Raw genomic sequence first — 56,779 nt, forward strand, 5'->3', positions numbered from 1 at the left:
GGACGCGCTGCGTGAGCGCTTCGTGCCGGGCATGATAGCAGGCGAACTGCTGGGCTCGTACTGTCTGACCGAGCCGGGGTCGGGCTCCGATGCGGCCAGCCTGCGCACCCGTGCCGTTCGCGACGGTGACGACTATCTGATCAGCGGCTCCAAGATGTTCATTTCGGGGGCAGGCGCCACCGATGTGCTGGTGGTAATGGCGCGCACCGGAGAGCCCGGCAGCGGTGCGGCTGGCGTATCGGCCATCGCGGTGCCGGCCGATGCGGCTGGCATCGAATACGGCAAGAACGAGGAGAAGATGGGCTGGAAAAGCCAGCCGACTCGCTTGATCAGCTTCGACAATGTGCGCGTGCCGGTGGCCAACCGTCTGGGCGCCGAGGGCGAAGGATTCAAGCTGGCCATGAAGGGGCTTGACGGCGGTCGTCTGAATATTGCCAGCTGTTCCCTGGGTGCCGCGCAGCAGGCGCTGACCCTGGCCCGCGACTACATGGCTGATCGCAAGCAGTTCGGTCGCGAGCTGTCGAGCTTCCAGGCGCTCCAGTTCAAACTCGCGGACATGGCCACCGAGCTAACCGCGGCACGCCTCATGGTGCGTCACGCCGCCTGGCGCCTCGACCAGAACGACCCCGAGGCCACGGTCCATTGCGCCATGGCCAAGCGGCATGCTACCGACATGGGATTCACCCTGTGCAATGATGCTCTACAGCTGCACGGTGGCTATGGCTACATCAAGGAGTACCCGCTGGAGCGCCTTGTGCGCGATACCCGGGTGCACCAGATTCTCGAGGGTACCAACGAGATCATGCGCGTGATCGTGGCGCGTCGCCTGCTGGCAGATGGCGTGATCGAGGCGCTTCAGTAATGGCTTGAATTTAGGATTATCAGGACAAGAGACAAGAACAGTCAGGAGACCTTTGCATGACGGATCTTGCGGTCATCTTCGATGAACTGCCCACTCGGGACGGCGGCCGTATCGGCGTGGCCACCCTCGATGCCCCCAAGTCGCTCAACGCCCTGTCGCTGGAGATGGCGCAGCAGATCTCGGCCAAGCTCGAGGCCTGGGCGGTGGATCGCAGCGTGGTGGCGGTGTGGCTGGAAGGGGCGGGAGACAAGGCTTTCTGCGCCGGCGGCGATATCGTGGCGCTGTACCGCTCCATGACCGAGGAGGGGGAGAACCGCGGCGCCGGGCGCGACAGCGTGTTCGCCGAGACCTACTTCACTGCCGAATATCGCCTCGACTACCGGATTCACACCTATCCCAAGCCGCTGCTGCTGTGGGGGGACGGTATCGTCATGGGCGGCGGCCTGGGTCTGATGGCCGGCGCCTCCCAGCGGCTGGTGACCGAGACCACGCGCATCGCCATGCCGGAGATCACCATTGGCCTGTATCCCGATATCGGCGCCAGCTGGTTTCTCAACCGCATGCCGACCGGCGTCGGCGCCTACCTGGGCCTGACCGGGGCGCAGCTCAATGCCCGCGATGCGCTGGACCTGGGCATGGCCGATCACTTCGTGCCCCGGGAGCGCCGCGAGGCGCTGCTCGAAGCGCTGACCGAGGCCGACTACGGCACCTGCAGCCTGCGCGACCTTCGTGCCGGGGTACAGGGTGTCCTCGATCAGATGGAGGCGCCTGCCCAGGCCCCCGAGCCACAGGTGTGGCCGCGCCTCGATCATATTCAGTCCCTGGTGGGGCAGGTGGATGCCGCCAGCGCCGTGCAGCGAATCCTGGACGACACTCCCGACGACGCCTGGCTCGCCGCCAACCGTTCGCGCCTGGAGGCGGGCAGTCCGATGAGTGCGCACCTGGTCTGGCGCATGCTCGAGCGACACGCCCATACCAGCCTGGCGGACGCCTTCCGTGACGAGCTGAACCTGTCGGTGCAGTGCTGCCGTCAAGGGGATATCGCCGAAGGGGTGCGCGCGCTGCTGATCGACAAGGACAAGGCCCCGCAATGGCAGCATGCCGATGCGGCCAGCGTGCCGGAGGCGGACATCCAGGCGCTCATGGCGCCGATGTGGCCCGACGAGGCGCATCCGCTGCGGGATCTCGGCTATGGGCAGCGGGTCAGCTAACCAACGTGACGACAATCTACAACGACAACTCAGGAGCCATACGCATGAAAATCGCCTTCATTGGTCTTGGCAACATGGGCGCCCCCATGGCCAGCAACCTGGTCAAGGCCGGCCACGAGGTCAGCGTCTTTGACCTGGTCGACAGCGCCATGAAAGCCCTGGAAACGGCCGGGGCCGAGGCCTGCGCCAGCGCCCAGAGCGCCGCCAGCGGCGCCGAAGTGATCATCTCGATGCTGCCGGCCGGCCAGCATGTGCGGCGTCTCGATCTGGGGCGTGACGCCTCGCCGGGGCTCTTCGATGCGCTGGAAGGCAAGCCGCTGATCATCGATGCCTCCACCATCTCGCCGGACGATGCCCGCTTCGTCGGCGAAGCCGCCGCCAAGCGCGGCCTGACGTATCTGGACGCGCCGGTCTCGGGCGGCGTGGGCGGTGCCCAGGCGGGTACCCTGACCTTTATCGTCGGCGGCGATGCGGCCGGCTTCGCGCAGGCCAAGCCGGTGCTCGAGGGCATGGGCAAGAATATCTTCCACGCCGGCGGCATCGGTGCCGGCCAGGTGGCCAAGATCTGCAACAACATGCTGCTGGGCATCCTCATGAGCGGCACCGCCGAGGCCTTGGGGTTGGGCGTCAAGAACGGCCTCGACCCGGCGGTGCTCTCGGAGATCATGAAGCAGAGCAGCGGCGGCAACTGGGCGCTCAACGTCTACAATCCCTGGCCGGGCGTGATGGAAGGCTCGGCCGCCTCGCGAGACTATCAGGGTGGGTTTTTGACCGATCTGATGGCCAAGGACCTGGGGCTGGCCTGGGAGCTGGCGCTGGGCTCCAAGGCCACCGTGCCCATGGGCTCCCAGGCCCGCAACCTCTTCGCCCTGCATGCCGCCCAGGGCAACGGCGGGCTGGACTTCTCCAGTATCCAGAAGCTCTACCGGGCCGGCGAGAAAGACTGACGCGGGGGAATACCCCGGGAGGCCTGCGGCCCCCAGTCGCGAGCTGAAGTTGCTACAAGATTGGCAAGGCTTGCTGTAGGAGCGCTGCTCCGCATCGCGACTGGCGCCGATAGGCGCCCTGGCGGAGGCCGCCGGCGTTGGCAACAACCGCGCCCATCGGCAACACCGCCGGGGAGACCTGCGGCCTCCAGTCGCGATCTAAAGATGCTCCTACATTAGAATGTTTCGTATGCAGGAGCGTCGGTTCCCGTCGCGATAGGCGCCCTGGCGGAGGCCGAAACGTTGGCGATGAGCGCCAACGCCGGGCAACGCCTCGGCCTTTGGCACCTCTCCCGTAAACGGGGCACAATCGGGTGCCCGTTTTTCGTCGAGAGCCCTGATGAGCGCACCTACCTCCCCGACACCCGCCGCTGCCTCCCGCCGACCCATGCGTCGCGACCTCTTGGAAGGCCCCATCGCCCTGACGCTGCTGCGCAAGAGCCTGCCGGTGGCCGCCGGCATGGTGGCCATGCTCAGCTTCAACCTGGTCGACGCCTGGTTCATTGCCCGCCTGGGCACCGAGCCGTTGGCGGCGGTCTCCTTCACCTTCCCGGTGGTGTTCACGGTGATCAGCCTGGCCATCGGGCTGGGCATCGGCACCTCGGCGGTGGTTGGACGGCGACTCGGGCAGGGGAATCTCGAGACGGTGCGCCGCCGGGCCACCGATGCCGCCCTGCTGGCGCTGGTCGTGGGGGTGGGTGTCAGCCTGCTGGGCTTGGCGACCCTCGAGCCGCTGTTTCGCCTGCTCGGTGCCGACGCGACCCTGATGCCCCATGTGCGCGACTACATGGGGATCTGGTACCTGGGGGCTGCCATGGTGATCGTGCCGCGGGTGCTCAACAGCGTGTTGCGGGCCCAGGGCAACACCCTGATCCCCGGGCTGATGATGGCGCTGGCCGCGCTGCTCAACGGCCTGCTCGACTGGCTGCTGATCTTCGGCAAGGGCCCATTCCCCGCGCTCGGCGTTCAAGGGGCGGCGCTGGCGACGGTGCTTAGCTGGGGGCTGATGACGTTGGCCCTGCTCTGGCAGCGAGAGCTGCGCGACTGCCTGGACCTCAAGCGGCTGACGCTCAGCGGATTGCTGCACTCCTGGCGGGAACTGTCGCGGATTGCCCTGCCGGCGGCCATCACTAGCGTATTCACGCCGCTCGCCATGGCGGTGCTCACCCGCATCGTGGCCAGCCATGGCCACCATGCCGTAGCCGGTTTCGGGGTCGGCACGCGTATCGATGCCATCGCCCAGATCGCCGTGCTGGCGCTCTCCATGACCCTGCCGCCGCTGGTCAGCCAGAATCTGGGGGCCGGACAGCGCGAGCGGGTGCGTCGCGCCATCCTCGGCTGCTTCGGGTTCGTGCTGGTGTGGCAGTTTGGCGTCTGGCTGATGCTGCAGGCCCTGGCGCCCTGGCTGGTCGACAGCTATGCCGACGGCGAGGCCATGGCCGGGGTGCTGCGCGCCTTCCTGTGGTGGGTGCCGCTGGGTCTGGGGGCCCAGGGGGTGGTGATCCTTGCCGTGTCCTCGCTCAATGCTCTGCATGAACCCGCCCGTGCCATGCGGCTATCGGTGGTTCGGCTGTTCGTGCTGACGGTGCCGCTGGCCTGGCTTGGGGGCTGGGCATACGGCACCACCGGGATCTTCCTTGGCATGCTGTTCGCCAATGTGCTGATGGCGATTCTCGCCTGGTGGCAGCTGAAGCGGCGCCTCGAGGTGATCCCCGCGGGTTGAGCAACTCAGCCGCGCACCCACGCATCGACGCGAAGCGTGATGCGCTAGTGAAGCGGCGAGCCTTAGCAGAATCAGCCCGATTCACAGAAATCGGCGGATGGGGGTTGGCAGCGGCGGCTTTATGCTCTACATTTTAAAAAAATGTAGAAATTCCTCCAGGAGCCCGCCATGAGCCAGATTACCCCCGTTACTTGGGAAGACCCGTTCCGTCTCGTCGACCAGCTCGACGAAGATGAGCGCATGGTCCTTCAGACCGCCCACGATTACTGTCAGGACAAGCTGATGCCGCGGGTTCTCGAGGCCAACCGCCACGAGATCTTCGACCGCGAGATCATGAACGAGATGGGCGAGCTGGGCCTGCTGGGCGCCACCATCGACGGCTACGGCTGTGCCGGCATGAACTATGTCAGCTACGGCCTGATCGCCCGCGAAGTGGAGCGGGTCGACTCCGGCTACCGCAGCGCCATGAGCGTACAGTCGAGCCTGGTGATGTACCCCATCCACGCCTTCGGCAGCGAGGCGCAGCGCGAGAAATACCTGCCCAAGCTGGCCACCGGCGAGTGGGTGGGCTGCTTCGGCCTCACCGAGCCGGATCACGGCTCCGACCCGGGCGGCATGGCCACCCGCGCCACCCGTACCGAGAACGGCTGGCGTATCAACGGCACCAAGACCTGGATCACCAACTCTCCCATCGCCGATGTCTTCGTGATCTGGGCCAAGGATGACGAAGGCGTGATCAACGGCTTCATCCTCGAGAAGGGCATGAAGGGGCTCACCGCACCCAAGATCGACGGTAAGTTCAGCCTGCGTGCCTCCATCACCGGCCAGATCGCCATGCAGGACGTGGAGGTCTCCGACGATCAGCGCCTGCCCAATGTGACCGGCCTCAAGGGGCCGTTCTCCTGTTTGAACCGCGCTCGCTTCGGTATCGCCTGGGGCAGCATGGGGGCGGCCGAGGCGTGCTGGCACGCTGGCCGCCAGTACACCCTGGATCGCAAGCAGTTCGGGCGTCCGCTGGCCGCCAACCAGCTGATCCAGAAGAAGCTGGCCGATATGCAGACCGAGATCGCCCTGGGCCTGCAGGCCGCCCTGCGCGTAGGCCGCATGATCGATGCCGGTCAGCTGGTGCCCGAGGCCATCTCGCTGATCAAGCGCAACAACTGCGGCAAGGCCCTGGACATCGCCCGCGTGGCGCGTGACATGCACGGCGGCAACGGCATCGCCGACGAGTACCACGTCATTCGTCACGTAATGAACCTCGAGGCGGTCAACACCTACGAGGGCACCCACGACGTCCACGCCCTGATACTGGGTCGTGCACAGACCGGCATTCAAGCCTTCGCCAATTGAGCTGGGGCCAAGGGAGGGCAAGCATGAGTCGGCCGCTGGAAGGCATCACGGTGCTCGATATGTCGCGGGTGCTGGCCGGGCCCTGGGCCGGTCAGCTGCTCGCCGATCTCGGCGCACGCGTGATCAAGATCGAGCACCCTCAGCGCGGGGACGACACCGCGGCTGGGGTCCCCCGTGGCTGGCCGAAGAGGACGAGGTTGAGCGGGTAGCGGCCTATTTCCTGTGCGCCAATCGTGGCAAGCAGTCACTGGCCGTGGATATCGCCAGCAACCGGGGGCAGGCGCTGATTCGCCAGCTCGCCGTGGGTGCCGATATCGTGCTCGAGAACTTCAAGGTCGGGGGCCTCGCCAAGTATGGGCTCGACTACCCCAGTCTCAGAGCGCTCAATCCGCGCCTGATCGGCTGCTCGATCACCGGCTTCGGTCAGGACGGGCCCTACGCCCACCGCGCCGGCTACGACTTCATGATCCAGGCCATGGGCGGGTTGATGAGCATCGGCGGCGAGCCGGACGGCATGCCCATGAAGACCGGTGTGGCGATCACCGACGTCACCACCGGGCTGTATGCCACCATCGGCGTGCTGGCGGCCCTCCAGGAGCGCTCTCGCACCGGCGTGGGGCGCCATGTGGATGTGGCGCTGCTCGATGTCCAGGTGGCCTCGCTGGCCAACCAGGCGCTCAACGCCCTGGTCAGCGGCGAGTCGCCGAAGCGTCACGGCAACGCCCACCCCAATATCGTGCCCTATCAGGCCTTCGCCTGCGCGGATGGCCACCTGGTGCTCACCGTGGGTAACGACAGCCAGTTTGCCCGGCTCGCCGACCTGCTTGGCCACCCCGAGTGGGCCGCGGACCCCGCCTATGCCACCAATGCCGCACGGGTCGGCAACCGCGAGGTGCTGGTGCCGCTGATCCAGGCGATCTTTCTCACCGGCAGCCGCGACGAATGGCTGGCCGAGCTGGAAGCCCGCGGTATTCCTGCCGGGCCCATCAACACCATCAGCGAAGTCTTCGACGACCCCCAGGTGCGTCACCGCGGCATGCAGCACAGCCTGCAGCGAGGCGATCTCGAGGTGCCGCAGGTGGCCAACCCGCTGCGCTTCGACGGCGCCCCCGCCACCAGCGACGTCGCCCCGCCGCGCCTCGGCCAGGACAGCGCGACGATACTCGCCGAGATGGGGCTCACCGCCGAGGATATCGCCCGGCTGAAGCGCGAAGGGGTGGTAAGATAGGGGCGAGGTTCGAGGTTCGAGGGGCGAGGGGCGAGGTTCGAGGTTCGAGGGGCGAGGTTCGAGGAGTGAGGGGCAAGGTACATCGGTATTGCCAGCGACAGGCTGCCTTGCCCCTTGCCCCCTACCTCGGCGAGAAGCGCCGGGTCAGCCCCGTTTCGGCGATCATCCGGGTGGAGATCTCCTCGACGGAGAAGCGCGTGGTGTCGATGTAAGGAATGTGCAGCTGGCGGTAGAGCGCCTCGGCCTGATCCACCTCCTGGGCGCACTGGTCCATGGAGCTGTAGCGGCTGTTGGGCCGGCGCTCGTGGCGGATCGCCGCCAGGCGGCGCGGATCGATGGTCAGCCCGAACAGCTTATGGCGGTGCTGGGCCAGTGCCTTGGGCAGCTTCAGGGTGCCGTCCTCGTCCTGGTCATCCTCGGTGAGGGGATAGTTGGCGGCGCGGATACCGAACTGCAGTGCCAGATAGAGCGAGGTGGGGGTCTTGCCGCAGCGGGAGACCCCGACCAGGATCACGTCCGCCTTGTCGTACTGGTGGGTGCGGGCGCCGTCGTCGTTGTCCAGGGCGAAGTGCACCGAGTGGATGCGGTCCATGTAGACATCATCGCTACCGATGGAGTGGGTACGGCCCACGCTATAGGAGGAGCGGGTGGCCAACTCCTGCTCCAGCGGTTTGAGAAAGGTCGAGAAGATATCGATCTTGAAGCCGGTGGCTTCGCGAATCACGGCACGGATCGACTCGTCGACGATGGTGTCGATGATGATCGGCTCCTGGCCGTCGCGGACCGCCGTGGCGTTGATCACTTCCACCAGGGTGCGCGCCTTGTCGACCGAATCGATATACGGCTTGGTGAGCATGCGGATATCGACGTTCACGAACTGGGCCAGCAGGCTGCGGCCCAGGGATTCGGCGGTGATGCCGGTGCCGTCGGAAATAAAGAAGGCGGTACGGGTCATGGCGATGAGGCTTTCAGGGTGAAGGGCGGGCACCCATTGTCGGGCTAGTCGGCTAGGCGGGCAAGCCGGCGCCGGTCTGGCCGGGGGCAGCGCACGCTTCGCGACACCGGCGCACTACACGAAAAGGCCGAAATCGGCGACTGTTGTAAAAATCCTCCAGTGACTTCGATGTTAGACCAATGGCGAATATGGTCACTTGCCGGTAAGGTAGCGACCATCGCAATCGCTGGCCTTGTGCCACGGCATCGAAGATCAAGGGGGTCTCGTGGAAGCTTACATCCTGTGGTTCGATCAGCTCGGCATGGACGACGTGGAGCGCGTCGGCGGCAAGAACGCCTCGCTCGGCGAGATGATCTCCAACCTGTCGGGAGCCGGGGTCACCGTGCCCGGTGGCTTCGCCACCACCGCCCACGCCTATCGAGAGTTCCTCGCCCATGAGGGCCTCAACGAGCGGATCAACCAGGCCCTGGCGCGTCTCGATGTCGACGACGTCGGCGAGCTGGCCCGGGTCGGGGCCGAGATCCGCCAGTGGGTCATCGACACCCCGCTGCCCCCCACCTTCGAAGCCGCCCTGCGCGACGCCTACGACACCCTGGCCGCCCAGCATCCCAACCTCAAGGCCGCGGTGCGCAGCTCGGCCACCGCCGAGGACCTGCCGGACGCCTCCTTCGCTGGCCAGCAGGAGACCTTCCTCAATATCGAGGGCTTCGACAACATCAAGCGTGCGGTTCACGAGGTGTTCGCCTCGCTGTTCAACGACCGCGCCATCTCCTACCGGGTGCATCGCGGCTACGCCCACGAGAACGTGGCGCTCTCCGCCGGCATCCAGAAGATGGTGCGCTCCGAGACCGGCGCCTCCGGCGTGATGTTCACCCTGGATACCGAGTCCGGCTTCCGGGATGCGGTCTTCGTCACCGCCTCCTGGGGCTTGGGCGAGACGGTGGTGCAGGGCGCAGTCAACCCCGACGAGTTCTACGTGCACAAGCCCACGCTGGCCGCCGGTCGCCCGGCGGTACTGCGCCGCAACCTGGGCTCCAAGCTAATCAAGATGGTCTACGGCGACGACGCCAGCGCCGGCAAGTCGGTGGCCACCGTGGACGTGCCGCTCAAGGATCGCGGGCGCTTCTGCATCAGTGATGATCAGGTCATGGCGCTGGCCCGCCAGGCGGTGACCATCGAGCAGCACTACGACCGGCCCATGGATATCGAGTGGGCGCTGGACGGCGATGACGGTGAGCTCTACATCGTCCAGGCCCGCCCCGAGACGGTGGTCTCACAGCAGGAGGGCGGCAAGCTCGAACGCTTCCACCTGCGCGAGAAGGGCCGCACCCTGGTGGCCGGCCGGGCCATCGGCCAGCGCATCGGCCGCGGGGCGGTCAAGCTCGTCTTCTCGCCGGACGAGATGGACAAGGTCAAGCCCGGCGACGTGCTGGTGACCGACATGACCGACCCCGACTGGGAGCCGATCATGAAGCGAGCCTCGGCCATCGTCACCAACCGCGGCGGGCGCACCTGCCACGCCGCGATCATCGCCCGGGAGCTGGGCATTCCGGCGGTGGTGGGCTGCGGCGATGCCACCGAGGCGCTGGATGACGGCCGCGACGTCACCGTTTCCTGTGCCGAGGGCGACACCGGCCACGTCTACGAGGGGCTGCTGGACTTCGACTGCAAGGTCTCCAGCGTCGACGCCATGCCCGAAATCCCCTTCAAGATCATGATGAACGTGGGCAACCCCGACCGCGCCTTCGGCTTCGCCGGGCTGCCCCACGCGGGCGTGGGGCTGGCGCGCCTCGAGTTCATCATCAACCGCATGATTGGCGTGCACCCCAAGGCGCTGCTGGAGTACGAGACCCTGCCGCTGGAGCTGCAGCAGACCATCGACCTGCGCACCGCCGGCTATGCCGACCCCGTCAGCTTCTACGTGGACAAGCTGGTGGAGGGCATCTCGACCCTGGCCGCGGCCTACCACCCTCAGCGGGTGATCGTGCGCCTGTCGGATTTCAAGTCCAACGAGTACGAGAACCTGATCGGCGGCAAGCTCTACGAGCCCGGCGAAGAGAACCCGATGCTCGGCTTCCGCGGTGCCTCCCGCTACGTGTCGGACGCCTTCCGGCCCTGCTTCGAGCTGGAGTGCCGGGCGCTGAAGCGCGTGCGCGACGAGATGGGCCTGGACAACGTCGAGATCATGGTGCCCTTCGTGCGCACCACCGAGGAAGCGCGCGAGGTGGTCGACCTGCTGGCCGCCAACGGCCTGAAGCGCGGCGAGGGCGGGCTCAAGGTGATCATGATGTGCGAGCTGCCGGCCAACGCCCTGCTGGCCGACGAGTTCCTCGAGCACTTCGACGGCTTCTCCATCGGCTCCAACGACCTGACCCAGCTGACCCTGGGGCTGGACCGCGACTCCGGGATCGTCGCCCACCTCTTCGACGAGCGTAACCCCGCGGTCAAGAAGCTGCTGGCCATGGCGATCGCCGCCTGCAAGGCCCAGGGCAAGTACGTGGGCATTTGCGGCCAGGGGCCGTCCGACCACCCCGATCTCGCCAAGTGGCTGATGGAGCAGGGCATCGACTCGGTGTCGCTGAACCCCGACGCGGTGCTCGAGACCTGGTTTATGCTCGCAGGGGAAACCCTGAGTTAAGCCGACATCTGTGGGAGGGAGCTTCAGCTCGCGAAGTAGCGCGCAGCGCTACCCATGGGTGCCTTCGTCGAAGCGTCGAACCGTCCCTCCACATAGCCTGTTCACGCCAGTCGGCGAAGAACCAAACATTGATAGGGCATTCTCACCCGGTCGACCTTCAGCCGGCCGGGCGTCTTTCGTCTATGCTGACAGACTCCCCCCTACGCGAACCCCCGTGACAAGGAGCCTGTCCCATGAGCCTCCCCTGATTCCCTTGCGTCGCCGCCGGCTGGCCCCGGTCGTCGCCGCACTGCTGTTCGGCCTGCCCCTCGCCGCCCAGGCCGAGGTGGCCTTCGATTACGACATGCCGGAGATCGCCCCCGAGGTGGCCTCCGACTACACCGAGAAGCCCGGCTGGGCCACCGAGCGCTTCGCCGTGGCCGCCGCCAACCCGCTGGCCACCGATGCCGGCTACCAGGTGCTCCGCTCCGGTGGCTCCGCCGTGGATGCCGCCATCGCCGTGCAGATGGTGCTCACTCTGGTCGAGCCCCAGTCCAGCGGTATCGGCGGGCGCCTTCCTGATGCACTTCGACGGCGACCGCGTGGCGGCCTTCGACGGCCGCGAGACGGCGCCCAGCGCCGTGGACGGCAGCCTCTTTCTGGACGACAGCGGCGAACCGCTGGCCTTCATGGACGCCGCGGCCAGCGGGCTCTCGGTGGGCGTGCCGGGCACCGTGCGCATGCTTGAGCTGGCCCACGCCGAGCATGGCCAGCTCCCCTGGGCGCAGCTGTTCGCCCCGGCCATCGCCCTGGCCGAGCAGGGCTTCCCGGTCAGCCACCGGTTGGCCACCAGCCTGGCCGAGGAGCAGCCCCTGCGCGACGACCCGCTGGGGGGCGCCTTCTACTACCCGGACGGCGAACCCCTGGCGGTGGGCCATGCGCTCGAGAATCCGGCCCTCGCGGCCATCCTGCGCGAGATCGCCGCACACGGCAGTGCCGCCCTGCACGAAGGCGCCATCGCCGAGGATCTGGTGGCCCGGGTGCAGGGGCATCACACCCGGCCCGGGTCGCTGAGCCTGGACGACCTGGCCGGTTACGAAGCGAAGCAGCGCGAGCCCCTGTGCGGCGACTGGCAGGCCTATACCCTGTGCGGCTTCCCGCCGCCCTCGTCGGGGCAGCTGACTATCATGCAGATCCTCGGCATTCTCGAGCATCTGCCCCCCCTGGAGACGCCGCTGGACGACGGCCTCCCCAGCGAGGCGTGGCTGCACCGTTTCCTGGAGGCCTCACGGCTCGCCTTCGCCGATCGCGGCCTCTACATTGCCGACCCGGACTTCGTCGAGGCCCCGGGGGGCGACTGGGCCGTGCTGTTCGATCCCGACTATCTGGCCAGCCGCGCCGAGCTGATCGGCGACCAGAGCATCGGCAGCGGCAACGCCGAACCCGGCAACCCCGTGGCCATGGCCACTGCCTGGGCGGTGCAGCCCGACCAGCCGGAATACGGCACCAGCCATATCAGCATCATCGACGAGCAGGGCAACGCCGTCGCCATGACCACCACCATCGAGGCGGCCTTCGGGGCGCGCATCCTCGCCGACGGCGGCACGGGGCTTGCCGGTGGCTACCTGCTCAACAATGAGCTCACCGACTTCTCTTTTGCGCCCAACGACGCCGAGGGCACGCCCATCGCCAACCGGGTCGAAGCCGGCAAGCGACCCCGCTCCAGCATGAGCCCCACCTTGGTGTTCGACCGCGACAGCGGCGAGCTGGTGGCGAGCCTCGGCTCCCCGGGCGGGGCGGCGATCATCCACTACACCGCCAAGGCGCTGGTGGCCATGCTCGACTGGGGCCTCGACGCCCAGGAAGCGCTGAACCTGCCCCACGCCATCACCCTGGGCGGGCCGGCCTTCCTGGAGGAGGGGCGTTTCCCCGCCGCGACCCTGGAGGCCCTCGACGCCCGCGGCCATGAAGTCAGCGAACGCGAACTGGTCAGCGGCCTGCAGGCCTTGCAGGTCACCGAGGAGGGCTTCTTCGGCGGCGCCGACCCGCGGCGTGAAGGCGTGGTAATGGGCGACTAGCCACAAGGAGCGAGGCACGAGGAACCTCCTCGTGCCTCGAACCTTGCTCCTCGAACCTTGCTCCTCGAACCTCGCTCCTCGAACCTCGAACCTCGAACCTCGAACCTCGAACCTCGAACCTCGAACCTTACTGCCTGAGCCAGTTGCGAAGCTTGACCAGCAGCAGGGCGCCGTCGCTCAGCTCGCGGCGCTCGTCGATCAGCTCCCGAAGCCGATCCGGATAGTCGGTGATGATCGCATCCACCCCCAGGTCGATCATCTCCGACATCCGCGCCTGATCGTTGACCGTCCAGGCGTGCACTTCGTAGCCGAACAGGCGTGCCAGGCGGATCTCGTTGTCGGTGATGCGGTTGTGGCGCAGTCCCAGGGCGTCGAAGCCGCGGCGCTCCAGGGTTCCCGGCATAATCAGCTGGGCCAGCAGGGTCACGCGAAGCTCCGGGTCGCGCTGCTTGATCTCGTCCACTACCCAGGGTGACATCACCGCCAGGCGGCTTTCCCCCGCCACATCGATGTCGCCGCAGTGTGCGGATGAGGCCCCGGCCGGTACCCGCTCATGGCACAGCCGCCGCGACGCCGATTCATGCTCTAGCGCCCGTAGCACCGCCTCTACCAGCTCGACCTCGCCGCCAGGGTCGGGCTTCATGTCGATCATCAGCGCGCTTCTGCCGCGGACCGTGGCCAGGGCCTCTTCGAGAGTCGGGATGCGCTCGCCAATGAAGGCGTCGCCGAACCAGCTGCCCACATCGACCTGGCGCAGCTCATCCAGGGTCAGGTCACGCACGTGGCGCGGATCGCCGGCCAGGCGCTGCAGGCTGCGGTCGTGGTAGAGCACCACCTGGCCGTCGGCGCTGAGCCGCACATCGATCTCCACGTAGTGGGCCTGGTCCACGATGGCCTGTTCCACGGCAGCCAGGGTGTTTTCCGGCGCGACCATGGAACTGCCGCGGTGGGCGATGATGGTCACCTCATCGCGCAGCTCGAAGCTGTTGACGATCCACCACGCCTGGCTTAGGGCGAATAGCACCACCCCCAGTTCCACCCCCCAGGCGAGTCGTCCCGGATGGGCATCCGGCGGCGGCGGGGCAGGGCGCGGCTCCCGGTGCACCAGGCGCAGGTAGAGGCAGGCCGAGAGCAGGGCATTGGCCGCGATGCCCACGAAGGTAATGGCCAGGGTAACCAGCACATAGCCGGAGACATAGCCGAGCATGGCCGGGATCAGCACCGCGTTGCGCTCGGGAAGCCACCACAGCATCGGCGTGAACAGCCGGTCGAAGACCCAGGTCGCCGCAAGGGGCAGGGCAATGATCACCAGCAGCAGCGAGATCACGGCGACCGCCACCTGGCGCTGGCGCCCGCGCGTCAGCTCGCGGCTGCGCCCGAGGGCCCGCCACGGCGAAATGGGCTCCAGGCTGACCAGCGGCAGGGCCAGGATCCAGCGGAAATAGAGGCTGGCCGCGAGATAGGCCCAGCCGGCCACCAGGGGAAGCGCCACGGCCAGGAAATACCACAGCGCCGCCGGGCGCACGCGCTGGACGTAGTAGGGATCCAGCCCGCCCAGGAAGACGCCATACAGCCAGCCCAGCAGCAGCGCCAGGGGCACGATCAGCAGCAGATGCGTGCCGACCTGCAGCACCACCAGCCCCGCCAGGGCCGGCAGACGGCGCAGGGTCTGCCACAGGGCCACGAAAGCGAGTTGGTAGTGGTTGCCCCGGCGGCGGATCGCCACCAGGATCATGCCCGCCTGCTGGGCGTAGAGCACCAGGAAGAAGAGCCCGATGGCCGCCAGCGACCACAGCACGCCGCCGGGGCTCAGCAGCAGGTCGAGCAGGTCGGCGTTGGTGATCACCGGCCGGTCGAAGCGCCCCAGCAGGTGGGTGAGAGTCCAGGCCACCCCCGGCAACAGCAGCAGCGATGCGAGCAGCGTGAAGAACAGGTGGTAAGCCACCAGCGGTCGCAGATGCTCGCGGAGGCTGCGCAGCAGGTCTGCGCTGAGTGAACTCAGCGACAGCATGGCGACATCAACGAAAACAGGATCATGCCTTCAGGGTGGCACCGATCACGCGGCCAGGGCAAGGCGGCGGTTCGGGTGGCCGGCCTTGCCCCGGGGTGGGAAGGCCCGGCTCACCCCTCCATTGGCAGGCGCTGCTCGGCGACCACGATGCCGTTGTTGTCGGCGTAGACCCATTGGCCAGGCGTCAGGGTGACGCCGGCGAAGGTGACGGCGATGTCGCGCTGTCCCTCGCCGCGCTTCTCGCTCTTGCGCGGGTGGGCGCCCAGCGCCTGGACACCCAGATCGGTTTCGGCCAGCACGTCCACATCGCGCACGAAGCCGTACATCACCACCCCGGCCCAGCCGTTGTCCACGGCTTGCTCGGCGAGCATGTCGCCGAGCATCGCACAGCGGCTCGAGCCGCCGGCATCTACCACCAGCACGGCTCCCTCGCCGGGCTCGGCCGCCGCCTGCTTGACCAGGGAGTTGTCCTCGAAGCATTTGACGGTGCGTACCGGACCGCAGAACGCCTCGCGTCCACCAAAGTTGACGAAGATCGGGTCCAGCACCCGAACCTCGGGGTGGGCATCGCAGATGTCGGGGGTGATGATGGTGCTCATCGCAGGCTCCTTGCTAAGCGGGGGAATGTTCCACCCGAGATGATGCCACAGCCGGCGTGGCGATAAAGACGGCTTTGGTGGTGGAGTCAGTCGGCGCTGTACACCCTGTTGCGGCCGCGCTGCTTGGCGCGATACATCGACTGGTCGGCGCGCCTGACCAGCGTCTTGACCGTGTCTTCCGGTCGGTATGCGGCCACTCCGATACTTACCGTGACGCGACCGACCTCCTCGAATGGGCGCTCGGCCACCCCCTGGCGCAGCCGCTCGGCGAGCTCCTCGGCGCCACGGGCCGTGGTGCCGGTCGCCAGCACCACGAACTCCTCGCCGCCCCAGCGGCCCAGGCGGTCGGACTCGCGAAGCATGGCATCCATCCGAGACACCAGCGTCATCAGCACCTTGTCGCCGATCTCGTGGCCGAAATCGTCATTCACGGCCTTGAAGTGATCGACATCCAGCAGGAGCAGGGCGCAGTCCCGATCGTAGCGGCTCGCGGAGGCGATCTCGTTTTCGAGGGCCTGCTCGATATGGTAGCGGTTCCACACCCCGGTGAGGCTGTCTCGCGAAGCGAGATGCTCCAGGCGCTCGTTGACCTGGCGAAGGCGGGCGTTGAGGAGTTGGATCTCGTGGCTGGCAATCAGCGCCGCCAGGTTTTCGGCGAGGTCCCGGGCGGCGCGACGTTCGCTGCGGCGCCAGATGCGACTGTGGTCACGAATCTTCTCCTGCCATTCGGCGAAGGAGCGGCGTGGCGCCAGCATGCTGCGAGTCCCCTGCGTCTCGATCTGCTTGTGCGGCGCCCCGGCCCATCGACGGGTCTCGATCTCCTCGTTGCGAAACAGCAGCAGCCAGCTAGGCTGCGAGGTGTCGATGGGCAGCGGAATGGCCAGCAGTCCGCTGCTGGGGCCGCGCCAGGGCCCCAGCGGCGTGTCTCTCAGGCAGTGGCTGTACCAGGGGCTCGGCGCCCAGGGGCTCAGCCACGCCACCATGGCGTCCAGCGATGGCGTGCTCGGCACGGTGCCGCATCTGCCCCGCTGCTCGCGATGCACGAGCGCCATGCCGTCAGCGGCGAACAGCGCCAGCCACTCCTCGCCGCGCTGGGCCACGATCAGGCTCGGATCGACCCAGTGCTCGTGGGACTGGTGCAGCAGTTCGCGGCTGACCTGTACCTTCTGCATGAGCTGGGTCTCGGCCTTGGCGCGCAGCAGCCTCAGCTGGGGAACGCTGATCTGCACCAGTGCCCGCACCGCGTCGCGGACCGTCGGGGAGAGGCGAAGGGGCGTGGCCAGGGCATGGCAGCTCAGCAGCCCGCCCAGGCGCTCCTCGTCGTCGTGAAGCGCCACAGAGAGGGCGCTGGCGACGCCCATGTTGGCGAGATACGCCTGGTGGATCGGCGACACGGCGCGCAGCACCCCGAGCGATAGATCGAGCGGGGCGGCATCGACGGGGTCGTTGTCGGGCACCAGTGGGACGGCGGTGGCGGCGGCATCGGGAATACTGCGCAGGCAGTTGCGGTCATACAGCGCGCGTACCTGGGAGGGAATGTCGCTGGCGGGGAAATGGTGGCCCAGGAAGCTACCGATGCCAGGGCCGCGACTCTCGGCGGTGACGCTGCCGTTCCAGCGCTCGTCAAAGCGGTAGATCAGTACCCGGTCGAAGCCCGTGAGATCGCGCACTTCTTCCACCAGCCACGCCAGCAGCTGGCCGGGAGTGGCCGCTTCCCGTACCGTGGCAAGCCAGCGATTGAGTCCCGACAGCAGCTGGGAGGCATCCTCGGTGGGCAGCGGCTCCAGCTCGACCACCACGCGGGTGCCGCTGCGATAGGGAATGACCTGGAAGCGCAGCGCGTCGGGGCCCAGGTGTGCTGTCATGGCGCCGGGGACTTCGCTGCGCTGATCGAGTTCGCGGAGGATGCGCTCGACCAGGGCGCCGCCCAGCAGCGTGGCGGGCGAGGCGCGCAGGGCCTGCTCGACCGGAATGCCCAGCAGGGCTTCCAGGTTGGCGCTGACCTGGCGCACCCTGGTGAGCTCGGCATCGAAGCTGATCAGTCCGCCGTTCGGCTGGATGGCACCGGGGATATGGACGGGCTCCGCTGCGCAGTTACGCAGCGCCTCGCTGAGTTCGGCCTCGCGGTCGTCTGGATCGTGTGGGAGGTTCACGCGCTACGAGGCCTCGTGGTAGGGGAGTGGGAGGGACCGGGGGCTGGACACGGCGAGTCGCCTTACCCTAACAGAAAGCTGTCATGAAAGAGTATGAGCCCATGGTAATTGGCACTGAGCGCCGCACTGGGGCCGGCGACCCCGCTTGCCTTCTTCTCGGCGTCCGAGCCCGAGTACCACTGGGGGCGTTTTCTGGCCTTCGCCGAGCGTCGCTGCCCTCCCGGCCAGGTGGCGGTGGCGATAGCGGCCGCCCGGGCCGCCTTCGCGGACTACCTGGCGGCGCTGGAGAGCGCCGAACCGGCATCTTTGTCCATGTAGTAGCGGGCTACTACCCGCTGTCATTGTGACTGTGTGACGCTTGTTCTCGGGCACAACAAGCGAGGAGACCCGACATGAACAAGAAGATTCTCATGATCACCGGCGACTACACCGAAGACTATGAAACCATGGTGCCGTTTCAGGCGCTGCAGGCGTTCGGCCACCTGGTGCATGGCGTCTGCCCCGACAAGCAGGCGGGGGATAGCGTCGCCACCGCCATCCACGATTTCGAGGGCGACCAGACCTATACGGAAAAGCCCGGCCACCGCTTCACCCTCAATGCGACCTTTCGCGAGGTGAGGCCGGATGACTACGATGCGCTGGTGATACCCGGTGGCCGTGCGCCGGAGTACCTGCGCCTGAATCCGGACGTGGTGGCCATGGTGCAGCACTTTTTCACCGCGAATAAGCCGGTGGCCGCCATTTGCCATGGTGCTCAGCTGTTGGCGGCTGCTAAGGTGCTGGAAGGGCGACGCTGCTCGGCCTATCCCGCCTGCCGCCCCGAGGTGGAGCTTGCCGGAGGAGAGTACGCGGATATCCCGGTGGATGCGGCGGTGACCGATGGTAATCTTGTCACCGCCCCGGCCTGGCCCGCCCATCCGGCATGGCTGGCCCAGTTCCAGAAACTCCTGGTGTAAGCGCCCGGTCAGAGCGTCTGGCGAGCCGGCTGGGGGCGAGGCCGTCCGATCACGCTGAGAATGGGGGAGCCGCCATGTGCCAGCTTTTCGTCAATGCCGACCCGCAGCTCTGGAAAAGCACCACCCGTTCCCTGCGAATCGACGGGATGGTGACCAGCCTGCGCATGGAGGCCTACTTCTGGCACCTGCTGGAGGAGATCGCCCGCCGCGACGAGATGAATACCCCGCAGCTGATCACCCAGCTGTACCATGAGTCGATCGATGCCGGCCACGACCTGGGCAATTTCACCTCCTTCCTGCGGGTCTGCGCGTTGCGCTATCTTGCCCTGCAGCTCAGCGGCGAGATACCCGCCGACAGGAGCGTGCCTATCGCCTCCCTCGATGCCGCGCCCATCCTGGCGCGCGAGCAGCTTGGCCGGCGGGCGGCCAGGCGCTGAGCCCGGCTAACGTTGATCTGCTACGAAATCCGGCTTTCTTGCGACGCTAGCGCTTGCCATTTCTCCCGTTACCGACCGGCCGCCAGGCCTGGGGTACCCCCAAACCAAAAAAAGCGCCCCGCGAGCGGGGCGCTTTGGTCATCGGCTCTGGCCGCCGCGGGCGGCGGCCGTCGATGTTGCGAGCATCGGAGTCGAAAACGAATTCCGGGAGGGAAGCGTATCAGCTTTCCTGGGCGACCGGAATCACATTCGAGGCCGCTTTCTGGAATTCCTCGATCTCATGGAAGTTCATGTAGCGGTAGATCTCGCCGGCCATGGCGTCGAACTCGCCCATGTAGCGCTGGTACTCCTCGACGGTCGGCAGGCGACCCTCCACCGCGGCCACGGCCGCCAGTTCCGCTGAGGCGAGGTAGACGTTGGCGCCGTCGCCCAGGCGGTTCGGGAAGTTGCGGGTGGAGGTGGAGACCACGGTGCTCTTGGCGGCGACGCGGGCCTGGTTACCCATGCAAAGCGAGCAGCCCGGCATTTCCATGCGCGCCCCGGCACGGCCGTAGATGCCGTAGTAGCCCTCTTCGGTGAGCTGGTGCTGGTCCATCTTGGTGGGCGGCGCCAGCCACAGGCGGGTCTTCAGGCTGCCGGCCGGCTGCTTCTCGAGCAGCTTGCCCGCGGCGCGGAAGTGACCGATGTTGGTCATGCACGAGCCGATGAACACCTCGTCGATGGTCTCGCCGGCCACGTCAGAGAGCAGGCGAGCGTCGTCCGGGTCGTTCGGCGCGCAGAGCACCGGCTCCTTGATCTCGTCCAGGTCGATCTCGATGACCTCGGCGTAATCGGCGTCGGCATCGGCGCGCATCAGGCTCGGGTTGGCCAGCCACTCCTCCATGCCCTGGATGCGGCGCTCGATGGTGCGGCGGTCGCCGTAGCCGTTGGCGATCATCCACTTGAGCAGGGTGATGTTGGACTTCAGGTACTCGGCGACGCTCTCTTCGCCCAGGGTGATGGTGCAGCCGGCGGCGCTGCGCTCGGCGGAGGCGTCGGAGAGCTCGAAGGCCTGTTCCACGGTGAGGTCCTCGAGGCCCTCGATCTCCAGCACCCGGCCGGAGAAGGCGTTCTTCTTGCCGGACTTCTCGACGGTGAGCAGGCCCTGCTGGATGGCGTAGTAGGGGATGGCGTGAACCAGGTCACGCAGGGTGACGCCCGGCTGACGCTTGCCCTTGAAGCGCACCAGCACCGATTCCGGCATGTCCAGCGGCATCACGCCGGTGGCGGCGGCGAAGGCCACCAGGCCGGAGCCGGCCGGGAAGGAGATGCCCAGCGGGAAGCGGGTGTGGGAGTCGCCGCCGGTGCCCACGGTATCGGGCAGCAGCATGCGGTTCAGCCAGCTGTGGATGATGCCGTCGCCCGGACGCAGGGAAACGCCGCCGCGGTTCATGATGAAGTCGGGCAGGGTGTGGTGGGTGTCCACGTCGACCGGCTTCGGATAGGCCGCGGTGTGGCAGAAGGACTGCATCACCAGGTCGGCCTGGAAGCCGAGGCAGGCCAGGTCCTTGAGCTCGTCGCGGGTCATCGGCCCGGTGGTGTCCTGGGAGCCCACGGTGGTCATCTTCGGCTCGCAGTACATGCCCGGACGCACGCCCTCGAGGCCGCACGCCTTGCCGACCATTTTCTGGGCCAGGGTGAAGCCCTTGCCGGTGTCGGCGGGCTGCTCGGGCAGGCGGAAGACGTCGGAGGGCTCAAGGCCCAGCGACTCGCGCGCCTTGGCAGTCAGGCCGCGGCCGATGATCAGCGGGATGCGGCCGCCGGCGCGCACCTCGTCGAGGATCAGCTGGGTCTTGAGTTCGAAGGTGGTGAGCACCTCGTCGGTGCCGTGCTTGCACACCTTGCCCTCATAGGGGTAGATGTCGATGACGTCGCCCATCTCGAGCTTCTCGACATCCATCTCAACCGGCAGGGCGCCGGAGTCTTCCATGGTGTTGAAGAAGATCGGAGCGATCTTTCCGCCGAAGCAGAAGCCGCCTGCGCGCTTGTTGGGCACGTTGGGGATGTCGTCGCCGAAGAACCACAGCACCGAGTTGGTGGCGGACTTGCGTGAGGAGCCGGTGCCCACCACGTCGCCCACGTAGGCGACCGGGAAGCCTTTGGCCTTCACGTCTTCGATCTGCTTGAGCGGGCCGACGCTGCCCGGCTGCTCCGGCTCGATGCCCTCGCGCTCGTTCTTGAGCATGGCGCGGGCGTGCAGCGGGATGTCGGGGCGTGACCAGGCGTCCGGGGCGGGGAGAGGTCGTCGGTGTTGGTTTCGCCCGGCACCTTGAATACGGTCAGGGTGATCTTCTCTTCCAGGGCGGGCTTTTCCAGGAACCACTCCGCGTCGGCCCAGGACTGGATGACGTCCTTGGCCACGGCGTTGCCGGCCTTGGCGCGCTCTTCCACGTCGTGGAAGGCGTCGAACATCAGCAGGGTGTGCTTGAGCTGCTCGCCCACTTCCTTGGCAAGCTCAGCGTCATCGAGCAGCTCGACCAGGGAGACGATGTTGTACCCGCCCTGCATGGTGCCCAGCAGCTTCACGGCGTGCACCTTGTCGATCAGCGGAGAGCTGGTCTCGCCCTTGGCCACGGCGGTCAGGAAGCCGGCCTTGACGTAGGCGGCCTCGTCGACCCCCGGGGGCACGCGGTTGGTCAGCAGGTCGAGGATGAACTCCTCTTCGCCGGCGGGTGGGCTCTTGAGCAGCTCGACCAGTGCGGCGACCTGTTCGGCGTTCAGGGGCTTCGGCGGGACGCCCTCGGCGGCGCGTTCTTCGACATGTTGGCGATAGGCTTCAAGCACGTTGGGGCCCTCATCTGTTGTGGTGGTCAAAGCGGCGCATCTGGCGAGATCGTCGCCGAAATGCACGCCCTGACAGGAGAAACGGTCTTGGCAAGCAGCGTGCCGCTGGGTGGCGTGATTCTACGGTAAACTGTCGACAATGTTAAGCTGAGGCCCGTGGTTGCCGCCTTGAACTTTGGTCGGCGGCGCTGAAAAGCGGCGACACGGAGGGTGTGATCGAGCGCCCCGCGCGGTACCATGATGTCCTCGAACGAGAGTATGAATATGTCTGCCAAAATCGTGTCACCCTGCGTGGGGGTCTGCTCCACCGCACTGGGCGACAGCGTCTGCCGGGGGTGTCAGCGCAGCGACACCGAGATCACCGACTGGCTGGCCTTCGATGAGCCTGAGCGGGCCTCGCGCATGGTCGAGCTCGACTCCCTGCGCGAGGCGGTGGTCGGCGAATGGCTGGCGGTGACGGACCCGAGCGATTGAACGCCCAGATCGAGCGCCATCGCGTCCGCGTGCGCCCCGAGCAGCCGCCCTTGTCCCGGGCGGTGGAGCTGCTGCGGGTCGGGCGCGAACGCATCCGTGACCTGTCGCGCTACGGCCTGGCGGCCCGCGGGCCGGGAGAGGGGCTGGATGCCGCCGCCCTGCATGCCGGCCTGAGCCAGGCCCTGTGCGCCGCCGCCGAGTCGCGCCGCCAGGCGCAGGCGCCCCCGACCGACACCCCGACAAGCGCTGGAGCCGCCATGCAAGAGCCCCTCCTATCTGCCGAGCCGGGCAGTTCCGTCGAGGCGCTGCTGCCGCCCGGTATGCTCGACTTCCTGGGCTGCCGCACCCCGGATGCCTGGATCGGCTGGGCGCTGGACAACCCCGAACTGCTGCTGATCGATCACGCTCAGTGCGAGAAGAAGGCGGCCTCCACCGCCATGAGCCTGCTCTATCGCTACGTGGACCAGCCGCTGCTGCTGACCAAGATGTCGCAGCTCGCCCGCGAGGAGCTGCTGCACTTCGAGCAGGTGGTCAAGCTGATGGAGAGCCGCGGCATTCGCTACCGGCATCTCAGCGCTTCACGCTATGCCGAGGGGCTCAGGCGCCACGTAAGGCCTAAAGATCCTGAGCGCCTGGTCGATATCCTGATCATCGGCGCCTTGATCGAGGCGCGTAGCTGCGAACGCTTCGCGCGGCTGATTCCGCACCTGGATGCTGAACTTGCCAAGTTCTATCGCAGTCTGGTTAAGTCGGAAGGGCGTCATTACGAGGACTACCTGATGCTGGCCCGTCAGCAGGCCCCGGCCGCCATCGACGAGCGGGTGGCCTTCTTCGCCGAATGCGAGGCAGAGCTGATAGTCACGCCGGATACGGCGTTTCGTTTCCATAGTGGCGTGCCGGCCTGAGGCCGCCGCTTGCCATGCAGGACTCCAACATGCAGGACGCTTGCGACGACGTGCAACACCGTGATGTGGATCAGCTGGCGCTGTTCGGCCACTTCTCGCTGACCCTGGGCGATGACGTCCTGACCCAGTTCAGCTACGACAAGGTCAAGGCGCTGCTGGTCTATCTACTGCTGCATAGCCAGCCGGTCAATCGGGCCAGCCTGGCCGAACTGTTGTGGCCGGACCAGGGGCTCTCTTCCGGGCGCACCAACCTGCGCCACGCCTTGCACTGCCTGCGCCAGTCGCTGGGCGAGGAGGCCGAGCGGGTGCTGGTGGTATCGCGCCAGACCATCGCCTTTCGCCTCCCCGAGGCCTGGCGCTTCGACCTCCACGAGCTGCAGCGGCTGCTCGAGGGGTCCCAGGATGTCGCTACCCTGGAGCGGCTGCTGGAGCGCTATCGTGGGGATCTGGTCGAGGAGCTGCAGCTGCCGGCCTGCACCGAGTTCCAACGCTGGCTGGTGCAGCTGCGCAACGAGTGGCGCCAGCGGGTGATCCGCTTCGCCGAAGGGGTGCTGGAGCGCCACGACGATGTTCCCGACGCGCTGCTCCAGGCGCTGGTCAGCCGCTTCTCCGGCTATGGCCCCTTCCACGAGCGGCTGGTGCGCCAGCTCGCCGACCAGGGCCAGCTGGCCGCTGCCCACGAGCAGTACAATGCCTATCTGCAGCTGCTGGCCCTATCCGGTCAGCAGCCCGAGCCGGCCTTCCTGCAGCTGGCCCGCTACTGGTCCGACGGCAAGCCGGACCTGCAGGGGCTGTCGCCCCAGGGCGCCTTCTCCCGGGCCCTGGCCGCTGACAGCACGCCCCTGCGCGAAGACGAGATCGAGCAGCGCCAGCTCTCGGTGATGGCCATTCGCCTGCGCCTCAAGGGCGAGCTTTCCGCCCGCGACGAGACCCGCGCCAGCCTGGCCCTGCAGATCGAACTGATGCGCTGGCTGGAGCAACAGTGCCACCACCTGGGCGGCTTCTGGCTCCCCGGCGCCACCGGCGGGCTGGGGCTGGCCTGTTTCGGCACCCACGGCCCGGCCCATCAGCTGGCCGAGCTGGTCGCCCTCTACGAACACTGTCGCCGCGTGCTGCCCGACGAGATCGCCCGCCACTGGAGCGGCGAGGACGAGCCGCCGCGTATCGAACTGGCCGCCGGTCTCAATAGCGGCCGGGTGGTCTATCTTCCCGAGCGTCAGCTGGTCGACCCGCTGGGCAGGTCACCCAGGGCTCGCTGGAACTCATGAGCGCCGCCGAGGGCAGCGAGCTGGTGATCTCCCAGGAGGCCAGCCAGCACATGCCGCCGGCGCTGGACCTGCAGCCGCGGCTGGCCTCGCGGCTGGTGGCCAGCGACGGCCGGGTGCGGCTGCGCGCCTTGGTGCTGGGGCACAACGAGGGCGGGCGTGACGCCATGCCGCCCAGCCTGGTCGGCCGCGAGGCGTCGCTGCGCATCCTGCGCGACGCCCTGGCCCGTGCCGGCATCGGCCTGCGTCAGAGCGTGCTGGTACGCGGCGCCTCGGGCATGGGTAAGTCGGCGCTGATGGTCGGCTTCCGCCAGCTCGAGCTGAGTCGGGACGCCTCCATCTGCTGGCAGCCCACCACTCGCCTGTCGGTACTCGAACCCTATGGCGTGGCGCGCACCCTGCTGCGCTGGCGGCTGGAAGGGGAGCTCGACGCCGAGGCGCTGGCCGACCTGCTCGCCGAGCAGGCGGAGATGCGCCTTGACGACGACCAGCGAGCGCTGCTGGAAGAGGCCCTGGGGGTGCGCGAGTCCCCCGAGGGGGCGCGACTGGCCAAGAGCGGCGAGGCCGCCGAGCTGGTGGTGGCGCTGCTGTGCCGGGTCATCGAGCGCCAGGCCGCCGAGCGCACCCTGGTGCTGATGATCGACGACCTGCAGTGGCTCGACGAGCCCTCCTTCCGGGTGCTGGCGGGCCTCCAGGCGCGTCTGCCCATCAACTGCGCTTTCCTGCTGGTGGCCAGCCACCATGGCCGCGAAGCGCTGCCCAGCCGGCTGCACTGGGACCAGCAGGTCACCCTCGGCCACCTGGATGCCATGCAGTCCTCGCGGCTGCTCTCCCAGCTGGCGCGCCGCTATCGCCTGCACCTCAGCCCCCGCCTGCGTGGGCAGATCATCGAGCGCTGCGACGGCGTGCCGCTCTACATGCAGGAGATCTGCCGGCGCCTGGAGATGGACCGCCGCGAAGGGCGCAGCGTGCACCTCGACGAGCTGCCCCGCGGCCTGTTGGGCCTGCTCGCCAGCCGCATCGACCAGCTCGACGGCGACCGCGAGGTCGCCCATGTGGCGGCGGTGCTGGGGCGTCGCTTCCGGCTCGACTTTCTCACCGAGTGCAGCGGCTGGGAGCTGCCGCGGCTCAACCGCGCCCTGGAGCAGATGCGCCGCCTGGAGATCATCGAGCCGGTGGGCGCTGAGGAGGGCGGTCGCGAGTACCAGTTCAGCCATCAGCTGCTGCAGGAGGCCGCCTATCTCTCCTGTCCCCGCGACGTGCGGGTGCGTATCCATCGCCAGGTGGTCAGCCTCATCGAGGAGCGCTTCCCGATGTGGATCGGTCGGCATCCCGGCGACTTTGCCACCCACCTGCGGCGCAGCGGCCACTACGCCCGCGGCGCCCGCTACTTCGAGCTGGCGGCGCGGGAAGCGCTCAAGGTCAGCGCCAACCGCACCGCGCTGAAGATGGCCGACTTCGGGCTGGCCAGTCTGCGCCACGTGGAGGAGCAGGCCGAGCGCGAGATCAGCCTGCTGACCGTGCGCGGCCAGGCCGCCTTCGCCCTGGAAGGGCACGGCTCGCCCACCGCCCACGAGAGCTTCGTGCGCGCCCGCGAGCTGCTGGTCACCCTGGAGAGCTGCAGCGGCGAGGAGAACGACGACCTGGAGCAGGCCTTCCTGGTCAAGTGGGGCCTGTGGGTGGGCTGCAGCCAGCGCCACGCCCACGCCGACGCCTTCTCGCTGGCCGCCCGGCTGGCCGACATCGCCAGCCGGCTCGACGACCCGCGCTACCGGCGGCTGGCCGACTACGCCCGGGCCAACTGCGAATACTGGGCGGGGCGCATCAGCCAGGCCTACGAGCACCTCGACGAGATCAACCCCCTCGAGCAGCCCATGACCATCGAGTGGCTGCCGTTCTCCGAGCATCCCCAGGTGGCCGCCGCCTGCTTCCAGGGCTGGGCGCTCTGCCTGCGCGGCGACTACCGCCGCGCCGAGCAGCAGGTGGAGTCGGCAATTCGCCTGGCCGAGCGCATCGGCCACCCCGGGTCGCTGGCCATGGCGCTGCTGTTCGCCGCCGCGCTCTACCGGCAGCTGGGGCATGTGCACCTCGCCGCGCGGCGCGCCGAGCAGGCGGTGGCGCTGACCGAGACCCCGGACCTGCACCTCTGGCAGGTCTCCGCCCAGGGCGTGCTCGGCTGGCGCCGGGCGCTCTCCGGGGACCGCGACGGCTTGGAGAAGATCGAAGTGGCGCTGGAGGAGCTCAGCGAGATCACCGGGCGGGATCGCTACCACCGCCCCGCGCTGTGGTACAGCGACGCCTGCATGGCGCTGGGCCAGCTGGTCCACGCCGAGGACTACCTGGATCAGTGCCTGATGATTGCCCGCGAGCGCAGCACCCTGTTCGTGCCCGAGCTGGCGCTGCAGCTGGCCACGGTGCGCCACCGCCTGGGGCATCCGCGCCACGAGGTGCGCCTGCTGGTGGAGCAGGCCCTGACGTTCGCCCGCCAGCACGAGAATCGCCATCAGCAGCTTTGTGCCCTGGAGGCCTGGTTGACCCTGGTCGACAGCCACGATGCCGCGGCGCGGGACGCCTTCCGCACCCTGCTCGGCGAGGTGAGCCACAGCGACGCCCCGGTGCTGGTGCGCTGGCACACCCTGCTCGACCGTCGCCTGCCGCGTCCCGCCGATATCGAAGGCTGAGCCCGTTCAGCCCCGTCCGTGCGGCCGCCCCCTGCGTTGGGGGGCGGCCGCTTGGGCGAGGCTGAGTGGGGTGGCCCGGTGCGGCGGCGAGGCCGCCTCAGATCAGGTGGCGAGCTCCAGGGCGGCGATGCGCGAGAGCGCCTGGTCGCGGTGCTCGCCGCACAGCGCGCGCTCGAAGGTGAAGGCCGCGCATACCGCCGGGCGGCGCGGGTCGCCGAACAGCCGGCAGAGGTTGGCGTCGTCCAGCTGCACGCAGCGCTCGCCGGCCGGCTTGCCCTGGGGCATGCCGGGAATCGGCGAGCTGATCGAAGGGGCGATGCAGCAGGCGCCGCAGCCCGGCCGGCAGCCCTCGCTCACGGCGTCGCTTCCGCGATGGCGCCCTTGTCGACCCCCTCGAAGGCCTGTACCCGGGTGGCATGCCCGGTTTCGGCGGCGATCCCCTCGGCTAGCCAGCGGGCGATATGCTCCACGGTGGTGGGGGTTGGCAGCGTATGGCAGCGGCTGGCCGGCAGGCGCAGGAAGAAGCGGCCCTGGGCGGAACGGTAGCGGGTAGTGAGCCGGGGCGGGAAGCTCGGCTCCGTTTCCGCCACGATATCCGCGGCATCCACCAGGTAGGTATCCGCCAGGCGCTCGGCCCAGTCGGCCTCCAGCTCGGGCATGCGCACTCCGCCCTGCCAGATATGCAGCCGCGATCGGTGGCCGTGGGCGATCCGCTGACAGTTGCCGACATGGCGGCGCAGCCCGTGGCTGTAGGTGTAGGCGGCGCCGTCGATCGCCTCGTCGCGCAGCGTCAGGCGAATGGCCTCGACCCGCTCGGGAGGCTGGCGGCTCAGGGTCTCGCCGAGGTGCCCAGCCAGGCGCTGCGGGGTGATCGCCTCCCAGGGCAGCAGGGTGAAGGCCTGGCGCGGGGCGCGGATCTCCATGGCGTAGGGCTGGGTAGTGCGCACGCAGAGCCCTTCGGCGCAGTCGCTGACGGTGAGCCCCGGCGCTCGGATGGGAATCAGGAGGGTATGATCGGCGCCGGCGTCCAGGCGCGACTTGATCCAGGGCTTCACCTCGCCGAAATCGAACAGCATGCCGTCCTCGCCCAGCTCGCCGTCGAGCTCGGCGTCGACCAGCCAGCTGGCGCCGATCAGCCCGCGGCGGGGGCACCACAGCGAGACATCCAGCTGGGTCAGGCGATTGACGAATAGCGTCATCAGTCGATCCCCGCGATCTTGTGGGTCTGCAGCGACAGTCGCCACTGGGGGTGAGCCAGGCAGTAGGCCACGGTCTCGGCCATGCGGGCGCCGGGCTCGCCCAGCGGGCCGGTGTCCATGGGCTGCAGGAAGAAGTGGGCGAAGTCGAGCCCGGCGAAGCGCGCCGGCGGCGCTTCGGCCTGGGGATAGACCAGCTTGAGTTCGTCGCCGGCGGTGATGGTAAGCTCGCTGGCGCCCTTGGGGCTGACGCATAGCCAATCAATGCCGGGGGGCGCGGGCAGGGTGCCGTTGGTCTCCACGGCCACCTCGAAGCCCCGGGCGTGCATGGCGCGGATTAGCGTCTCGTCGAGCTGCAGCAGCGGCTCGCCGCCGGTGAACACCACATAGGGGGTGGCCACGCCGTCTTGGTCGGGCCACAGCGCCGTGAGGTGGTCGGCCAGCGCCTCGGCGGTGGCGAAGCGCCCGCCGTTCTGGCCATCGGTGCCGACGAAGTCGGTATCGCAGAAGGTGCAGGCCGCCAAGGCGCGATCCTGCTCGCGGCCCGACCAGAGGTTGCAGCCGGTGAAGCGGCAGAACACGCTGGCGCGCCCCGCCTGGCCGCCTTCCCCCTGAAGCGTATAGAAGGCCTCCTTGACGTGATACATCAGTGCTCTCCCGTGGCGGCGTCGGCATCGGCGTCTGGCCGCCGGGCATAGCCGATGGGGTCGACGGCGTCGTTGGCGGCAAAGGCCGCCAGTCGCTCCCGGCAGCTGCCGCAGCGACCGCAGGCCAGGGCCTCGCCCAGGTAGCAGGTCCAGGTGTCGGCGTAGTCCAGGCCCATGGCCAGGCCGTCGGCGAGGATCTCGGCCTTGCTCGACCGCAGGTAGGGGCGTGGAGCTCGACGGACTCAAAGTTGGCGATGCCGGCCACGGCATTCATCGCCTCGACGAACTCGGGGCGGCAGTCCGGGTAGAGCACATGGTCGCCACCGTGGGCGCCATAGTCGACCCGGTCGGCGCCGATGTTCACCGCCTTGGCGATGGCCAGTGACAGCAGGATCATATTGCGGTTGGGCACCACCGTGGCAGTGAGATTGTCCTCGGCGTAGTCGCCGTCGGGCATCTCGCGGCTGGCGTCGGTCAGCGCCGAGTTGTCGATAAGCCCGTGGATGGCGCGAATGTCCACCACCTGGTGGGGCACGCCCAGCTCGCGACAGACCCGGGCGGCCACCTCGAGTTCGCGGGCGTGGCGCTGGCCGTAGTCGAAGGAGAGGGCGTGGACCTCGCGGCCCTCGCGCAGGGCGCGGTGCAGCACGGTGAAGGAGTCCATGCCGCCGGAGTAGATCACCACGGTGGCGCGGCCGGCCGCCGGGTCGGGAGTTGTTACTGTCATGGGGTAGCTCGTGTCGGAGAATTTGGAAAGGCCGGGGTCCGGTCCGGCAGGGGCCATATTCTACTTGACCGGAAAGACAAGTGCACGGCTGGTCAAGGGCTCGCTATAGCCGCTGGGAGCCCTTCGGGCTCCATTCGCCGGGCAGAGCCCAGCTCCCACAAAGGTCGGGGTGGCGCCATCTTCCATTGTGGGAGGCCGATTCATCGGGCGAACCGTCGCGTAGCGGCGGCAATAAAGGGGTGCCTGCGGCACCTTCCATAGCAGCCATTGGCGCTCGGCGCTGCTATACTAGTCCCCTTCATTTTTGGTTCATCGCAGACTGGCGTGAACTGGCTTTGTGGGAGGGAGCTTTCAGCTCGCGAAGTAGCGCGCAGCGCTACCCATGGGGCGCCTACGGCGCCTTCGTCGAAGCGTCGCCGCCGTCAGAGTCGAGACGTCGAACCGCGGCCTCCCACCAATAAACCTGCCAGACATGTTCACGCTAAAGTGCGAAGAACCTCATTTTCAGCGCCCCTGGCGCCATCGTCCTGACAACGGTGACCTCCTATGCAAGCTCCCGAACTGCTCTCCCCGGCGGGGACGTTCAAGAACATGCGCTACGCCTTCGCCTACGGTGCCGACGCCGTCTATGCCGGCCAGCCCCGCTACTCGCTGCGCGTGCGCAACAACGACTTCAAGATCGCCAACCTGCACAAGGGCATCGCCTACGCCCACGAGCGGGGCAAGCAGTTCTACGTGGCCTCGAATATCGCGCCGCACAACAGCAAGCTCAAGACCTACCTGCGGGACATGGAACCGGTGATCGAAGCCGGCCCCGACGCCCTGATCATGTCCGATCCGGGGCTGATCATGATGATCCGTGAGCGCTGGCCCGATCAGGAGATCCATCTCTCGGTGCAGTCCAACGTGGTCAACTGGGCGGCGGCGAAATTCTGGCAGCGCCAGGGCATCAGCCGCATCATCCTGTCCCGGGAGCTGTCGCTGGAGGAGATCGCCGAGATCCGCGCCGAGTGCCCCGACCTCGAGATCGAGACCTTCGTCCACGGCGCGCTGTGCATCGCCTACTCCGGGCGCTGCCTGCTCTCCGGCTACTTCAATCACCGCGACCCCAACCAGGGCACCTGCACCAACGCCTGTCGCTGGCAGTACAACACCGTGGCCGCCGCCCACGACGAGACCGGCGACCTGGTGCCGGCCAACTCGGCGGCGGCCCATTCGGGCAGCGGCGTCTGGACGCCGGGGAAGGGCAGCCTGGCGGCCTGATCGCTTCCGGGGGCGGCAGCACCACCCACAGCACCGCCACCGCGGGAGGCCGGGAGGGCCAGGATGAGCTCTCGGCGCTGATCGAGGACGCCACTCGCCCCGGCGAGCTGATGCCGATCTTCGAGGACGAGCACGGCACCTACATCATGAACTCCAAGGACCTGCGCGCCGTGCAGCACGTCCCGCGGCTCACCGAGATGGGTGTGACCTCGCTGAAGATCGAGGGGCGCACCAAGTCCCACTACTACGTGGCCCGCACCGCTCAGGTCTACCGCCGCGCCATCGACGACGCCGTGGCGGGTCGCCCCTTCGACATGCGCCTGATGGACGAGCTCGACAACCTGGCCAACCGCGGCTACACGGAGGGCTTCTACCGGCGTCACGTCCACGACGAGTATCAGAACTACGAGCGCGGCAACTCGGTGGGGGTGCATCAGCAGTTCGTCGGCGAGGTGATCGGCTACCACCCCGACCGCGGCGTGCTGGAAGTGGACGTCAAGAACCGCTTCGAGGTGGGCGACGGCATGGAGCTGATGCTACCCGGCGGCAACCGTCGCTTCGTGCTCGAACACCTCGAGAACAAGCGCGGCGAATCGGTGAGCGCCGCCCCCGGTTCGGGCCATGTGGTGCGCCTGCCGGTGCCCGGCGAAGCCATCGCGCCGGAGCGCATCGAGTACGCGCTGCTGATGCGGGATCTGGCGTAGGCGGCAACGGCAGCGGTTATCGGCCACGTCGGCAACACCGCCGGGAGGCCTGCGGCCTCCAGTTGCGATCTGAAGATGCTCCTACATCAGGGAGTTACGCTTGTTGGAGCGCCGCTCTGCGTCGCGACTGGCGCCGATAGGCGCCCTGGCGGAGGCGTCGGCGTTGGGCTTATCGCCAGCGTTGGGGCTATCGCCAGCGTTGGCAACCCCGCCGGGAGGCTGCGCCTCCAGTCGCGATGCAAAGCAGCGCTCCTACAGTGCGGTAGCCGCCAACCTTGTAGGAGCGACCGATTCGGCGCCCCGAGTTTCCGTCGCGACTGGCGCCGATAGGCGCCCAGGCGGAGGCCGACCATGTCCGCCAACGCAAGACCACTCATCGATCGAGCCATATCGCATCCCAATAGGGATAATCTCCAATATTGTCCACCAGCCGTGCCCTTAACGGATTGGCGACGATATAGCGGGCCACGGCCCGAACATCCTCGTCGGAGCGCAGGGCGCGGTCGTAATACCCGGCATTCCATACCCGCAGCCCGACCGACATCGACACATGGGACTTATATAGCCGGACCGCATGCGCCAGATTGCCGTTCAACTGCAGTAGCCAATGGACGTGATCGGGCATGACGACAAAAGATAGTGTCTCGCATTGAGTTGCCAGGGTGGAAATTGAAAATGTACGGCACGCTTTGCAGGCGGTGTGAAAATCTTCAAAGAATGGGTAGCGACGCCGTGTCACGAGCGTAATGTGGTAATAGTGGCCGGGAATGGAGCGACGGCCTGTTCTGAGTGCGCGCACACCTGGCGTTATCATTCTGAAGGCTCATGTTGGGTGCCTTGATTCAGAATATTTCGTATGGCTAATGTGTCCGTAGGTGATAAACGGTTCTGGTTGTAGGCCTTGGCCAGCGCTGTATGTAATTGTCTTGGTGTACCGCTTTAGGAGCGCCCTGGAGGAGGCGTCGGCGTTGGTGTTATCGCCTGCCTCGGCAACCCCGCCGGGAGGCTGCGCCTCCAGTCGCCGAAGCGTCGGACCGGATCTGAAGATGTTCCTACATTAGAGAGTTTCGGCTGTAGGAGCGCCCGGTTCGGCGTCCCGACTCTGCGTCGCGACTGGCGCCGATAGGCGCCCAGGCGGAGGCGGTGGTGTTGGGGTTGTCGCCTGCCTCGGCAACGCCGCCGGGAGGCCTGCGGCCTCCAGTCGCCGAAGCGTCGGACCGGATCTGAAGATGTTCCTACATTAGAAAGTTTCGTCTGTAGGAGCGCCGGTTTCCGTCGCGACTGGCGCCGATAGGCGCCTTGACAGAAGCGGCGGCGCTTGAGGTCTCCGCCGGCGTTAGCAACCCCGCCGGGAGGCCTGCGGCCTCCAGTCGCGATCTAAAGATGCTCCTACAACGCGGCGTTTGCTGGCCTTGTAGACATGATGGATTGACCTGCCCCTCCTCAACGTCGTGGGTTACGTTGAGGTTGAGGCAACAACACAGAGCCACTATTGAGGGAGGCAGGTCATGAAACAGTCTAACGCAACTCAGCGAGCCGTTGTCGACCGCACCGTCACCGAGCAGGTCAACGCCGCCAGCAACGTTCACGCCGCCTATATCGGGCTGGATGTCCACAAGGCGAGCATTGCGGTGTCCGTCGCCGAGGCGGGGCGGCATACCCCTGAGTTTCGTGGCGAGATTCCCAATGAGCCCAAGGCGATCGACAAGCTGGTTCGCCAGCTGAGCGAGCGCTTCGCTGGGCAGCCTCTGCTGTTCAGTTACGAGGCTGGCCCCTGCGGCTACGGGGTCTATCACCAGATCCAGGCCAGCGGGCATGACTGCGAGGTGGTGGCCCCGACCCTGATCCCGCGCCGCGCCGGCGATCGCGTCAAGACTGACCGCCGCGATGCGCAGATGCTGGCGCGCCTGTCGCGGTCCGGGGAGCTCACGCCCGTCTGGGTGCCTACGCCGGAGCAGGAGGCGATACGCGACCTGACGCGGGCCCGCGAGGACATGAAGGCCGTCGAGCTCAAGGTGCGACAGCGACTGAACGCCTTCCTGCTGCGTCACGGCAAGGTCTATCCCGGCAAGAGCAAGTGGCTTCCTGCCCACTTCCGCTGGCTGGAAACGGTGCGCTTCGACACCTCGGTTCAGCAGATTGTGCTCCAGGAGTACATCGAGGCGGTGCGCGATGCCCGGCGCCGCGTGGCCGGCCTGGAGAGGCAGATGGAGACAGCGCTGCCGAGTTGGTCACTGGCCCCGGTGGTCGAGGCCATCCAGGCGATGCGCGGTGTCAGCCTGATCACGGCGATGACGGTGCTGGCCGAGCTCGGTGACATCAGCCGCTTCGACTCGCCTCGTCAGCTGATGGCCTACTTGGGCTTGGTGCCCAGCGAGCACTCGAGCGGTGGCAGCCGACGCCAGGGCGGCATCACCAAGACCGGCAACGGGCATGTACGACGCGTGCTGGTGGAGGCCGCCTGGAGCTACCGGTTCCCGGCCCGCAAGACGCGCATCATCGAGCAGCGGGCCGAGAGGACCTCGCCGACGGTGCAGGCGATTGCCTGGGAGGCGCAGAAGCGGCTCTGTGGGCGCTACCGCCGGCTGGCGGCCACGGGCAAGGTCAAGCAACAGGTGGTGACGGCCGTGGCCCGGGAGCTGGCCGGCTTCCTGTGGGCGATTGCCTGCGAGGCCATGGGCAAACCCCACGCCAGTCGAGCCACGGCATGAGCTTCCCGTCCCAGTGCCTTCGGGTCAGGGAGCGTCGGGCCGGTGGGAGAACCCCTGACGCTCCTATGAGGCCCCCGCCCTCCGGGGCAGGGTGACCCTCGCTTGTAGACCAGGGCAGCTCCGCGACGAAGTGATGACAGGTCGGTACCCAACCCACGAATACCAGAGAGATCCACCGTCGCTGATCAGCCCCTCGCTTCCTGATCCGAAGGCATTGAGGATGATCACAAACGACAGAGACAACCGAACCCTTGACAGGTCAATCCATACCAGGAGCGCCGGTCCCCGTCGCGACTGGCGCCGACAGGCGCCCTGGCGGAGTCGGCGGCGTTGGGGTTGTCGCCTGCCTCGCCAACCCCGCCGGGAGGCCTGCGGCCTCCAGTCGCGATGCAAAGCAGCGTTCCTACAGGGCGGCATCCGCCAACCTTGCTGCTAGGCCACAACCACCACCGGCAGGGGGATACGGGCGAGCAGTTCCGGGTCTTCTTCCAGCAGCCGGGTGAGTTCGGGGCGGTGCAGCAGCAGGCCGCCGGCGTCGGCGCGGTAGAGTTGGCGCTCGAGCGCCCGGGCGTGGCGCAGCGACAGGGGTGCCAGGCCGTCGAACAGCGCCGCTAGCCAGTCGGGCAGGTCTTCGGCGGACAGCGGCGCCTGGCCGCCTTCGATCAGCCGCAGCGGCCCGCGCCGATAGGGGTGGCGCTCGTCCCACACCAGCACCGTGCAGGGGGCCTCCAGGATCAGCCGACGGCTGGTGGAGCCCAGCCGTGCCCCCCAGCGCTCGGTGACGCCCGCCTTGCCCAGCACCAGCACATCGCCGGGGCCGGCCTTGGCCAGGGCCTCGCTGACCACCTGGCCGCGGCTCACCTCCAGGCGGTGACGCAGCTCGCGTCCCGCCACGGCCTGTTCCAGCGCCTGGTGGATGCGCGCCAGCTGGCGGGCGATGGCGGCCTCCAGGCTGCCTACCGAGAGCGGCCGCTCAAGCCCCGACTGGGCGCCGATCTCCCGCGAGAAGGGGTAGGCCGCACAGGTCAGCAGATCGATGTCCTCGATGTAGAGCGCGACCAGCTCGGCGTGGCGGCGGCTGGCCAGCTCCACCGCCGCGGCCAGCGCCGCCAGGCTGTGCCGGGAGGCATCCAGCAGCGCCAGCACGCGGGCGGCCTCGGGGGGCGATGGCTCGACACCGTCGGGACCATGGGGCTCAGGAATCATGGTCGCGTCGCTCCTCGTTATCCTCTGACGCGGCCCCGCCAGTGGCGCGTTGCTCGGCGCCCTCCCGCTTCGTTGCCCGGTGGAACGCCGTTAGGCGCTCCACCACCCGGGCATTGAGGCTGCCGTCGGGATAGCGGCCGCGCTCGTCGGCCTCGCCGGCCGGGATGTCGCTGAGCAGGGCCAGCGCCTGGTCCAGGGTCTCGATGGCATAGAGGTGGAAGGTACCGGCGGCGATGGCCTCGCGCACCTCGCGCCTGAGCATCAGCTGCTCGACGTTGCTGGCCGGCAGCAGCACCCCCTGGCCGTTGAGCGCCCCGCGCGCCTGGCAGATATCGAAGAACCCCTCGATCTTCTCGTTGACCCCGCCCACGGCCTGGACGCGGCCGTGCTGGTCGATGGAGCCGGTCACCGCCAGGCCCTGCTCCAGCGGCACCCGGGCGATGGCCGAGATCAGCGCACAGGCCTCGGCCACCGAGGCGCTATCGCCCTCGATGCCGCCGTAGGACTGCTCGAAGGCGAGGCTGGCGGAGAGCGACAGCGGAGTGTCCGGCGCATAGCGGCTGGCCAGGCAGCGCGACAGGATCATTACCGCCTTGGCGTGAATGCGCCCACCGAGCTTCGATTCGCGCTCGATATCCACCACCTGGCCGGCGCCGGGGCGCGCGGTGGCGGTGATCCGGGTGGGCTGGCCAAAGCGGAAGTCGCCCAGGCTCAGCACCGCCAGGCCGTTCACCTGGCCGACCTGCCGGCCCTCGGTGGCGATGGCCAGGGTGCCGCGGGCGATCTGCTCCTGGCTGTGCTCGCGCAGGCGGCTGGCGCGCCAGCGCTGCTGGTCCACCGCCTTCTCGACATGGCTCCGCTCGATCACCGCCTCCTCAGCGGCCCCGGCCCAGTGGTCGGCCTCCTCCAGCAGGTCGCTGAGCGCACGATGGCGAGCGGTCAGCTTCTGCTGGTCGTCGGCCAGGCGGCTGGCCTGCTCGATCATCGCCGCCACGCCGCTGCGGGCCAGCGGACGCAGCGCCGACTCCCGGGCCAGGGTGGCCACCATGCGTGCGAACAGCGGCTGGTTTTCGTCGCTACGCGGCAGCTCGTCCTCCAGGTCGGCCTGGACCTTGAACAGCTCCAGAAAGTCGGGATCGTGCTCGCACAGCAGGTAGTAGAGCAGCCGCTCGCCGAGCAGCACCACCTTGAGGTCCAGGGGCACCGGCTGGGGTTCCAGGCTGGTGGTGCTGATCAGCCCGTAGGCCTGCTCCAGCGACTCGGTGCGAATCTCGCCGGCCCGCAGCACCCGCTTCAGGGTCTCCCAGGCGCCGGGCTGCAGCAGCAGGCTGCGCACGTCGACCACCAGGTAGCCGCCGTTGGCTCGGTGCAGGCCGCCGGCCCGGATCAGCGAGAAGTCGGTGAGCAGGGTGCCGTTGTGAACGTGGTGCTCGATGCGCCCCACCAGGTGCTGGTGGCTGGGCAGGTCGAGATAGATCACCGGCGCCCCCTCGCAGGCGGTGTTGTCGACGATCAGGTTGAGCTGACAGCGGCTGAAGACCGCCTCCGGCGGGATATCCGGCTCGTCATCGATAAAGGCATCCACGTGCTGCAGGATCGCCTCGCGAATCGCGCTCAGGTGCGCCAGTACGCCCTCGTGCTCGGCATAGCGCTCCTCCAGTTCCGCCAGGGGCGCGCCTATCGCTGACTGCAGCATCTCCTCGTTGAGGGCATTGACCTGCTCGCGTAGCTGTTTCGCCAGACGCGGCATCTGGCGAATGGCCCGGGTCAGCTTCTTCTGCAGCACCGCGACGGTGCCCTCGATGCGTTCGCGGTCATCGTCGGGGAGCTGTTCGTACTCCTCCGGTGCCATCATCTTGTCGTCCTGGCCGGCCGGCGCGAAGGTGAAGCCGTTGGGGGTGGAGAGCAGCAGGATGTCATGCTCGCGGGCCTCGCGGCGCACCGCCTCGATGGCATCGCGCTGGCGCTCGGTCATGGCCTGCTTGAGCTCGTGCAGGCGGTTTTGGTACTCGTCGCCCTCGAAGACCGCGGGAATCGCCGTGCCGAGCTCCTCCACCAGCTGCTCCAGGTCGGCGCGCAGCACTCGGCCGGTGCCGGTGGGCAGCATCAGGCACAGCGGCTGGGCCGGCTCGTCGAAGTTGTAGCGGAAGGCGAGGTCCGGCGGGGTGGCTTCGTTCTGGGAGCGCTGGCTGAGAAAGCGCCCGACCAGCTCGTGCATGCCGTGACCCGGATGGCCCAGCACGAAGAGGTTGAAGCCTTCGCTGCGCATGGCGGTGCCGAAATCCAGCGCGTCCCGGGCGCGAGGCTGGCCGCTGAGCAGATCCAGCGAGTCGAGCTCGCTGCTCACCTCGAAATCCAGGGCGTGCTCCGGGCACTCCCGATAAACCTGTGTCACGTCAAGGGGTTTCAAGCGTTCGTCTCCTCTCCCTGTGGGGCGCCCAGCGCTCCTTGGAGTATGGCGGAGTTGGGCCGGCCCTGCATGACAGGGATCAAGGGAGAGCCTGGCGGAGGCGCTTGGTCAGCCGCTGCGGTAGCGGTAGATACGCAGGCTGGGCAGGAAGGGGGTGTCTTCCAGGCGCTCGTCGCTGCGCCGGGCGCGGGTGCGCTGGGCGGGGGCTCGGCGGGAGGCTGGTTGCGGTCGGGCAGCCGCCCGCGCGGGGCAGGCAGGAACAGCGGCAGCGCCACGTTCATGGCGCGGCGGGTGCGGCCGTCTTCCAGGGGCTCGCAGTAGAAGAGGTTGGCACGCATCAACGGCGCCTGGGCCTGGACCTGGGCCAGGGGCTCGCCGTCGGGGATGCCGGCCAGCCGGCGCAGCTGGATACGCACGTGGGGGGCGTCGCTGTCCAGCGCCAGCAGCTTGCGTTCGGCCTCGCGCACGCTGAGCCGCTTGATCGAGCGACCGCTGCTGTACCAGGCCAGGCGCACCCGGGCCACCGGCGCCTCGGCCACCGGGATCGCCCGCCAGCACTGCTTGAGATGCAGCCGCGCCAGGCCGCTGCCGCGCAGGTGGGTGTGTAGCTCGGGGTGGCGGAAGGGCAGCACCGCCTTGGCCTCGGCGATCAGCGGCGGATGCTGCTCGCGAATGCGTGCCAGCTGGGCGGCGAAGTCGGCCTTGGCGGCGTTCACCTCGGCGACTCGCGCCAGCAGCGTCTCGTCGGCGGCCACCAGGCCCACGTGGCTGGAGGTGGCGCGGCCGTCCTGGCCGTCCTGGTACCAGAAGTCGAGCAGCGCCCGGCGCAGCCAGGCGGCGTCGACGGTGGGCGCCCCGAAGGCCCAGGCCTCGCCGGGGGCGCGATCAAAGGCGGCCAGCAGCGCCTCGCTGCGTTCGATCAGCGCATCGAACGCCGCCTCCAGCTCGGCCAGCAGGCGGTAGGAGGCCGGGGGCGGGGCTTGTCGCTCCCGGGAGAGGCTCACTGGCCGGCGTCCCGCTCGGCGCGGGCGACCCACTCGTCGATGCTGGTCTCGTCCATGGCGGGCTCGCCGGCGATGCGGTGGGATTCGTCGGCCCAGGCGCCCAGGTCGAGCAGCTTGCAGCGCTCGCTGCAGAAGGGGCGGTGGGGGTTGTCCTCGCGCCAGGCCACCTTCTTCTGGCATTGCGGGCAGGCGACGGTCAGGGGACGTTGGGTGTGGCTCATAGGGATCCTTCAGGTCAGTGTCGTTTCCCGGCTTTCAAGTAAACGTCATTTCGCTCTCGTTTGCCGATGGCAATCACGACGACAACCAGTTCATTGTTTCTTACCTCATAGACGAGGCGGTAGCCAGCACTGCGAAGCTTGATCTTGTATCTGTCGCGGCTGCCATGCAGGCGGGCCGCCGGAACCGCAGGTGAGTCCAGAATGGCTGTCAACTTCTTCTTGAACTGAGCGCGAACGCTTCCGTCCAGCTTTCGCCACTCCTTCAACGCCTCCTTGCGGAAGCGTAACTCATAGATCATCCAGTCTTACCGCAATTTCAGGCTGCTGGCTGCGCTCATCGGCTATCCGGTTAAGCTCAGCATCCTCGAGCTTCTCGAGCAGCTCTTCATAGGCAGCGGCCGGAATACAGTAGAAGGCGGGTTCATTTCGGTTGAGCACGGCTACCGGGAAGCCTTCACCTGCCGCCACGGTAGCCATCGGGTTTTTCTTGAGTTCGGAGATGCTGGCAGTGGTGTTGGCCAGGATGGTATGGGGCATGTGAATCACTCCTGATACGTCAGCTGACAGCACTATAGACCTTTTAAAAGTCTTTTAACAGGTCTCGGGGCGATGGCGCGCCAGCTCTCGATAGCGTCGATCCAGCTCGGCGACCCGCCGACGCATGGCTTCTTCGCTGCCGCCGTTGTCGATCACCTCGTCGGCCCGGGCCAGGCGCTCGGCGCGGGGCAGCTGGGCGGCGACGATGGCCCTGGCCTGGGCCTCGTCCACGTCGTCGCGCGCGGCGGTGCGGGCGATCTGCACCCGCTCCGGCACGTCGATCACCAGGCAGCGGTCCACCATGCTGGCCTGGCCCGACTCGAACAGCAGCGGCGAGACCAGCAGCACGTAGGGGGCGCCGCCGGCCTGCAGCCGCGCCAGGTGCTCGCCCAGCCGCTCGCGGATGCGCGGGTGGGTGACCGACTCCAGCCAGCGCCGCTCCGCCGGGTCGCCGAAGACGATCTCCCGCAGCGCCCGGCGGTTCAGGGTGCCGTCGGCCTGGAGCACCGCCTGCCCCGTTCGGGCATAGCGCGCGGCGATCTCGGCCAGCGCCGGCTCGCCGGGCTCGACCACCTCTCGGGCCACGTCGTCGGCGTCCACCCAGGGGATGCCGTGCTCCTCGAAGGCGCGGGCCACGGTGGACTTCCCCGAGGCGATGCCGCCGGTGACGCCGACGATCATGGCGACCTCCTATGCCCGCCGCTCATAGCAGCAGCCCGGTATAGGCGGCCATCAGCGGCTCGCCCGCCAGCAGGGCGATCCAGCCGGCCATGGCGAGGAAGGGGCCGAAGGGCATGGGGGCGCCGCGCAGCCGGGGAATCGCCAGCTGGGCGGCGATGCCCACCAGGGCGCCCACCCCGGCGGAGAGAATCAGCACCATGGGCAGATACTGCCAGCCCAGCCAGGCGCCCAGGGCGGCGAGCAGCTTGAAGTCGCCGTAGCCCATGCCCTCCTTGCCGGTCACCAGCTTGAACAGCCAGTAGAAGCTCCACAGGGCGAGATAGCCGGCCATGGCGCCGATTACCGCGCTTGGCAGCATCAGCGGCTGGAACAGCAGCTGATAGGCCAGCCCCGCCCAGAGCAGCGGCAGGGTGATCAGGTCCGGCAGCAGCTGGGTGCGCAGGTCGATCACCGCCAGCGCCAGCAGCGCCAGGCAGGCGCCGTAGACGAACAGCGCCGGCCAGCTGGAGCCGTAGAGCGCCAGCACCGCCAGCGCCAGGACGCCGCCGGCCAGCTCCACCAGCGGGTACTGGGGGCTGATCGGTGCCTCGCAGTGGGCGCAGCGCCCGCGGCGCTTGAACCAGCCCACCAGCGGCAGGTTGTCGTGCCAGGCGATAGGCGTCTCGCAGCGGGGGCAGATCGAGGGGGGCACCAGCAGGTTGAAGCGCGCCGGGCTCTCCTCGGGCAGCTCCAGCGCCTCGCGGGCCTCGGCCCGCCAGCCCAGCATCAGCATCACCGGCAGGCGGGTGATCACCACGTTGAGAAAACTGCCCAGGCAGAGGCCCAGGAAAGCGACCAGCGGCCATAGCAGGGTGGGGGGAGGTCCAGCAAAGGGGTGCATCCTTAATTAAGCTCGAGGTTCGAGGTTCGAGGTTCGAGGTTCGAGGTTCGAGGGGGCTTGCCCCTCGCCCCTGGGTCTTCTAGAGCACCGTGCCCAGTTCGAAGATGGGCAGATACATGGAGATCACCAGGCCGCCCACCAGCACGCCCAGCACCACAATGATAAAGGGTTCGAGCAGCGAGGTCAGGGCGTCGACCTTGTTGTCGACCTCCTCCTCGTAGTAGTCGGCCACCCGGTTGAGCATGGCGTCCAGAGAGCCGGACTCCTCGCCGATGCCCACCATCTGCACCGCCAGCGGCGGAAAGCGCTCGGCCAGGCGCATGGCGAAATGGAGCTGCTGGCCGGTGGCCACGTCCTCGCGCACCCGGCGGGTGGCGCGCTCGTAGACCTTATTGCCGGCGGCCCCGGCGGCGATGTCCAGCGAATCCACCATCGGCACCCCGGCCCCGTAGGTGGTGGCCAGGGTGCGCGAGTAGCGGGCCACCGCCGACTTGTCGAGGATATCGCCGATCACCGGGATCTTCAGCGCGAAGCGGTGCATGCGGTAGGCGAAGCTCTCCGAGCGCTTCATGCCCTGGCGCAGCAGATAGATAAAGGCGACCAACATGCCCAGCCCCCACAGCCAGTACTGCTGGGCGAACTCGGAGAGTGCGATGGTCATCTGGGTCATGGCCGGCAGCTCCGCGCCGAAGCCCTGGAAAAGGCTCTCGAACTGCGGCACCACCTTGATCAGCAGCAGCGCGGTGACCCCGAAGCCCACCGCGATCACCGCCGCCGGGTACCACAGCGCCTTCTTGACCCGCCCCTTGATCGACTCGATCTTCTCCTTGTAGGTGGCGATGCGGTCGAGCATGCGATCCAGCGACCCGGAGCTCTCGCCGGCCTCAACCAGGTTGCAGAACAGCGAGTCGAAGTGCTCGGGGTGCTGGCGCAGCGCCTGGGAGAAGCTTGAGCCCGCCGCCACGGCGTTCATCATCTGCTGCACCACCGCGCTCATGGCCGGCTTGCGGATGCTCTCGGCCACCACCTGGAAGGCCTGCAGCACCGGCACCCCGGCGCGGATCATGGTGGCCATCTGGCGGGCGAAGAGCATCACGTCGCGGGGCTTGATCTTGCCCATGCCGCCGCTCAGCCCGCTCTTGCGGCGCACGTTCTTGATGATGATGTTCTGGCCGGAGAGCTCCTTCTCCACCTCGCGCTTGTCCGGGGCGACGATCTCGCCGGTCACCAGGCGCCCGCCGGGCCCCTTGCCGGACCAGCGCCAGCGGTAGAGCTTCATCTTCTGCGGAGGTCTTGCGGTCTTGGTCGCCATTACGGGGGCCCTGCCAGTCAGCGTGTCGAATGATACTGATCGGTTATTATGATAATTAACATCAATCCTTGGTGACTCGGTTGACCTCAGTCAAGCTGGTGACGCCCTGCATCACCTTCAGCAGGCCGCTGCGACGCAGGTCGGGGTGGCCCTCCTTCCGGGCCTGACGGTCGAAGTCCATGGAGTTGCCGTTGCGCATGATCAGCTGGCTCATGGCCTCGGAGACCGGTACCACCTCGTAGATGCCCACCCGGCCCTTGTAGCCGTGGGTGCAGTGCATGCAGCCCACCGGCTCGAAGACGGTGGCCTCTTCCACCTCCTGCTCGGTGAAGCCCTCCTGCAGCAGGGCCTCCCGGGGAATCTCCGCCGGCTGCCGGCAGTGCTTGCAGAGCCGGCGGGCCAGGCGCTGGGCGATGATCAGGCTCACGGAGCTGGCGATATTGAACGGCGGCACGCCCATGTTGGCCAGGCGGGTGAGGGTCTCGGCGGCGGAGTTGGTGTGTACCGTGGAGAGCACCAGGTGGCCGGTCTGGGCGGCCTTGACGGCGATCTCGGCGGTCTCCAGGTCGCGGATCTCGCCCACCATCACCACGTCCGGGTCCTGGCGCAGGAAGGCGCGCAGGGCGCTGGCGAAGTCCAGGCCGATGCGCGGCAGCACGTTGACCTGGTTGACCCCCGGCACCTTGATCTCCACCGGGTCCTCGGCGGTGCAGATATTGCGCTCCACCAGGTTGAGGATATTGAGCCCGGTGTAGAGGGTTACCGTCTTGCCGCTGCCGGTGGGGCCGGTGACCAGGATCATGCCCTGGGGGTGAGCCAGCACCGCCTCGTACATGGCGCGCTGATCGGGCGTGAAGCCCAGCGCATCGATGCCGATCTTCGCCGAGGCGGGGTCGAGAATCCGCAGCACGATCTTCTCGCCGTAGACGGTGGGCAGCGAGTTGACGCGAAAGTCGATGGAGCGCGAGCGGGAGACCTTGAGCTTGATGGCGCCGTCCTGGGGCAGGCGGCGCTCGGAGATGTCCAGCCGCGACATCACCTTCAGGCGCGCGGCGATGCGGGTGCGCATGGCGAAGGGCGGGCGGGCCGCCTCCACCAGCATGCCGTCGATGCGCATGCGCACCCGGTAGCTGGTCTCGTAGGGCTCGAAGTGGATGTCCGAGGCGCCGCGGCGGATGGCGTCGAGCAGCACCTTGTTGACGAACTTGACGATGGGGGCGTCGTCGGCGGTGCTCTGGGCGACGTCGGTAGTGCCCTCTTCGGTGATGTCCTGGCCGTCGTCGTACTCCAGGGCGCCCACGGCGGCGTCGACCCCGTCCAGCTCGTCCATCAGGCTCGCCTCTCCCTGGGCCAGGTAGGCCTCCAGCACTGGGGCGAGCTGGTCCACCGGCGCCAGCACCGCCTCGATGCTGAGCCCGGTGGCGAACTGCAGCTCGTCGAGCTGGGCCAGGGTAGAGGGGTAGGGCACCGCCACCGTCAGCCGGTGGGTATGGCGGGCCAGTGGGATCACGCCCAGCTTGCGCAGCAGCTTCTCCGGGAAGTCGCTGGACGGCGGCAGGCTGGCCAGGCGCACGGCGTCCAGGTCGATGATCGGCAGGCCGTACTCCCAGGCGGCGGCCAGGGTGGCCTGGCGGGCGGTGACCAGCCCGGCCTGGATGACGTGCTGCAGCAGGGTGACCTCGGTCTCGCGCGCCTCCAGCTCGGCGCGCTCCGCGGCGGGGCGCGACAAAAGGTCGTACTCCACCAGGCGCTTGGCCAGGCCGCGCAGGCCGGTCGCCGCCTGCTGGCGGGCGGTGGTCGCGTCGGCGGGGTTCTGCTCGGCCAGCGCGCCGGGGGGCGTTCGGTAGTCGTTCATGGCGCCTCGCAACGGGGCCCGCGCACGCCGCCGGGCGGGGCAGGGCCTGTGGATTCGAATACCGGCCATTCTAGCCGTTTGCCGTGGTGCAGCACAGCGGGCTTCTCACGCTGGGTTCACCTTGAGTATGGTATGCTTGGTACGATATAACGACGTGAGGCATCAGTGGGAAGGCTGTTGTGCTTGCACGGTGTCGATCTGTTAATTAACGTTAAACACAGGGCATGGGCGAAGGCCGCCCGGGCTGGGGAAGCGGCAGCCAACCCGCCACGGCTTTCAACAAAACGTCCGAGGCATCGACCGGAAGGGCCCGGCGAACGCATCGGATCAGGGTGAGGGGAACCGAATGAACGAGATGAATAAGCAAGTGCAGGGGCGTAATCGAGCGCAGGGCGGTTTTACGCTGATTGAGCTGCTGATTGTAATTGCTATTATTGGAATCTTGGCGACGATTGCGATACCCCAGTACCAAGGCTACACTGAGCGCGCCGCTCGTGCTGCTTGCGAGTCTGAGGCTAGTGCCTTTATTACTGAATCTCGACTGCGGCAATCAGGAGAAGATGGTATTCTAGACGATCCTGATTCGGATTCAGGAAGTGCTTGTACTGGTGGTATAGACATCAATAGCGATGGCACTGTTACGGGAACTATCGCTTCGGGTGATACCGGCGCGGGTTCTGTAACTCTGCCAGGCGGAGACTGGACCTCTTAAATTTATTATCGGTGGGTAGTGCCTACGAGGTATATACCCCCATTTCCCGCCTAGCATGATCCAGCGGCCGGCAGCGATGCCGGCCGCTGGCGTTGGTGTGCCAGGTATGGCGCGCAGGCAGCGTGGCAGCCGCCAACGTTGTAGGAGCGCCCGGTTCGGCGCCCCGAGTCCCGTCGGGACTTGCGCCGATAGGCGCCCCGGCGGAGGCGGCGGCGTTGGCATTGATCGCCAGCGTAGGTAACCCCGCCAGGAGGCTGCGCCTCCAGTCGCCGAGGCGTCGGACCGGATCTAAAAATGCTCCTACATTAGAAAGTTTCGGCTGTAGGAGCGCCGGTTCCCGTCGCGACTGGCGCCGAAGGCGCCCCAGCGGAGGCCGCTGCGTTGTGGCCAATCGCCAGCGTAGGCAACACCGCCGGGAGGCCTGCGGCCTCCAGTCGCCGAAGCGTCGGACCGGACCTGAAGCTGCTTATATGGACCCGTCCCGTTGTGCAAGCCCGACACGTATCGGCGGGGGTGAGACTGCACGCTTATATCCGGCCTGTCAGTGGCACTTCGTCGGTACCTGGCCATGATGGGATGCGCGCTCTCCGATCTGATCTCCTACTCGGCCTCACGAGTGGCCATACAGCTTCACAGAGTGGCGGAGAGCCGGTCTGACCTGTCCTGCCATCTACGTACGTACCTGCGCAACCTCCGGGGGAATCTAAGTTATTTCATGCCATCTTCGTGCTTCACGGCATGGCTGTGTAGCGCGTGTCACGCGCCATCACCGCCCAGCAGATTCTGCCGAGCTTGTTCGCCAGGGCGACAGTGGCCTTGGCAGCGCCGCGTCGCGCGGCCAAGGAGCATGCCCAACGTGCCAACCGATCCGGCTGTTGCTGGCGCTGCAAGGCACGCAAGGCCGCTCGGGCACCATGCACGAGCTGTCGACGCACCTCGCCGTTGCCCCGTCTGGAGATGCCCATCAATCGCTCCTTGCCGCCACTCGAGTGCTGGCGGGGCACCAAGCCAATCGAGGCGCTGAAGGCGCGGCCATTGGCAAACCGTTTCGGATCGCCGATATGGCTGACCAGCAAGGTGGCATTGACCGGCCCGATGCCGGGCACGCTCATCAAGCGCTGACAAACCGGCGTCGTCTTGGCCAGCCGTGCCAGGCGCTGATCATAGGCACGGATGCGGGCATCCAGCGCCAGCCACTGGTCCAGGACATCATCCAGTACCACGAAGAGGTCGTCGCCCAGCTGGGCTCGATGCTCGGCGAGCACGCGCCTGACCTCCCCCTGGCGAAACACCGAGTGCCCCTTGGCCACGATGATCCCCATTTCGGCGAGCAAGCCATGCAGCTCATTACCCAGCGCCGTCCGGCTGGTGATGGCCCGTGAGCGCACGCGATGCATCGCCTGCAGCGCTTGCTGTTCCAGTGTCTTGGGCGCCACCCGTGGCGTGGCATCCCGGGCCGCTGCCTCGGCAATCGCGCGGGCATCCCGGGCGTCGCTCTTGTGCCCGAGGACGAAGGGCTTCACGTACTGGGGCGGAATCAACTGGACCTCATGCCCCAGCGCCTGGATCTCCCTGGCCCAGTAATGGGCCCCACCGCAGGCCTCCATGGCGACAACGCAGCGAGGCAGTTGGGCTAGCGTGGTGGGAAATGCCGAGCGTGACACCGTTTTGCTGAACACCTGCCGCCCTTTGGAATCGACGGCGTGAAGTTGAAAGACATGCTTGGCGAGATCGATCCCGACGATGCTAATGTGATTCATGGATGGACCCTCTCTTCGAGATGCCGTGTGGTGCCCCGTGCACCCAAGATGGCGTTGCAAACTCATCTTGGCACAGGGAGGGACGGGTCCATCCCATTTCCTACATTAGAAAGTTTCGGCTGTAGGAGCGCCGGTTCCCGTCGCGACTGGCGCCGAAGGCGCCCCAGCGGAGGCCGCTGCGTTGGGGCCAATCGCCAGCGTAGGCAACCCCGCCGGGAGGCTGCGCCTCCTGTCGCCGAAGCGTCGGACCGGATCTAAAGACGCTCCTACATTAGAAAGTTTCGGCTGTAGGAGCGCCCGGTTCGGCGCCCCGAGTTCCCGTCGCGACTGGCGCCGATAGGCGCCTTGGCGGAGGCGGCCGCGTTGGGGCCAATCGCCAGCGTAGGCAACACCGCCGGGAGGCTGCGCCTCCAGTCGCGATCTAAAGATGCTCCTACATTAGAAAGTTCCGGCTGTAGGAGCGCTGCTCTGCATCGCGACTGGCGCCGATAGACGCCCCGGCGGAGGCCTCTGCGTTGGGGTTGTCGCTTGCCTTGGCAACCCCGCCGGGAGGCTGCGCCTCCAGTCGCGATCTAAAGATGCTCCTACATTAGAAAGTTCCGGCTGTAGGAGCGCTGCTCTGCATCGCGACTGGCGCCGAAGGTGCCCTGGCGGAGGCCACTGCGTTGGGGTTTTCTCCAGCCCCGGCAACACCGCCGGGAGGCTGCGCCTCCAGTCGCCGATGCGTCGGACCGGAACTGGCCCCTTGGTGCTGACAGGTAGGTACAAAATGCGTACAATGAGTGATGGGCCCGAGGAGGAAAGCATGGATACCGTGACCTACAGCCATTTTCGCAGTCACCTGGCCAAGGTGCTGGACCGGGTCAACGATGACCACGTGCCGGTACTGATCACGCGCCAGAACGGCAAGCCCGCTATCGTGATGTCGGTAGAAGACTTCAAGTCCTACGAAGAGACCGCTTACCTGATGGCGAGCCCGCACAACGCCCAGCGATTGAACGAGGCCATCGCCGAGGTGGAGCGGGGCGATAACACTGAGCATGGCCTTATCGATCCATGATGCTGACCTGGGCCAGCCAGGCCTGGCAGGATTACCTTTACTGGCAGTCTCGCGACAAGAAGTCCCTCAAACGCATCAACGTGCTGATCAAGGACATCCAGCGGCAGCCGTTTGACGGCCTGGGCGATCCCGAACCATTGCGGCACCAGTGGTCGGGGTACTGGTCGCGACGAATCGATCGGGAGCATCGGCTCGTCTACAAGGTGACCGACAGTGCCATCGTGATCGTTCAGTGTCGATACCACTATTGATCCGGGGAGCAGCGATGCCAACTGTTCTGCGTCGAGATGGCTACCGGTTCTACTTCTACAGCCACGAACCCGACGAGCCGCCACATGTGCATGTCGACCATGGCGGGGCAACGGCTAAGGTGTGGCTGCATGATGCAGTGATTGCGCGTAACATTGGGTTCTCCGCCAAAGAGCTCGGTCGGATACAGCGCATGGTTCGTGAACATGAGGAACAATTGCGGGAGGCGTGGCATGCATTCTTTGGTATCTGATAATGACCTGCGAGTGATGAGCGTGCAGATCGATGATGATCGGCTCACTGTCGAGCTGATGGATGGCCGAGCGATCTCCGTGCCGCTGGCCTGGTACCCGCGGCTCTGTTCGGCGTCCCCGCGCAGCGTGATAATTGGGAGCTCGCTGGCGGTGGCTATGGCATCCACTGGCCCGATCTTGATGAAGACTTGAGTACCGAAGGCCTTCTCAAGGGCGCCAGGGCACCTCACCCTACTGCCGATTAATCTGGGACAATCGCCAGTGCTGGCAACCCCGCCGGGAGGCTGCGCCTCTAGCGCCGAAGCGTCGGACCGGACCTCCTGGCAGGGCATCTCCGCCAACCTTGGGCCTGGCCTGAGCTGCTTCGGCACCGTATCGGTTGCACCTTCCCTGCGCATTCCCGGTCTAGTCTGTGGGTGACAGTCAACCATCGGGAGTCGATGCCATGTTCAAGCGAATCACCGTGCCGCTGTTGGCGGCGAGTGCGCTCAGCCTCTCCCTGGCGCTGATCGCGGCGCCTGCTCAGGCCCAGCCCGGGGAGGCGCGCGGCCAGGGGCAGGGCGTCGGCCAGGCCCAGGGGCATCCCGGCCAGGGGCGGGGCCTCGAGCGTCGCGCCGACGAGCCCCGCTACCGTGAGGGGAGCCGCTACGAGCGCCGCGAGCGGGAGCAGGGCGCCTACCGGGAGAGCCGCCGTGGCGAGCGCCGGGACTGGGAGGGCCGCCGCGACGAGTTTCGCAGCGGGCCGCGTTTCGATGAGCGCGAGATTCGCCGCATCTTCCGCGATCGCCGCGACTGGGTAGAAATCGACCGCCGCGACCGCCTGCCGCCCGGCATTCGCAAGAACCTCGAGCGCGGCAATCCGCTGCCGCCGGGCATCGCCAAACGCTTCGACGAACGCCTCTATCGCGAACTGCCCCGTTATGACGGCTACGAATGGCGCCGGGTGGGTGCCGACGTGGTGCTGGTGGAAATGGCCAACGATATCGTCTATGCCGTACTGCGCGATCTGCTCGAGTGATGTCCTAATCGGTTAGCGCGTGAAATGACTCGTTCGTTCTAATCCGCTGGCGGCAAGTTTAACTTGACTTTATTGTTGTCGGCGTTGGTTCTCTGAATTCTTTTGCCGGTACCCTCTCTCTTTTTGGAGTTCGGTGGCAGCCACCTGGGAGGGTGCCGCCCCGCAGCGTGAATCTGCGAGATGCAATAGAGGTAAATCACCTGCCTCTTTAGTGTCGTGTTTCGACGTGAATTATTTGTCATGACATGCCCTAAAGTTCCTGTGCTGCAAGTCGAAATAGGGCACCACAGAGTTGACGGCAAGGGGCGGCGAGCCCCAGCACAATGAGGTGCGACAATTCAGGCAAAGGGGCAGGCATGCGCAACAATCTTCCCGTGACCCAGGTCGAATATCCGCTGGCGGATGACGATCTGTTGATTTCCCGTACCGACCTCAAGGGACGAATCACCTACGCTAACCCGGCTTTTGTCCGAGTTAGCGGCTTTCCGCTGGACGAGCTGCTGGGGGCCGACCATAACCTGGTGCGACATCCTGATATGCCACCGGCGGCTTTTGCCGATTTCTGGTCGACCATCCAGAATGGCGAAATTTGGTCCGGGCTGGTCAAGAATCGACGCAAGAACGGCGATCATTACTGGGTGCGTGCCAATGTCGTGGCGCTCAAAGAACAGGGGCAGGTAGTGGGCTACGCTTCGCTGCGGGTCAAGCCAACCGCCGACGAGGTTAGCCATGCCGATAGCGTCTACCGTACCTGGAATGAAGGTGGGGGAGGGGATATGGGCTGCGGCGGGGCCAGATTCGCCGTCGGCATCCCTTGAGCCGGCTCGCTAGGTGGCAGTGGCGCTCGGTGACGCTGCAGACCCGCCTGCTGACCCTGGTGGCCAGTGGCACCATCGGGGGTCTGCTGTTTCATCAGTGGCGGCTTACCGGTGAGCTGCTGCCCCTCGGCGCCGGGCTGGCGGGGCTGGCGCTGGTGCTCGGCCTGGGGCTGGGCGTCTGGTCGCGCATCCCGCGGGCCATCGAGGGCCTGCGCGGCTTCGTGCTCCAGGTGGCGGCGGGTAACCTGACCGTCGAGCCTCCCGCCCACGGCCGTGACGATATTGGCCGGCTGGTGCAGGCTCTCGGGACCATGAAGAAGGGGCTGCGGGGTATCGTTCTCGACGTCAATGATGGCACTCGGCGCGTGAGTCCCTCGGTGGCTGGCATTCGCCGAAACAGCGCCGCAATCACCCGGGAGAGCGATGAACTGGCCACATCTGTTCAGCAGACGGCAGCCAGCACCGAGCAGCTCACCGCGACCGTCACCCAGAATGCCGACAATGCGCAGCAGGCCAGCCGGTTAGCACTCTCCAATGTTCAGGAGGTGCAGGGCGCGGGTGAGGCCATGACGCGGGTCGTCCAGCGTATGGGGTCTATCGCTGCCAGCGCCAGTGACATGAAGGAAGTCGTCTCCCTGATCGACTCCATCGCCTTCCAGACCAATATGCTGGCACTCAATGCCTCGGTGGAGGCAGCGCGTGCCGGTGAGCGTGGCAAAGGCTTCGCTGTCGTGGCAAGCGAGGTGCGGGCCTTGGCCAACCGCTCCTCCGAGGCGGCAATGGATATCCACCGTTTGATTGAAAGCACGCGGGTTGAGATCGAGGCGGGGTCTGGGGCGGTTGAAGAGACGGAGGCTGCCATTGGGCGGGTGGTCGAGGCGAGTCGTCGTTTCAACGACATGATGGAAGCGATCAGCGCTGCTTCGACGGAGCAGAGCAGCGGTATCGCCCAGATTGCCGGCGCCGTGAGTCACATGGAGCAAGGCGTTCAGCATACGACGAGCCAGCTGCAGGCAACTGACACCGCCACCCAAGCCTTAGAAGCGGAGACGCATCAGCTGATTGTTGCAACGCGTGCCTTTCGCACTGTCAGCGATGGCCGCGAGCTGCGCCCAGAGCTGCCCAGTAGACTGGCTGAAGGGGCTGCGTAAGCATGCGAGGATGGAGCGGGCCTGACCATTCTATGAAACAGCGGCGGTGTCAGTATCGCTCAGGGTCGAACCGCTACGTCCTTCGATGACGCGAAGTTGGATGGGGCTTTTCACCAAGGGCGCGATGTGTCAATACTCTCGCTTTCCGGCATTGTCGGAGATGGAGCGCAAGGCGGCGAAAAGTGCCGCTGAATAAGGCGTTCAAGCTTGCTGAGTTGCGGCTCACCTTGGCCCGTGTCAAGACGTTTAGTCAGTCATATTGCGGGTAAGCCGCTCCGGAAGCTGGAGCTTGCACAATCCTGGCGCTATATTTTTATGGCGAAAGGGTAAAAAATCGACCAAGGTATTGTCATGGCTGCCAAGTTGCGGTATCAATGTTGCCGCATCTTGTTCACTCTCCCTTGTTAAGGAAACGATTTCATGTCACTTCTCAGCGAGTTCATCCAGAAAGAGCAGCAGCTCAAGCAGCTCCAGGCCGAAATGGACAAGCTCCAGAACGACGAGCGCCTGAAAGCCGAGCTGGAGTTCAAGGACAAACTCGAGGCGCTGATGCGCGAGTTCAACAAGAGCGCCGCCGATGTGATCAACCTGCTTGACCCCCAGGGCGCGGCCAAGCCTGCCGCCCCCAAGTCGGCGGCAAGCGGCAGCGGACGTCGCAAGCGTAAACTGAAGATCTACAAGAACCCCAATACCGGCGAAGTCGTGGAAACCCGCGGCGGTAACCAGAAGACCCTGAAAGCCTGGAAAGACGAGTACGGCTCCGAGCTGGTGGAAACCTGGCTGGTGCGCGTCGAAGAGTGATGCCGAAAACGTGGTAAAAGCCTCAGGGTGATCGCATGACGCCACGCTGACTCATTGCGTGGCGTCAGTAACACCTCTTGACGAGAGTTGTTCTTATCGCGCGATTGCCCTTGTAGGCGTCTCAGTCGGCATATCAGGATGGATGTCGATTAGGAATCGTGGCCGGGCTAGCGAGCCCGGCTGAGTTATCGAGGGGAGGCGCAACGGCATGTTTTGCCTCCTTAGGATTGCGCCTTCAGTATTGCGATTCAGCCAGCAGAGGCAGCTGTAATTCCACCCCCTGGGGGTGCGAGAGCAGCTGAGCGGGCTCGCCGCTGGCATAGCGCCCATGCAGCGGCAACCCCAGGGTGATCAGCTCACGAACCGCCTGAGGAATCTCCTCGACGCTATCCAGCACCAGGCAGGCATGCTGCCTGGCGGGCAGTGTCAGGAGACGGAAGGTCGAAGGGATGGCGATTCGCGGAGGGTCTTCTGTGGGAAGCAGCGGGCCGATGTCGATGCGCTCCTCGGTGCCGGGAAGCAGAAGGCTGTGCAGGATCGCGACGGCGGGGGTGTGTCTCAATCGCCTGGGCAGGGCTTCGGCGGTGCTGGCCTGCTGGGCCCAGTTGTTCAAGTCGTGCAGACGGCGAGAGGGGCGGTAGAGGCGCGTGACCAGCGCTTGGCGGCAGCGCTGCCGTCGAATCTCGAACGCTGGTGGGTCGCCGCCGTGGCACTGGTTGCGTAGCGCTTCCCGCTCGGACTGCCGATACCTGCGCGGAGTCTGCTCGTGGTGGCGTTGAAAGGCGCGGCTAAACGCCGAATGGTTTCGATAGCCGCACTGTTTGGCTATCTCGGCAATGCTGTGAGGCGTCAGCGTGAGAAGGCGGGCGGCCATTTCCAGGCGCAGCCTGTCACGATAGGCGCCTGGCGATAGGCCAAAGCGCTGTTTGAAACGACGCCGAATTTGCGAGGTCGAATAGCCAAGACGCTTGGCGAGTTCCTCGATGCCCTGGTGACTTTCCAGGGTCTCCTGCAGCCAGATTTCCGCCTGCACCATCTCGTTGGACATATATCTGGCCCCTTGCGTACTTGCGGGCGGCCGCTTGATGGCCGCCATCTTCTTGAAACGATGATCTGCACTGTGCTAGCTGCGGATGCGGGTGGGCGCTCCTTATTGTGTCCAAATGTGCCTAGACTGATTGTTTTGTCCTTTATGCCTAGAGGTGCTAGTCAAAGGCAAGTTTGGGAACGTTGTGGTAGCGTTTGTGCACATTTTTACTGGCCCCGAGCCTGGCGGTGGTCCATGGTTCCACTCTCAGCGTGGCAGCTCGACACCCGATTTGTCAGGTGGGGAAGTCAAAGCGGGGGAGAGGTGGTGGTGGGCGAAAACAGGCGTTAAAGCCGGTGGGGCGCTAACCGAGCGCTTCGCCGGGAACGGCAATGGCGGTATACTCGGCGCCTGTCGTAAGGCGTGTGCCGCCAGTTTTTGAACAATTGCGGATTCAGATGAAATATCACAAACCCCATCGACAGTTGGACGAGCGCGAAAAGCTGCGGCAGTTTCGTGAGCTCGATGACGCTTTCGCCGAGGCGCTTCGCGAACTCGACGACCCGAAACGCGCCCGGAGATTCCTACGGGCCCCCCGGTGCGCAGCCTGGATGCCCAGCAGAGTGACGAGCGGGCCCGGCAGCAGGCCTTTGAGCAGCGCCTGAAGGCGCTGATGAGCGAATACGCCCAGCCCCGCGAAAGCGTGACCTTTCTGCTGCGTACCCTGAAGTCGCTCGGCCGCATCGCTTGAGCCGCCCATGACCTATGTCCTGGTGATGGGCAGTCTGGCGCTGTCCGTGCTGTTCACTCTGGGCTGGGCGCTATGGCGTGGCGTGCGCTGGGTCGCGGGGGCATTGCCGGGGCGGGGGCGTCGATCCGCCAAGGCATCCCGCAAGCCGACCGCTGCCGGGCGTAAGGCGCCGGCCAAGCCGGCCGGGCGCCGCGCAGCGGCCAAGACCAAGCCGCCGTCCAGGCCCAGGACCAAGCAGGGTCGTCCGCCTTGGGCCCTGACCCGCTGGCTGGCGGGCCGGCAGGCGGCACTGCCGCTGGCCGCGGTATCGACGCTGATCTACCTCGTGGGGCGTCTGGCGGAGCACGGCATGAGCTTTCGACCACCTCACGCCGTTCCCAGCGGCTTTCAAAGCCTGGTGGCAGCGCTCGGCTGGCTCGCCGCAGGGCTTATCGTGCTGGCGCTGGTGGCCAGCATGGCCGGTTGGCGCTGTCGTCACGCTAGGTGAGTGCCTGCGCTGAATCTATCGACTTTGTCTATATCAGGTTGTGCAGGAAAAGTGCGGCCGAGTGTCGCACCTCGCCCGATCCCCCGCTGCGTAGGGCATGATATTTCTCGTTACACCACAAGGAGAATACTCATGCCAACTCACCAGTACGCAGCGTCTCTCACCTGTGAAGTGCTCAGCCACTGGACCTGCGAGGCGCTTGCCAAGCGGGCCGCTTATGAGGCCATTGCGAGCTTCTTCAGCTAAGCGCGAATCGGTCTGCTGATTCGCAGGATGCCGCCGGGCCAGGGAGGGTCCACCTGTCACACAGCGCTCGCCACGCCTTCCTCTCTTCTCGTACCCCTTGCTCGCACCTCTCCTCGTTCGATCCTAATCCTTCATCCATTGTCTTTACGTGGCCAGGTCGTCGAGTCCCGTGGCCAGAGCCCGCCCGTGCCTTGCCCGGCGATGGCGCACAACGAAAAACCGCCGCTCGGCATGACCCGTAAGCGGCGGTTTTTCTTGATGTTTCTGGTCGGAGCGACAGGATTCGAACCTGCGACCTCTGCAACCCCATTGCAGCGCGCTACCAAGCTGCGCCACGCTCCGACGTGGTTTTCGGGCTGGGTGGCCGTGGCCAGTGCCCCCGAGAACGAGGCGTATACTAGCGCGTTGGCGGGCAAATGAAAAGCCCCTTTTGTACTTCCCATTCAATCGGTTGGGATTTGACCGGCGGCGAGGCGGGGATGGTGCGGCAGGCCATGGTCGACCGTGAAGGAGGCGGCCAGGTGGATTATGATGTGCAGCGCCTTCGGCTCACTCTTCAATGCAAAGGACTGGTTCATGTATCAGCAGGCGCAGCGCGGCCTTTTCAAGGGAATGAACCCCCGGGTCACCCTGGTGACCTTCGTCATCGTGGCGGTGGCGCTGATCTACGGGGCCTTCTTTACGGAGCAGCTGGGCCATGGCCTGGGGCTGATGCGCACGGTGCTCGACCCCTTTCTCGAGTGGTACTACGTACTGCTGGTGGCCTTTCTGTTGCTCTTCATGGTGTGGCTCGGGGTGGGGCGCTACAAGAACGTACGCCTGGGGGCCGACTTCGAGCAGCCGGAGTTCACCTTCTTCTCCTGGGTCGCCATGCTGTTCGCTGCGGGTACCGGCGTGGGCATCCTGTTCTGGGCAGTGGCGCAGCCGATCCTGCAGTTCCAGGAGAATCCCTTCATCGCCGAGGGGATGACCCCCGATGCGGCGCGGGTGGCCATGCGGCTGACCTACTTTCACTGGGGGCTCAACGGCTGGGCGATCTTCTCCTTCGTGGCTCTGGTGCTGGCCTACTTTTCCTATCGTTGGCACCTGCCGCTGACCATCCGTTCGGGGCTGCAGCCGCTTCTCGGCAAGCGCGCCAATGGCCCCTGGGGAGGCGGTGGACGTGCTGGCGGTGTTCGGCACCGTGTTTGGGATCGCTACCACCTTGGGCCTGGGCGTGCAGCAGATGAACGCCGGGCTGGGGGCGGTGTTCGGGCTGCCGTCGTCGCTCACCCTGCAGCTGGTGGTGACCGCGGCGATCATGAGCGTGGCGACCTTTTCGGTGGTGTCCGGGTCAAGCGCGGGGTGCGCCTGCTCTCCGAGGCGAACTTCTGGCTGAGCATCGCCGTGGTGGTGTTCCTGCTGCTGTTCGGGCCCACTCAGTATCTGGTGGCCATCACCATCGAGTCGGCGGGGGATTACATCCAGAACCTGCTGGGCATGACCTTTCATACCAACGCCACCCGGGATGACGGCTGGCAGGCGGAGTGGACGGTGTTCTTCTGGGGCTGGTGGCTGGCCTGGTCGCCCTTCGTCGGCATGTTCATCGCCCGGGTCTCGCGAGGGCGCACCTTCCGGGAATTCGTGATGGGGGTGCTGCTGGTACCCACCGTGATCACGGTGGTGTGGATCGGGCTGTTCGGCGGAACGGCGCTCTATCATGAGCTGTTCGGTGTCGGGGGATCGTCGCCGCCGTGGAACAGGACGTGGCCACGGCGCTGTTCGCCACCATCGAGGC

Annotated in this window: 43 protein-coding genes, 1 tRNA gene and 8 pseudogenes (3 of these 52 only partly in view); 29 read left to right on the forward strand and 23 right to left on the reverse strand. The window is 66.8% G+C overall.

Going from position 1 to position 56,779, the window contains the following annotated elements; all coding sequences use genetic code 11:
• The 6 genes and pseudogenes from ACSJDS_RS11260 to ACSJDS_RS11285 form a co-directional block, all read left to right on the forward strand.
• A protein-coding gene (locus tag ACSJDS_RS11260) for an acyl-CoA dehydrogenase family protein (RefSeq protein ID WP_473033351.1) crosses the window boundary here: on the forward strand, window positions 1–862 show its 3' portion. The gene continues 305 nt to the left of window position 1, outside the view; only the last 862 of its 1,167 coding nucleotides appear in the window; the start codon falls outside the window, past its left edge; the stop codon is at window positions 860–862.
• A gap of 56 nt (window positions 863–918) precedes the next feature.
• Window positions 919–2,073: an enoyl-CoA hydratase/isomerase family protein gene (locus ACSJDS_RS11265; RefSeq protein ID WP_473033352.1), complete on the forward strand. Its 1,155-nt coding sequence runs from the start codon at window positions 919–921 to the stop codon at window positions 2,071–2,073.
• 44 nt (window positions 2,074–2,117) lie between these two features.
• Window positions 2,118–3,020 carry a 3-hydroxyisobutyrate dehydrogenase gene (gene mmsB, locus ACSJDS_RS11270; RefSeq protein WP_473033353.1) on the forward strand — a complete coding sequence of 301 codons (903 nt, stop codon included), beginning with the start codon at window positions 2,118–2,120 and terminating at the stop codon, window positions 3,018–3,020.
• A gap of 379 nt (window positions 3,021–3,399) precedes the next feature.
• Window positions 3,400–4,782 (forward strand): MATE family efflux transporter, encoded by a 1,383-nt coding sequence (locus ACSJDS_RS11275; RefSeq protein ID WP_473033354.1) that lies wholly within the window; start codon window positions 3,400–3,402, stop codon window positions 4,780–4,782.
• 168 nt (window positions 4,783–4,950) lie between these two features.
• On the forward strand, window positions 4,951–6,132 hold the full coding sequence (locus ACSJDS_RS11280) for an acyl-CoA dehydrogenase (protein WP_473033355.1): 1,182 nt from the start codon (window positions 4,951–4,953) through the stop codon (window positions 6,130–6,132).
• A gap of 23 nt (window positions 6,133–6,155) precedes the next feature.
• Window positions 6,156–7,360: pseudogene (locus tag ACSJDS_RS11285) on the forward strand (CaiB/BaiF CoA transferase family protein).
• A gap of 121 nt (window positions 7,361–7,481) precedes the next feature.
• Here the strand turns inward: ACSJDS_RS11285 and ppsR are convergent.
• Complete coding sequence (gene ppsR, locus ACSJDS_RS11290) at window positions 7,482–8,315, reverse strand: posphoenolpyruvate synthetase regulatory kinase/phosphorylase PpsR (RefSeq protein WP_473033356.1); 834 nt, start codon at window positions 8,313–8,315, stop codon at window positions 7,482–7,484.
• A gap of 265 nt (window positions 8,316–8,580) precedes the next feature.
• Here ppsR and ppsA point away from each other — a divergent pair, with 265 nt between their 5' ends.
• Together ppsA and ACSJDS_RS11300 are read left to right on the forward strand one after the other, a co-directional pair.
• A complete protein-coding gene (gene ppsA, locus ACSJDS_RS11295; protein ID WP_473033357.1) occupies window positions 8,581–10,953 on the forward strand; it encodes a phosphoenolpyruvate synthase in 2,373 nt (790 codons plus the stop codon).
• 505 nt (window positions 10,954–11,458) lie between these two features.
• Window positions 11,459–13,010, forward strand: a pseudogene (locus ACSJDS_RS11300) (gamma-glutamyltransferase family protein).
• Between the two features lie 127 nt (window positions 13,011–13,137).
• Here ACSJDS_RS11300 and ACSJDS_RS11305 read toward each other — a convergent pair.
• The 3 genes from ACSJDS_RS11305 to ACSJDS_RS11315 form a co-directional block, all read right to left on the reverse strand.
• Window positions 13,138–15,021, reverse strand: a complete 1,884-nt coding sequence (locus tag ACSJDS_RS11305) for a glycerophosphodiester phosphodiesterase family protein (RefSeq protein ID WP_473033359.1) — start codon at window positions 15,019–15,021, stop codon at window positions 13,138–13,140.
• 110 nt (window positions 15,022–15,131) lie between these two features.
• A complete protein-coding gene (gene rraA, locus ACSJDS_RS11310) occupies window positions 15,132–15,620 on the reverse strand; it encodes a ribonuclease E activity regulator RraA (protein ID WP_473033360.1) in 489 nt (162 codons plus the stop codon).
• An 86-nt stretch (window positions 15,621–15,706) separates the two neighbouring features.
• Window positions 15,707–17,773: a diguanylate cyclase gene (locus ACSJDS_RS11315; RefSeq protein ID WP_473033361.1), complete on the reverse strand. Its 2,067-nt coding sequence runs from the start codon at window positions 17,771–17,773 to the stop codon at window positions 15,707–15,709.
• Between the two features lie 108 nt (window positions 17,774–17,881).
• Here ACSJDS_RS11315 and ACSJDS_RS11320 point away from each other — a divergent pair, with 108 nt between their 5' ends.
• From ACSJDS_RS11320 to ACSJDS_RS11330, 3 genes are all read left to right on the forward strand, one after another.
• Window positions 17,882–18,091 carry a hypothetical protein gene (locus ACSJDS_RS11320; protein WP_473033362.1) on the forward strand — a complete coding sequence of 70 codons (210 nt, stop codon included), beginning with the start codon at window positions 17,882–17,884 and terminating at the stop codon, window positions 18,089–18,091.
• A 74-nt stretch (window positions 18,092–18,165) separates the two neighbouring features.
• Complete coding sequence (locus ACSJDS_RS11325; RefSeq protein WP_473033363.1) at window positions 18,166–18,729, forward strand: DJ-1/PfpI family protein; 564 nt, start codon at window positions 18,166–18,168, stop codon at window positions 18,727–18,729.
• 74 nt (window positions 18,730–18,803) lie between these two features.
• Window positions 18,804–19,166: a ribbon-helix-helix domain-containing protein gene (locus tag ACSJDS_RS11330; RefSeq protein WP_473033364.1), complete on the forward strand. Its 363-nt coding sequence runs from the start codon at window positions 18,804–18,806 to the stop codon at window positions 19,164–19,166.
• Window positions 19,167–19,386: 220 nt separating this feature from the next.
• On the opposite strand, the pseudogene acnB reads toward ACSJDS_RS11330, so the two are convergent.
• Window positions 19,387–21,989, reverse strand: a pseudogene (gene acnB / locus ACSJDS_RS11335) (bifunctional aconitate hydratase 2/2-methylisocitrate dehydratase).
• A 264-nt stretch (window positions 21,990–22,253) separates the two neighbouring features.
• Here acnB and ACSJDS_RS11340 point away from each other — a divergent pair.
• The 3 genes and pseudogenes from ACSJDS_RS11340 to ACSJDS_RS11350 all read left to right on the forward strand — a co-directional run bounded on the left by ACSJDS_RS11340 (window position 22,254) and on the right by ACSJDS_RS11350 (window position 27,314).
• Window positions 22,254–22,463 carry a DUF1289 domain-containing protein gene (locus tag ACSJDS_RS11340; RefSeq protein ID WP_473033365.1) on the forward strand — a complete coding sequence of 70 codons (210 nt, stop codon included), beginning with the start codon at window positions 22,254–22,256 and terminating at the stop codon, window positions 22,461–22,463.
• 320 nt (window positions 22,464–22,783) lie between these two features.
• Window positions 22,784–23,368 (forward strand): MiaE family protein, encoded by a 585-nt coding sequence (locus ACSJDS_RS11345; protein WP_473035024.1) that lies wholly within the window; start codon window positions 22,784–22,786, stop codon window positions 23,366–23,368.
• A gap of 29 nt (window positions 23,369–23,397) precedes the next feature.
• Window positions 23,398–27,314 (forward strand): annotated as a pseudogene (locus ACSJDS_RS11350) (AAA family ATPase).
• 102 nt (window positions 27,315–27,416) lie between these two features.
• Here ACSJDS_RS11350 and ACSJDS_RS11355 read toward each other — a convergent pair.
• The 4 genes and pseudogenes from ACSJDS_RS11355 to queC all read right to left on the reverse strand — a co-directional run bounded on the left by ACSJDS_RS11355 (window position 27,417) and on the right by queC (window position 29,884).
• On the reverse strand, window positions 27,417–27,671 hold the full coding sequence (locus ACSJDS_RS11355) for a YkgJ family cysteine cluster protein (RefSeq protein ID WP_473033366.1): 255 nt from the start codon (window positions 27,669–27,671) through the stop codon (window positions 27,417–27,419).
• On the reverse strand, window positions 27,668–28,513 hold the full coding sequence (locus ACSJDS_RS11360) for a 6-carboxytetrahydropterin synthase (protein ID WP_473033367.1): 846 nt from the start codon (window positions 28,511–28,513) through the stop codon (window positions 27,668–27,670). The genes ACSJDS_RS11355 and ACSJDS_RS11360 overlap by 4 nt, the downstream gene beginning before the upstream one ends.
• Complete coding sequence (gene queE / locus ACSJDS_RS11365; protein ID WP_473033368.1) at window positions 28,513–29,157, reverse strand: 7-carboxy-7-deazaguanine synthase; 645 nt, start codon at window positions 29,155–29,157, stop codon at window positions 28,513–28,515. Before queE ends, ACSJDS_RS11360 begins: the two co-directional genes overlap by 1 nt.
• Window positions 29,157–29,884: pseudogene (queC, locus tag ACSJDS_RS11370) on the reverse strand (7-cyano-7-deazaguanine synthase QueC). Before queC ends, queE begins: the two are co-directional and overlap by 1 nt.
• Window positions 29,885–30,430: 546 nt before the next feature.
• Between queC and trhP the strand changes: the two are divergent.
• Window positions 30,431–31,851, forward strand: a pseudogene (gene trhP, locus ACSJDS_RS11375) (prephenate-dependent tRNA uridine(34) hydroxylase TrhP).
• Between the two features lie 373 nt (window positions 31,852–32,224).
• Here trhP and ACSJDS_RS11380 read toward each other — a convergent pair.
• Window positions 32,225–32,665, reverse strand: coding sequence for an REP-associated tyrosine transposase (locus tag ACSJDS_RS11380; protein ID WP_473033369.1), 441 nt, complete (start codon window positions 32,663–32,665; stop codon window positions 32,225–32,227).
• A gap of 694 nt (window positions 32,666–33,359) precedes the next feature.
• Between ACSJDS_RS11380 and ACSJDS_RS11385 the strand changes: the two genes are divergently transcribed.
• Complete coding sequence (locus ACSJDS_RS11385) at window positions 33,360–34,562, forward strand: IS110 family RNA-guided transposase (RefSeq protein ID WP_473032606.1); 1,203 nt, start codon at window positions 33,360–33,362, stop codon at window positions 34,560–34,562.
• Between the two features lie 432 nt (window positions 34,563–34,994).
• On the opposite strand, the gene ACSJDS_RS11390 is transcribed toward ACSJDS_RS11385, so the two are convergent.
• From ACSJDS_RS11390 to pilB, 10 genes and pseudogenes are all read right to left on the reverse strand, one after another.
• On the reverse strand, window positions 34,995–35,768 hold the full coding sequence (locus ACSJDS_RS11390; RefSeq protein WP_473033370.1) for a universal stress protein: 774 nt from the start codon (window positions 35,766–35,768) through the stop codon (window positions 34,995–34,997).
• Window positions 35,758–38,178: a Lon protease family protein gene (locus ACSJDS_RS11395; protein ID WP_473033371.1), complete on the reverse strand. Its 2,421-nt coding sequence runs from the start codon at window positions 38,176–38,178 to the stop codon at window positions 35,758–35,760. The genes ACSJDS_RS11390 and ACSJDS_RS11395 overlap by 11 nt, the downstream gene beginning before the upstream one ends.
• A gap of 108 nt (window positions 38,179–38,286) precedes the next feature.
• Window positions 38,287–39,182: pseudogene (locus tag ACSJDS_RS11400) on the reverse strand (DNA replication terminus site-binding protein).
• On the reverse strand, window positions 39,179–39,403 hold the full coding sequence (gene yacG, locus ACSJDS_RS11405) for a DNA gyrase inhibitor YacG (RefSeq protein ID WP_473033372.1): 225 nt from the start codon (window positions 39,401–39,403) through the stop codon (window positions 39,179–39,181). Before yacG ends, ACSJDS_RS11400 begins: the two are co-directional and overlap by 4 nt.
• Before the next feature lie 14 nt (window positions 39,404–39,417).
• Window positions 39,418–39,702 carry a type II toxin-antitoxin system RelE family toxin gene (locus ACSJDS_RS11410; protein WP_473033373.1) on the reverse strand — a complete coding sequence of 95 codons (285 nt, stop codon included), beginning with the start codon at window positions 39,700–39,702 and terminating at the stop codon, window positions 39,418–39,420.
• Window positions 39,692–39,940, reverse strand: coding sequence for a type II toxin-antitoxin system Phd/YefM family antitoxin (locus ACSJDS_RS11415; protein WP_473033374.1), 249 nt, complete (start codon window positions 39,938–39,940; stop codon window positions 39,692–39,694). The genes ACSJDS_RS11410 and ACSJDS_RS11415 overlap by 11 nt, the downstream gene beginning before the upstream one ends.
• Before the next feature lie 54 nt (window positions 39,941–39,994).
• Entirely contained in the window at window positions 39,995–40,621 is a 627-nt protein-coding gene (gene coaE, locus ACSJDS_RS11420; RefSeq protein WP_473033375.1) for a dephospho-CoA kinase, read from the reverse strand.
• Window positions 40,622–40,643: 22 nt separating this feature from the next.
• A complete protein-coding gene (locus tag ACSJDS_RS11425; protein WP_473033376.1) occupies window positions 40,644–41,501 on the reverse strand; it encodes a prepilin peptidase in 858 nt (285 codons plus the stop codon).
• Window positions 41,502–41,580: 79 nt separating this feature from the next.
• Window positions 41,581–42,813: a type II secretion system F family protein gene (locus tag ACSJDS_RS11430; protein ID WP_473033377.1), complete on the reverse strand. Its 1,233-nt coding sequence runs from the start codon at window positions 42,811–42,813 to the stop codon at window positions 41,581–41,583.
• 61 nt (window positions 42,814–42,874) lie between these two features.
• The gene (gene pilB, locus ACSJDS_RS11435; protein WP_473033378.1) at window positions 42,875–44,668 is read right to left on the reverse strand and encodes a type IV-A pilus assembly ATPase PilB; all 1,794 of its coding nucleotides are present in this window, start codon (window positions 44,666–44,668) and stop codon (window positions 42,875–42,877) included.
• A gap of 346 nt (window positions 44,669–45,014) precedes the next feature.
• Here pilB and ACSJDS_RS11440 point away from each other — a divergent pair, with 346 nt between their 5' ends.
• On the forward strand, window positions 45,015–45,380 hold the full coding sequence (locus ACSJDS_RS11440; RefSeq protein ID WP_473033379.1) for a pilin: 366 nt from the start codon (window positions 45,015–45,017) through the stop codon (window positions 45,378–45,380).
• A gap of 731 nt (window positions 45,381–46,111) precedes the next feature.
• Here ACSJDS_RS11440 and ACSJDS_RS11445 read toward each other — a convergent pair.
• The gene (locus tag ACSJDS_RS11445; RefSeq protein WP_473033380.1) at window positions 46,112–47,140 is read right to left on the reverse strand and encodes an IS110 family RNA-guided transposase; all 1,029 of its coding nucleotides are present in this window, start codon (window positions 47,138–47,140) and stop codon (window positions 46,112–46,114) included.
• Window positions 47,141–47,945: 805 nt separating this feature from the next.
• Here ACSJDS_RS11445 and ACSJDS_RS11450 point away from each other — a divergent pair.
• From ACSJDS_RS11450 to ACSJDS_RS11485, 8 genes and pseudogenes are all read left to right on the forward strand, one after another.
• Entirely contained in the window at window positions 47,946–48,200 is a 255-nt protein-coding gene (locus tag ACSJDS_RS11450; RefSeq protein ID WP_473033381.1) for a type II toxin-antitoxin system Phd/YefM family antitoxin, read from the forward strand.
• Window positions 48,197–48,451, forward strand: a complete 255-nt coding sequence (locus tag ACSJDS_RS11455; RefSeq protein ID WP_473033382.1) for a Txe/YoeB family addiction module toxin — start codon at window positions 48,197–48,199, stop codon at window positions 48,449–48,451. Before ACSJDS_RS11450 ends, ACSJDS_RS11455 begins: the two co-directional genes overlap by 4 nt.
• A gap of 14 nt (window positions 48,452–48,465) precedes the next feature.
• Window positions 48,466–48,702 carry a DUF4160 domain-containing protein gene (locus ACSJDS_RS11460; protein ID WP_473033383.1) on the forward strand — a complete coding sequence of 79 codons (237 nt, stop codon included), beginning with the start codon at window positions 48,466–48,468 and terminating at the stop codon, window positions 48,700–48,702.
• Window positions 48,703–48,718: 16 nt separating this feature from the next.
• Window positions 48,719–48,948 (forward strand): annotated as a pseudogene (locus ACSJDS_RS11465) (DUF2442 domain-containing protein).
• 200 nt (window positions 48,949–49,148) lie between these two features.
• A complete protein-coding gene (locus ACSJDS_RS11470; protein WP_473033384.1) occupies window positions 49,149–49,721 on the forward strand; it encodes an anti-virulence regulator CigR family protein in 573 nt (190 codons plus the stop codon).
• A 356-nt stretch (window positions 49,722–50,077) separates the two neighbouring features.
• A complete protein-coding gene (locus ACSJDS_RS11475) occupies window positions 50,078–50,539 on the forward strand; it encodes a PAS domain-containing protein (RefSeq protein ID WP_473033385.1) in 462 nt (153 codons plus the stop codon).
• A 29-nt stretch (window positions 50,540–50,568) separates the two neighbouring features.
• Window positions 50,569–51,690, forward strand: coding sequence for a methyl-accepting chemotaxis protein (locus tag ACSJDS_RS11480; protein WP_473033386.1), 1,122 nt, complete (start codon window positions 50,569–50,571; stop codon window positions 51,688–51,690).
• A gap of 420 nt (window positions 51,691–52,110) precedes the next feature.
• Window positions 52,111–52,491: a histone-like nucleoid-structuring protein, MvaT/MvaU family gene (locus ACSJDS_RS11485; RefSeq protein ID WP_473033387.1), complete on the forward strand. Its 381-nt coding sequence runs from the start codon at window positions 52,111–52,113 to the stop codon at window positions 52,489–52,491.
• 235 nt (window positions 52,492–52,726) lie between these two features.
• Here ACSJDS_RS11485 and ACSJDS_RS11490 read toward each other — a convergent pair whose 3' ends face one another.
• Window positions 52,727–53,587: a helix-turn-helix domain-containing protein gene (locus ACSJDS_RS11490; protein WP_473033388.1), complete on the reverse strand. Its 861-nt coding sequence runs from the start codon at window positions 53,585–53,587 to the stop codon at window positions 52,727–52,729.
• 529 nt (window positions 53,588–54,116) lie between these two features.
• On the opposite strand from ACSJDS_RS11490, the gene ACSJDS_RS11495 reads away from it, so the two are divergent.
• Entirely contained in the window at window positions 54,117–54,269 is a 153-nt protein-coding gene (locus tag ACSJDS_RS11495; protein ID WP_473033389.1) for a hypothetical protein, read from the forward strand.
• Window positions 54,270–54,276: 7 nt separating this feature from the next.
• The gene (locus ACSJDS_RS11500; protein ID WP_473033390.1) at window positions 54,277–54,756 is read left to right on the forward strand and encodes a hypothetical protein; all 480 of its coding nucleotides are present in this window, start codon (window positions 54,277–54,279) and stop codon (window positions 54,754–54,756) included.
• Between the two features lie 511 nt (window positions 54,757–55,267).
• Here ACSJDS_RS11500 and ACSJDS_RS11505 read toward each other — a convergent pair.
• A tRNA-Pro gene (locus ACSJDS_RS11505) sits at window positions 55,268–55,344 on the reverse strand.
• 234 nt (window positions 55,345–55,578) lie between these two features.
• Here ACSJDS_RS11505 and ACSJDS_RS11510 point away from each other — a divergent pair.
• Window positions 55,579–56,779: the 5' portion of a BCCT family transporter gene (locus ACSJDS_RS11510; protein WP_473033391.1), read on the forward strand. The gene runs 53 nt beyond the window's last position; 1,201 of the gene's 1,254 nt are visible here — the first part of the coding sequence; it begins with the start codon at window positions 55,579–55,581; its stop codon lies off the right edge, out of view.
• Window positions 56,748–56,779: the start of a BCCT family transporter gene (locus ACSJDS_RS11515; protein WP_473033393.1), read on the forward strand. The gene runs 424 nt beyond the window's last position; the window shows 32 of its 456 coding nt (coding positions 1–32); the start codon lies at window positions 56,748–56,750; its stop codon lies off the right edge, out of view. Before ACSJDS_RS11510 ends, ACSJDS_RS11515 begins: the two co-directional genes overlap by 85 nt.

Source organism: Halomonas sp. SL18_1 (genome assembly GCF_055755715.1).

Excerpts from the sequence above, each read along its gene's own strand:
- ACSJDS_RS11265 (WP_473033352.1), top strand. The coding sequence starts at position 919 with ATGACGGATCTTGCGGTCATCTTCGATGAACTGCCCACTCGGGACGGC.
- mmsB (WP_473033353.1), top strand. The coding sequence starts at position 2,118 with ATGAAAATCGCCTTCATTGGTCTTGGCAACATGGGCGCCCCCATGGCC.
- ACSJDS_RS11275 (WP_473033354.1), top strand. The coding sequence starts at position 3,400 with ATGAGCGCACCTACCTCCCCGACACCCGCCGCTGCCTCCCGCCGACCC.
- ACSJDS_RS11280 (WP_473033355.1), top strand. The coding sequence starts at position 4,951 with ATGAGCCAGATTACCCCCGTTACTTGGGAAGACCCGTTCCGTCTCGTC.
- ppsR (WP_473033356.1), bottom strand. The coding sequence starts at position 8,315 with ATGACCCGTACCGCCTTCTTTATTTCCGACGGCACCGGCATCACCGCC.
- ACSJDS_RS11305 (WP_473033359.1), bottom strand. The coding sequence starts at position 15,021 with ATGCTGTCGCTGAGTTCACTCAGCGCAGACCTGCTGCGCAGCCTCCGC.
- rraA (WP_473033360.1), bottom strand. The coding sequence starts at position 15,620 with ATGAGCACCATCATCACCCCCGACATCTGCGATGCCCACCCCGAGGTT.
- ACSJDS_RS11325 (WP_473033363.1), top strand. The coding sequence starts at position 18,166 with ATGAACAAGAAGATTCTCATGATCACCGGCGACTACACCGAAGACTAT.
- ACSJDS_RS11330 (WP_473033364.1), top strand. The coding sequence starts at position 18,804 with ATGTGCCAGCTTTTCGTCAATGCCGACCCGCAGCTCTGGAAAAGCACC.
- ACSJDS_RS11340 (WP_473033365.1), top strand. The coding sequence starts at position 22,254 with ATGTCTGCCAAAATCGTGTCACCCTGCGTGGGGGTCTGCTCCACCGCA.
- ACSJDS_RS11345 (WP_473035024.1), top strand. The coding sequence starts at position 22,784 with ATGCTCGACTTCCTGGGCTGCCGCACCCCGGATGCCTGGATCGGCTGG.
- ACSJDS_RS11360 (WP_473033367.1), bottom strand. The coding sequence starts at position 28,513 with ATGACGCTATTCGTCAATCGCCTGACCCAGCTGGATGTCTCGCTGTGG.
- queE (WP_473033368.1), bottom strand. The coding sequence starts at position 29,157 with ATGTATCACGTCAAGGAGGCCTTCTATACGCTTCAGGGGGAAGGCGGC.
- ACSJDS_RS11380 (WP_473033369.1), bottom strand. The coding sequence starts at position 32,665 with ATGATAACGCCAGGTGTGCGCGCACTCAGAACAGGCCGTCGCTCCATT.
- ACSJDS_RS11385 (WP_473032606.1), top strand. The coding sequence starts at position 33,360 with ATGAAACAGTCTAACGCAACTCAGCGAGCCGTTGTCGACCGCACCGTC.
- ACSJDS_RS11390 (WP_473033370.1), bottom strand. The coding sequence starts at position 35,768 with ATGATTCCTGAGCCCCATGGTCCCGACGGTGTCGAGCCATCGCCCCCC.
- yacG (WP_473033372.1), bottom strand. The coding sequence starts at position 39,403 with ATGAGCCACACCCAACGTCCCCTGACCGTCGCCTGCCCGCAATGCCAG.
- ACSJDS_RS11410 (WP_473033373.1), bottom strand. The coding sequence starts at position 39,702 with ATGATCTATGAGTTACGCTTCCGCAAGGAGGCGTTGAAGGAGTGGCGA.
- ACSJDS_RS11415 (WP_473033374.1), bottom strand. The coding sequence starts at position 39,940 with ATGCCCCATACCATCCTGGCCAACACCACTGCCAGCATCTCCGAACTC.
- coaE (WP_473033375.1), bottom strand. The coding sequence starts at position 40,621 with ATGATCGTCGGCGTCACCGGCGGCATCGCCTCGGGGAAGTCCACCGTG.
- ACSJDS_RS11425 (WP_473033376.1), bottom strand. The coding sequence starts at position 41,501 with ATGCACCCCTTTGCTGGACCTCCCCCCACCCTGCTATGGCCGCTGGTC.
- ACSJDS_RS11430 (WP_473033377.1), bottom strand. The coding sequence starts at position 42,813 with ATGGCGACCAAGACCGCAAGACCTCCGCAGAAGATGAAGCTCTACCGC.
- pilB (WP_473033378.1), bottom strand. The coding sequence starts at position 44,668 with ATGAACGACTACCGAACGCCCCCCGGCGCGCTGGCCGAGCAGAACCCC.
- ACSJDS_RS11440 (WP_473033379.1), top strand. The coding sequence starts at position 45,015 with ATGAACGAGATGAATAAGCAAGTGCAGGGGCGTAATCGAGCGCAGGGC.
- ACSJDS_RS11445 (WP_473033380.1), bottom strand. The coding sequence starts at position 47,140 with ATGAATCACATTAGCATCGTCGGGATCGATCTCGCCAAGCATGTCTTT.
- ACSJDS_RS11450 (WP_473033381.1), top strand. The coding sequence starts at position 47,946 with ATGGATACCGTGACCTACAGCCATTTTCGCAGTCACCTGGCCAAGGTG.
- ACSJDS_RS11455 (WP_473033382.1), top strand. The coding sequence starts at position 48,197 with ATGATGCTGACCTGGGCCAGCCAGGCCTGGCAGGATTACCTTTACTGG.
- ACSJDS_RS11460 (WP_473033383.1), top strand. The coding sequence starts at position 48,466 with ATGCCAACTGTTCTGCGTCGAGATGGCTACCGGTTCTACTTCTACAGC.
- ACSJDS_RS11470 (WP_473033384.1), top strand. The coding sequence starts at position 49,149 with ATGTTCAAGCGAATCACCGTGCCGCTGTTGGCGGCGAGTGCGCTCAGC.
- ACSJDS_RS11475 (WP_473033385.1), top strand. The coding sequence starts at position 50,078 with ATGCGCAACAATCTTCCCGTGACCCAGGTCGAATATCCGCTGGCGGAT.
- ACSJDS_RS11485 (WP_473033387.1), top strand. The coding sequence starts at position 52,111 with ATGTCACTTCTCAGCGAGTTCATCCAGAAAGAGCAGCAGCTCAAGCAG.
- ACSJDS_RS11490 (WP_473033388.1), bottom strand. The coding sequence starts at position 53,587 with ATGGCGGCCATCAAGCGGCCGCCCGCAAGTACGCAAGGGGCCAGATAT.
- ACSJDS_RS11500 (WP_473033390.1), top strand. The coding sequence starts at position 54,277 with ATGACCTATGTCCTGGTGATGGGCAGTCTGGCGCTGTCCGTGCTGTTC.